This is a genomic window from Marinitoga arctica, from assembly GCF_054657315.1.
This window is the reverse complement of sequence record NZ_BAAHYY010000015.1, coordinates 1-49,045: the sequence shown is the minus strand read 5'-3', so window position 1 is coordinate 49,045 and position 49,045 is coordinate 1. Positions and strand designations below refer to the sequence as shown.

At 26.6% G+C, this 49,045-nt stretch carries 51 protein-coding genes and 1 tRNA gene; 32 read left to right on the top strand and 20 right to left on the bottom strand.

The window, feature by feature from the left end; translation table 11 throughout:
* A partial coding sequence (locus ACYQ44_RS05705; RefSeq protein WP_459995881.1) for an AAA family ATPase occupies positions 1–132 on the bottom strand: 132 nt, incomplete at its 3' end.
* Between the two features lie 58 nt (positions 133–190).
* Positions 191–1,318, bottom strand: a complete 1,128-nt coding sequence (locus ACYQ44_RS05700) for a phospholipase D-like domain-containing protein (RefSeq protein ID WP_459995873.1) — start codon at positions 1,316–1,318, stop codon at positions 191–193.
* Between the two features lie 120 nt (positions 1,319–1,438).
* On the opposite strand from ACYQ44_RS05700, the gene ACYQ44_RS05695 reads away from it, so the two are divergent.
* Both ACYQ44_RS05695 and ACYQ44_RS05690 read left to right on the top strand, forming a co-directional pair.
* The gene (locus ACYQ44_RS05695; RefSeq protein ID WP_459995872.1) at positions 1,439–2,686 is read left to right on the top strand and encodes a putative DNA modification/repair radical SAM protein; all 1,248 of its coding nucleotides are present in this window, start codon (positions 1,439–1,441) and stop codon (positions 2,684–2,686) included.
* Between the two features lies 1 nt (position 2,687).
* Positions 2,688–3,431: a TIGR03915 family putative DNA repair protein gene (locus ACYQ44_RS05690; RefSeq protein WP_459995871.1), complete on the top strand. Its 744-nt coding sequence runs from the start codon at positions 2,688–2,690 to the stop codon at positions 3,429–3,431.
* Here ACYQ44_RS05690 and ACYQ44_RS05685 read toward each other — a convergent pair.
* Complete coding sequence (locus tag ACYQ44_RS05685; RefSeq protein WP_459995870.1) at positions 3,418–4,575, bottom strand: hypothetical protein; 1,158 nt, start codon at positions 4,573–4,575, stop codon at positions 3,418–3,420. The two genes, ACYQ44_RS05690 and ACYQ44_RS05685, sit on opposite strands and share 14 nt — an antisense overlap.
* 63 nt (positions 4,576–4,638) lie before the next feature.
* Between ACYQ44_RS05685 and ACYQ44_RS05680 the strand changes: the two genes are divergently transcribed.
* Positions 4,639–4,998 carry a chorismate mutase gene (locus tag ACYQ44_RS05680; RefSeq protein WP_459995869.1) on the top strand — a complete coding sequence of 120 codons (360 nt, stop codon included), beginning with the start codon at positions 4,639–4,641 and terminating at the stop codon, positions 4,996–4,998.
* A 4-nt stretch (positions 4,999–5,002) separates the two neighbouring features.
* Here ACYQ44_RS05680 and ACYQ44_RS05675 read toward each other — a convergent pair whose 3' ends face one another.
* From ACYQ44_RS05675 to ACYQ44_RS05650, 6 genes are all read right to left on the bottom strand, one after another.
* Positions 5,003–5,986, bottom strand: a complete 984-nt coding sequence (locus ACYQ44_RS05675; RefSeq protein WP_459995867.1) for a LacI family DNA-binding transcriptional regulator — start codon at positions 5,984–5,986, stop codon at positions 5,003–5,005.
* A gap of 46 nt (positions 5,987–6,032) precedes the next feature.
* On the bottom strand, positions 6,033–6,881 hold the full coding sequence (locus ACYQ44_RS05670) for a D-ribose ABC transporter substrate-binding protein (RefSeq protein ID WP_459995879.1): 849 nt from the start codon (positions 6,879–6,881) through the stop codon (positions 6,033–6,035).
* Between the two features lie 35 nt (positions 6,882–6,916).
* Entirely contained in the window at positions 6,917–7,840 is a 924-nt protein-coding gene (locus tag ACYQ44_RS05665) for an ABC transporter permease (RefSeq protein ID WP_459995865.1), read from the bottom strand.
* The gene (locus ACYQ44_RS05660; protein ID WP_459995864.1) at positions 7,840–9,318 is read right to left on the bottom strand and encodes a sugar ABC transporter ATP-binding protein; all 1,479 of its coding nucleotides are present in this window, start codon (positions 9,316–9,318) and stop codon (positions 7,840–7,842) included. Before ACYQ44_RS05660 ends, ACYQ44_RS05665 begins: the two co-directional genes overlap by 1 nt.
* Positions 9,318–9,698, bottom strand: coding sequence for a D-ribose pyranase (rbsD, locus tag ACYQ44_RS05655; protein ID WP_459995861.1), 381 nt, complete (start codon positions 9,696–9,698; stop codon positions 9,318–9,320). The genes ACYQ44_RS05660 and rbsD overlap by 1 nt, the downstream gene beginning before the upstream one ends.
* Before the next feature lie 153 nt (positions 9,699–9,851).
* Positions 9,852–10,787, bottom strand: coding sequence for a PD-(D/E)XK nuclease family protein (locus ACYQ44_RS05650; protein ID WP_459995859.1), 936 nt, complete (start codon positions 10,785–10,787; stop codon positions 9,852–9,854).
* A gap of 140 nt (positions 10,788–10,927) precedes the next feature.
* Between ACYQ44_RS05650 and ACYQ44_RS05645 the strand changes: the two genes are divergently transcribed.
* The 10 genes from ACYQ44_RS05645 (at position 10,928) to ACYQ44_RS05600 (ending at position 19,767) form a co-directional block, all read left to right on the top strand.
* The gene (locus ACYQ44_RS05645) at positions 10,928–12,889 is read left to right on the top strand and encodes an IGHMBP2 family helicase (RefSeq protein ID WP_459995856.1); all 1,962 of its coding nucleotides are present in this window, start codon (positions 10,928–10,930) and stop codon (positions 12,887–12,889) included.
* Between the two features lie 90 nt (positions 12,890–12,979).
* Positions 12,980–13,336: a 6-carboxytetrahydropterin synthase QueD gene (queD, locus tag ACYQ44_RS05640; RefSeq protein ID WP_459995855.1), complete on the top strand. Its 357-nt coding sequence runs from the start codon at positions 12,980–12,982 to the stop codon at positions 13,334–13,336.
* Between the two features lies 1 nt (position 13,337).
* Positions 13,338–14,084, top strand: coding sequence for a GTP cyclohydrolase FolE2 (gene folE2, locus ACYQ44_RS05635; RefSeq protein ID WP_459995853.1), 747 nt, complete (start codon positions 13,338–13,340; stop codon positions 14,082–14,084).
* Positions 14,078–15,274: a dihydropteroate synthase gene (gene folP, locus ACYQ44_RS05630; RefSeq protein WP_459995852.1), complete on the top strand. Its 1,197-nt coding sequence runs from the start codon at positions 14,078–14,080 to the stop codon at positions 15,272–15,274. Before folE2 ends, folP begins: the two co-directional genes overlap by 7 nt.
* Positions 15,268–15,750, top strand: a complete 483-nt coding sequence (gene folK, locus ACYQ44_RS05625; RefSeq protein WP_459995878.1) for a 2-amino-4-hydroxy-6-hydroxymethyldihydropteridine diphosphokinase — start codon at positions 15,268–15,270, stop codon at positions 15,748–15,750. The genes folP and folK overlap by 7 nt, the downstream gene beginning before the upstream one ends.
* 98 nt (positions 15,751–15,848) lie before the next feature.
* The gene (locus tag ACYQ44_RS05620; RefSeq protein WP_459995850.1) at positions 15,849–16,736 is read left to right on the top strand and encodes a metal ABC transporter substrate-binding protein; all 888 of its coding nucleotides are present in this window, start codon (positions 15,849–15,851) and stop codon (positions 16,734–16,736) included.
* 4 nt (positions 16,737–16,740) lie between these two features.
* Complete coding sequence (locus tag ACYQ44_RS05615) at positions 16,741–17,124, top strand: Fur family transcriptional regulator (protein ID WP_459995849.1); 384 nt, start codon at positions 16,741–16,743, stop codon at positions 17,122–17,124.
* Positions 17,117–17,857 (top strand): metal ABC transporter ATP-binding protein, encoded by a 741-nt coding sequence (locus tag ACYQ44_RS05610; protein ID WP_459995848.1) that lies wholly within the window; start codon positions 17,117–17,119, stop codon positions 17,855–17,857. The genes ACYQ44_RS05615 and ACYQ44_RS05610 overlap by 8 nt, the downstream gene beginning before the upstream one ends.
* Complete coding sequence (locus ACYQ44_RS05605; RefSeq protein WP_459995847.1) at positions 17,850–18,668, top strand: metal ABC transporter permease; 819 nt, start codon at positions 17,850–17,852, stop codon at positions 18,666–18,668. The genes ACYQ44_RS05610 and ACYQ44_RS05605 overlap by 8 nt, the downstream gene beginning before the upstream one ends.
* 172 nt (positions 18,669–18,840) lie before the next feature.
* The gene (locus tag ACYQ44_RS05600; RefSeq protein WP_459995846.1) at positions 18,841–19,767 is read left to right on the top strand and encodes a magnesium transporter CorA family protein; all 927 of its coding nucleotides are present in this window, start codon (positions 18,841–18,843) and stop codon (positions 19,765–19,767) included.
* A 36-nt stretch (positions 19,768–19,803) separates the two neighbouring features.
* Here the strand turns inward: ACYQ44_RS05600 and ACYQ44_RS05595 are convergent, their stop codons facing one another.
* From ACYQ44_RS05595 to fabG, 8 genes are all read right to left on the bottom strand, one after another.
* Positions 19,804–20,394, bottom strand: a complete 591-nt coding sequence (locus tag ACYQ44_RS05595; protein WP_459995845.1) for a LysE family translocator — start codon at positions 20,392–20,394, stop codon at positions 19,804–19,806.
* 16 nt (positions 20,395–20,410) lie between these two features.
* Positions 20,411–21,949: a sensor domain-containing diguanylate cyclase gene (locus ACYQ44_RS05590; protein WP_459995844.1), complete on the bottom strand. Its 1,539-nt coding sequence runs from the start codon at positions 21,947–21,949 to the stop codon at positions 20,411–20,413.
* Between the two features lies 1 nt (position 21,950).
* Positions 21,951–22,892: a transglycosylase SLT domain-containing protein gene (locus ACYQ44_RS05585; RefSeq protein WP_459995843.1), complete on the bottom strand. Its 942-nt coding sequence runs from the start codon at positions 22,890–22,892 to the stop codon at positions 21,951–21,953.
* 320 nt (positions 22,893–23,212) lie between these two features.
* Positions 23,213–23,289 (bottom strand) — tRNA-Cys (locus tag ACYQ44_RS05580).
* Between the two features lie 68 nt (positions 23,290–23,357).
* Positions 23,358–23,804, bottom strand: a complete 447-nt coding sequence (gene fliJ, locus ACYQ44_RS05575; RefSeq protein WP_459995841.1) for a flagellar export protein FliJ — start codon at positions 23,802–23,804, stop codon at positions 23,358–23,360.
* A gap of 8 nt (positions 23,805–23,812) precedes the next feature.
* Positions 23,813–25,462 carry a sigma-54 interaction domain-containing protein gene (locus ACYQ44_RS05570; protein WP_459995839.1) on the bottom strand — a complete coding sequence of 550 codons (1,650 nt, stop codon included), beginning with the start codon at positions 25,460–25,462 and terminating at the stop codon, positions 23,813–23,815.
* On the bottom strand, positions 25,455–26,393 hold the full coding sequence (locus ACYQ44_RS05565) for a radical SAM protein (protein ID WP_459995838.1): 939 nt from the start codon (positions 26,391–26,393) through the stop codon (positions 25,455–25,457). Before ACYQ44_RS05565 ends, ACYQ44_RS05570 begins: the two co-directional genes overlap by 8 nt.
* Positions 26,393–27,142 (bottom strand): 3-oxoacyl-[acyl-carrier-protein] reductase, encoded by a 750-nt coding sequence (gene fabG / locus ACYQ44_RS05560; RefSeq protein WP_459995836.1) that lies wholly within the window; start codon positions 27,140–27,142, stop codon positions 26,393–26,395. The genes ACYQ44_RS05565 and fabG overlap by 1 nt, the downstream gene beginning before the upstream one ends.
* Positions 27,143–27,246: 104 nt before the next feature.
* Between fabG and ACYQ44_RS05555 the strand changes: the two genes are divergently transcribed.
* Genes ACYQ44_RS05555 through ACYQ44_RS05535 form a run of 5 tightly spaced genes read left to right on the top strand, consistent with a single transcriptional unit; the run spans position 27,247 to position 33,473 of the window.
* The gene (locus ACYQ44_RS05555) at positions 27,247–29,409 is read left to right on the top strand and encodes a RelA/SpoT family protein (RefSeq protein WP_459995835.1); all 2,163 of its coding nucleotides are present in this window, start codon (positions 27,247–27,249) and stop codon (positions 29,407–29,409) included.
* Between the two features lie 2 nt (positions 29,410–29,411).
* Positions 29,412–29,864 (top strand): D-aminoacyl-tRNA deacylase, encoded by a 453-nt coding sequence (dtd, locus tag ACYQ44_RS05550; protein ID WP_459995834.1) that lies wholly within the window; start codon positions 29,412–29,414, stop codon positions 29,862–29,864.
* Between the two features lie 18 nt (positions 29,865–29,882).
* Positions 29,883–30,080 (top strand): hypothetical protein, encoded by a 198-nt coding sequence (locus ACYQ44_RS05545; protein ID WP_459995833.1) that lies wholly within the window; start codon positions 29,883–29,885, stop codon positions 30,078–30,080.
* Between the two features lie 12 nt (positions 30,081–30,092).
* Complete coding sequence (gene polA, locus ACYQ44_RS05540; RefSeq protein ID WP_459995832.1) at positions 30,093–32,774, top strand: DNA polymerase I; 2,682 nt, start codon at positions 30,093–30,095, stop codon at positions 32,772–32,774.
* A 9-nt stretch (positions 32,775–32,783) separates the two neighbouring features.
* Entirely contained in the window at positions 32,784–33,473 is a 690-nt protein-coding gene (locus ACYQ44_RS05535) for a hypothetical protein (protein WP_459995830.1), read from the top strand.
* Between the two features lie 4 nt (positions 33,474–33,477).
* On the opposite strand, the gene rbsK is transcribed toward ACYQ44_RS05535, so the two are convergent.
* A complete protein-coding gene (gene rbsK, locus ACYQ44_RS05530) occupies positions 33,478–34,398 on the bottom strand; it encodes a ribokinase (protein ID WP_459995828.1) in 921 nt (306 codons plus the stop codon).
* Between the two features lie 239 nt (positions 34,399–34,637).
* Between rbsK and argF the strand changes: the two genes are divergently transcribed.
* From argF to ACYQ44_RS05490, 8 genes are all read left to right on the top strand, one after another.
* Entirely contained in the window at positions 34,638–35,618 is a 981-nt protein-coding gene (gene argF, locus ACYQ44_RS05525; protein WP_459995827.1) for an ornithine carbamoyltransferase, read from the top strand.
* A 21-nt stretch (positions 35,619–35,639) separates the two neighbouring features.
* Positions 35,640–36,581, top strand: coding sequence for a carbamate kinase (arcC, locus tag ACYQ44_RS05520; RefSeq protein WP_459995826.1), 942 nt, complete (start codon positions 35,640–35,642; stop codon positions 36,579–36,581).
* Between the two features lie 88 nt (positions 36,582–36,669).
* Positions 36,670–37,293: an HAD family hydrolase gene (locus ACYQ44_RS05515; RefSeq protein ID WP_459995825.1), complete on the top strand. Its 624-nt coding sequence runs from the start codon at positions 36,670–36,672 to the stop codon at positions 37,291–37,293.
* A 150-nt stretch (positions 37,294–37,443) separates the two neighbouring features.
* On the top strand, positions 37,444–37,803 hold the full coding sequence (locus ACYQ44_RS05510; RefSeq protein ID WP_459995824.1) for a carboxymuconolactone decarboxylase family protein: 360 nt from the start codon (positions 37,444–37,446) through the stop codon (positions 37,801–37,803).
* A gap of 10 nt (positions 37,804–37,813) precedes the next feature.
* Complete coding sequence (locus ACYQ44_RS05505; RefSeq protein WP_459995823.1) at positions 37,814–39,961, top strand: heavy metal translocating P-type ATPase; 2,148 nt, start codon at positions 37,814–37,816, stop codon at positions 39,959–39,961.
* 4 nt (positions 39,962–39,965) lie between these two features.
* Positions 39,966–40,172 carry a heavy-metal-associated domain-containing protein gene (locus tag ACYQ44_RS05500; protein WP_459995821.1) on the top strand — a complete coding sequence of 69 codons (207 nt, stop codon included), beginning with the start codon at positions 39,966–39,968 and terminating at the stop codon, positions 40,170–40,172.
* 88 nt (positions 40,173–40,260) lie between these two features.
* The gene (locus ACYQ44_RS05495) at positions 40,261–40,611 is read left to right on the top strand and encodes a response regulator (protein WP_459995820.1); all 351 of its coding nucleotides are present in this window, start codon (positions 40,261–40,263) and stop codon (positions 40,609–40,611) included.
* Between the two features lie 74 nt (positions 40,612–40,685).
* Entirely contained in the window at positions 40,686–41,621 is a 936-nt protein-coding gene (locus tag ACYQ44_RS05490) for an HD-GYP domain-containing protein (RefSeq protein ID WP_459995818.1), read from the top strand.
* Positions 41,622–41,640: 19 nt separating this feature from the next.
* Here the strand turns inward: ACYQ44_RS05490 and pyk are convergent, their stop codons facing one another.
* Both pyk and pfkA read right to left on the bottom strand, forming a co-directional pair.
* The gene (gene pyk, locus ACYQ44_RS05485) at positions 41,641–43,059 is read right to left on the bottom strand and encodes a pyruvate kinase (protein ID WP_459995816.1); all 1,419 of its coding nucleotides are present in this window, start codon (positions 43,057–43,059) and stop codon (positions 41,641–41,643) included.
* An 11-nt stretch (positions 43,060–43,070) separates the two neighbouring features.
* A complete protein-coding gene (gene pfkA / locus ACYQ44_RS05480) occupies positions 43,071–44,030 on the bottom strand; it encodes a 6-phosphofructokinase (protein WP_459995876.1) in 960 nt (319 codons plus the stop codon).
* Positions 44,031–44,197: 167 nt separating this feature from the next.
* On the opposite strand from pfkA, the gene ACYQ44_RS05475 reads away from it, so the two are divergent.
* The 6 genes from ACYQ44_RS05475 to ACYQ44_RS05450 form a co-directional block, all read left to right on the top strand.
* Complete coding sequence (locus tag ACYQ44_RS05475; protein ID WP_459995813.1) at positions 44,198–44,413, top strand: putative signal transducing protein; 216 nt, start codon at positions 44,198–44,200, stop codon at positions 44,411–44,413.
* Positions 44,413–45,519 (top strand): glycine cleavage system aminomethyltransferase GcvT, encoded by a 1,107-nt coding sequence (gcvT, locus tag ACYQ44_RS05470; protein ID WP_459995811.1) that lies wholly within the window; start codon positions 44,413–44,415, stop codon positions 45,517–45,519. Before ACYQ44_RS05475 ends, gcvT begins: the two co-directional genes overlap by 1 nt.
* A gap of 11 nt (positions 45,520–45,530) precedes the next feature.
* On the top strand, positions 45,531–45,896 hold the full coding sequence (gcvH, locus tag ACYQ44_RS05465) for a glycine cleavage system protein GcvH (protein WP_459995808.1): 366 nt from the start codon (positions 45,531–45,533) through the stop codon (positions 45,894–45,896).
* Between the two features lie 52 nt (positions 45,897–45,948).
* Positions 45,949–47,307 (top strand): aminomethyl-transferring glycine dehydrogenase subunit GcvPA, encoded by a 1,359-nt coding sequence (gene gcvPA, locus ACYQ44_RS05460; protein ID WP_459995805.1) that lies wholly within the window; start codon positions 45,949–45,951, stop codon positions 47,305–47,307.
* Complete coding sequence (gcvPB, locus tag ACYQ44_RS05455; RefSeq protein WP_459995803.1) at positions 47,291–48,718, top strand: aminomethyl-transferring glycine dehydrogenase subunit GcvPB; 1,428 nt, start codon at positions 47,291–47,293, stop codon at positions 48,716–48,718. The genes gcvPA and gcvPB overlap by 17 nt, the downstream gene beginning before the upstream one ends.
* A 195-nt stretch (positions 48,719–48,913) precedes the next feature.
* The coding region (locus ACYQ44_RS05450; protein ID WP_459995875.1) for an AAA family ATPase at positions 48,914–49,045 on the top strand (132 nt) is incomplete at its 3' end.

The window sequence follows — 49,045 nt, the reverse complement described above, 5'->3', positions numbered from 1 at the left end:
TCTCGGACGGGAGAGAAAGTAAAATTTACCACTGTTTATTAATTCATAGATGTATTTTGTTTTATCTACATATATATAATCTTCTGTTATTATTTCTTTATAATCTTGTACTCCTATTGGTAGTTTTTTCATCAAGTCACCTCCGAGCTTCTCTTTTGTTTTAATTATATCATACAAAAATGATATAATTTTATTTTGTATATTTATTCCACAAACGTTTAAATTCTCTCTCATATTCTTTTGATATATATTCACTATGTATCACTAAGGAATTTTCGTCATTATTATATTGAGCAGAATTTGTAAAATTAAAAGAACCAGTAATTGTAATATTTTCATCTATAATCATCACTTTATGATGAAATGTTCTATCATTTTTGTCTAAAATAACATTAACTCCATTTTGTTTCAAATAGTTTATTTGTGCCCAACTATAATTAGATTGATATTCTTCTGCGATAATCTTTACATCAACTCCTCTATTTTTAGCATTTATTAATGATTCTGCTATTTCTTTTTTGCTAAATGTAAAAATCATTACATGTATAGATTTTTTAGCATTATTTATTAATTCTATAATTCTATTTGTTAAATCATCTTCTGGTGTAAAATATGGTTCAATTAAACCACTATCGAATTCTACCTTTTTATATTTCTTATTATCTAATGATTTTTTTCCAAAATATCCTTGATACATTTCTTGAAATTCATCCATATAATCCTGAGCTAATTCATTAGAAAAAATAACTATTGAATTATTAGAATTATATTTAAATCCATTATTGGTAAAATTTGTACTTCCTGTTATTACACAATACCCATCTATAATTAAGAATTTATCATGCATTAATTTATAATTTTTATCATGCTTTGTTTCTATTCCTGCCTTGCCTAAACCACTTATATATGAATTTAAATTATCTAATTCATATATTATTTTTATATCTATTCCTCTTTTCTTTAGTTCTTTTAATTCCTGTATAAAAGGATAATAATTAATATCATATATTGCTGCCCACACGAATTTCTTAGCACCATCAAGCAAAGATTTTATGTATTGCCAGTTTTTTTCTTCATTATTTCCTTCATCAAAAAATAAAATTGTTGAATCATCAGTAACATGATGTATTTTTAAATTCAACTCTGTTGCTTCTTTTAAATCTTCAAGATGATAATCTGCTCTCCAGAAATATTTTTCGTCATCAAAATATACTCCTGGTAAATCTAATTTTTTATCAGATATAATCCATTCTCCTTCAGATATAGCAAAATATGATAATGCTAAAAATAAAAATACCACTGTAAATAGTTTCTTCATAACTATACCTCCCCTATATATTCATACATAAATTTCACATCATATAGTTGACTTTTATACATTTATGTTATATAATTTTTATACCTACAATATAACACAGCTATGAAAAAAGGTGATATTATGAATATAAAAGAAAAATTAAAAATTTTATCAGGAGCTGCAAAATATGATGTTTCATGTTCTTCAAGCGGCAGTAAAAGAAATAATTCAAAAAACGGGTTAGGAAATGCCACCTCTAGTGGAATTTGCCATAGTTGGACAAGCAACGGTAGATGTATTTCCCTTTTAAAGATTTTGTTCTCAAATGCCTGTATTTATGATTGTGCATACTGCATAAACAGAGCAAGTAATAATATTAAAAGAGCTACTTTTACTGTTGAAGAAATTGTTAATATAACTATTAATTTTTATAAAAGAAATTATATTGAGGGATTGTTTTTAAGTTCTGCTATTATAAAAAATCCAGATTATACTATGGAACAAATGTTAAAAGTGGTTAAAAAACTCCGCATTGAAGAAAAATTTAATGGATATATACACTTAAAAGTGATTCCTGGTGCTGATTTAAAATTAATAAAAGAAGCAGGTTTTTATGCTGATAGATTAAGTGTAAACATAGAGTTACCAAGTGAAAAAAGCCTTAAATTATTAGCTCCTCAAAAAAACAAAGAAAATATAATTAAGCCTATGAATTTTCTTGGACAAAATACTTTAGAAAATATTGAAGAGAGAAAAAAATATAAAAAAGCTCCTTTATTTGTACCTGCTGGTCATAGTACACAATTAATCGTTGGTGCCACTCCAGAAAGTGATCTTCAAATTTTGAAACTTACTGAAAATATGTACAAAAAATTTAATATGAAAAGAGTATATTATTCAGCATTTATAAAAGTTAATGAGGATAAAAGACTTCCAAATGTAAAACCACCATTAAAAAGGGAAAATAGATTATACCAAGCTGATTGGCTTATAAGATTTTATAAATTTTCTGCTAATGAAATCTTAAATGAGAATCACCCATTTTTGGATGAAGATTTAGACCCAAAAACTTCATGGGCTTTAAGAAATTTCCATTATTTCCCTGTGGAAATAAACAAAGCCTCCTATGAAACTTTACTTAGAGTACCTGGAATAGGAGTAAAATCCGCTTTAACTATTTTAAAAGCTAGAAAATACGCCCCAATAACTTTTAATGAATTAAAAAAAATAGGTGTTGTCTTAAAAAGAGCTAAATATTTTATAACCTGTAATGGAAAATATTATTCAAATTTATTTTTAACCCCAGAATCAATAAAAGAGGAATTAATAAGAAACAAAGATAATCAAATTCCTCTATTTCCTTTAACAGCTATTGAGAAGGTGGTATAAAATGAAAATCATTACATACGATAATACTTTCCAGGGATTGCTAACAATTATCTATAATACATATAATGAGCAAAAAATACCTGATCTTATTTTTAGGAAAAACAATCCCAGTGTTTTTAATATATTTGATAATATAAAAACTGATTATAAAAAAGCTGCTGTGGTTAGTGAATTTATAATTAAAAAATTTGATAAAACTGTTTTTAAAAACATTTATCTTGCATATTTATCTGAAATAGATAATATTGAGGTTGATATCATAAGATATTTTAATCTATCATTAAAATTAAAAACAAATGCAGAATTACATATTGAAAAAAATTATATTATTAGATTTAAAAATGCTATATCTAAAGTTATGAATGAAAAACATAAGTTTCTAGGATTATTAAGATTTAGGAAATTAGAAAATGACGTATTATATGCTCCTTTTGAACCTGATCATAATATAATAACATTACTTTCAAAACATTTTATTAACCGTTTTCCTAACGAAAAATGGATTATTCATGATATTAAACGAAATCTTGTTCTTTCATACAATAAAAAAATAGAATTAGCAAAAATAAATGAATTTAAAAGAAATTTTTATTTGAAAGAAGAAAATTTATCTTATGATGAAATCTATTTTCAAAATCTATGGAAAACATATTTTAATAACGCAACTATCTCTGAAAGAAAAAATTTAAAACTTCAAAAGCAATATATGCCTTCACGATATTGGAAATATCTTATAGAGATTTAATTAAATCAATATATTCTTTTTGTTTCTTTTTATATTCTTCAAATCTATTTTTCTTAGAATATTTATCAAAATATTCAAAAATTTCTTTTTCTAATTTGTTCACATTATTAGATATTCTACTTAATTCTCTCAAAATTTCTTTAATTTTAAATTTAAAGTCATTATATCCAATCATTTCATATAAATATAGTGAGTAATTTTTCAAATCTTCAAATGTAAATTTATTTTGTCCTTTTATCATTAACCATTCTAATATAAACCTTTTTAAATTTTTTTCTATATAAAATATAAAATCTTCACTTGGAGTATATGGAGGTTCATGTATTATAGTTAGATCTTTTTCAGGTGTATAATATGTTTTAAATATTTTATTGTTTGGTTTTATTAGGGCATATTCATTTCCATTTTCATATATTAATCTTGATGCTAATAATAATGCAAAATCTTCACCACGCGGAATATCTAGTGGATAATAAATATTTTCAGCAAATTTTTTTCTAATAATCATATTCCCGCCAAATCCAAAAATACATTCTTTTAATTCATTAGTCTGAGATAATCTGACTATATCATTATCCATAGATTTAGATTTTTTCCATGATTTGAGTTTATCTTCATCTAAAATTCTAATTGTACCATTTTTTTCATAAGGTGCTGTAATAAGATATTTATCAGGATTGTTTTTTAAAATTTCTTTGGCTTTTAATATATAATTTCCTCTTAATAATTCATCGTCATCAATTTGAATAATAATATCTTCGTTATTTATAATAGAAAATAAAAATCCCTGATTTCTAATTTCTGAATATCCTTTTGTTGAAAAAAATGATGAGTTATATTTTTTTCTATATTTTTGAATATCAGAATTTGTATAAATATAATATTTAAATTTAGAATTTTTTAATATTTTTTCTATTTTGGATTTTATTTCATCATCTCTGGAAGTATCTTCATGAGCAGCTATTGAAAATATATATATACTTAATTCATCTTCAGAATTAAGTATTAAATTGTTTATACTTTTTATTGTTTTATACAGGGTATTTTCTTTTTCAAATTTTTCCAATACTGTTGGATGATCAAAGTAATCAATAACTTTTTCATTTATCCTTATATAAGTATTAATAACTATAGCAAATTTCATAATATTTCTCCTTTATGATATAATTTTATGGAATGATTATTTATTTTAATTACGAGGTGTAATATGATAGGTATTAGAGGAGCAACTTCAATAGAAAAAAATGAAAAAAAACATATTATAAACCGCTCTATTGAATTATACAATAAAATTATTGAAAATAATAATATCAAAAATATAATTGCAATATTATGTTCTGTTACTCCTGATATTACAGCATATAATCCTATTACAGCGATAAGGGAAGAATTTAATTTATCAAAAATTCCTTTAATGACATTCCAAGAAGCTATGTTTGAAGGCTCTAAAGAAGGAATAATAAGGATTTTAATATTATGCGAAAGTAATACACAAAATTTTATATTTTTGCATCGTGCAAAAGATTTACGCAAAGATTTATTAGAATATGATTCTAATATTTATTAAGTTATTATTTTGTTGAATTTCTAATTATTAATTGAGGTTTTAATATAATTCCTTTAATTTGTTTTTGTTTACCCTCTATTATTTTTAACATTAATTCTGCTGCTTTATACCCCATTTCATAAATAGGTTGTCTTACTGTGGTTAAAGAAGGTTTATAATGCTTACTAAAAAGAATATCATCAAATCCTGTTACACTAACATCTTCTGGTATTTTTACTCCTTTTTCTTGAAGAGAATCAATTATGCCATAAGCTATTAAGTCATTCCCTCCTATAATAACATCTGGGAGTTCTTTTATTTCTTTCCCAAATTTATAACCCGCTTCATAAGAAAATCTAGTATATATATGATAATAATCTTTTATATTTTTTTCTTTCATAAATTTTATATATGTTTCATACCTTATTTTAGCACTAAATGTATTTTCATCTCCGTTTACAAAATAAAAACTTTTATTTCCTCTATCGTATAAATATTCTAATAACTTGTAAATTCCTATTTGATTATCACATATAACATAAGATGCATTAATGCCTTCTAAAATACGATCTAGAAATACTATTTTTACTCCTTTTTCTATTAATTTCTCTAATGTAGGATTATACAATCCTGTTCCTGTAAAAATAATACCATCAATATGTTTAGAAATAAATGTATTTATAATCTTCGTTTCCATTTCTAAATCTTGATCTGAATTACTTAATAATAATGTATATCCTTCTTTTTTTAAATAATCTTCAACACCTTTCACAATATTTGGGAAAAAAGGATTAGTAATATCAGGAATCACAAATCCAATTGTTTTTGTTTTACCTTTTCTAAGACTCTGAGCAATAGTGCTCGGTTTATAATTTAATTTCTTTATGGCTTTTTCAACCTTTATTCTCAATTCGTCTTTAACATATGCACTATTATTAATAACCCTTGATACAGTCGATATAGAAACTCCTGCTTCTTTAGCCACATCTTTAATACTTATTCTTCTCATAATATTTCTCCTCTCAATAAAAATGGGGGATTACCCCCATTATTTATTATTTTACCACAAGTTTTAAATTTACAGGAATATAAATGGTATGTGTTTCTAAGTATTCTACTGCCTTTTTAACTGCTAATTGTCCCATTAAAGCAGGTTGTTGTGCAACTGTTGCAGCCATTTCACCTTTTTTCACTGCATTTACTGCATCAGGAATTGCATCAAATCCAACAACTACTATTTTTCCTAATTTACCTTCAGATTTAATTGCCTCTATTGCACCTAAAGCCATTTCATCATTTTGTGCAAATACTGCATCAATATCAGGATATGCTTGTAAAAGATTTTCCATAACTGATAAACCCTCTGCTCTATTAAAGTTAGCTGTTTGCTTTGCTATTAATTTTAAACCGGGATAATTTTTTAATTCAGTTTCAAAACCTTTACCTCTATCCCTTGCAGCAGATGTTCCTGGTATTCCAACTAACTCTACTACATTTCCCTTTCCATTTAAAAGATCTGCTATATATTTTGCTGCCATTGCTCCACCAGCTACATTATCTGATGCAATGTGTAAAATAACTTTACCGCCATTTGCAGCTCTATCTACTGTAATAACAGGTATTCCTGCGTCATTTGCTTCTTCAACTGCTGTAACTATAGCATCGCTATCAGTTGGGTTAACGATAATTAGATCTACTTTTTGTTGTATTAAATCTTCAATATCGTTTAATTGCTTATAAGGCTTGTCTTGTGCATCTACTACAACAATGTCAGCACCTTGATTAACAGCTTCCTGTAATGCACCGTTTCTTAATTCAACAAAAAACGGGTTGTTTAAAGTTGAAAGAGATAATCCAATCTTAATACTAAATGCCGATAATGATAAAACCATAATAAATACCATAAACAATGCTACTCTTTTCATAAATACACCCCCTATTAGTCTTCCCTCTCCAGCAATACTGCTATAAGGATAACTGCACCTTTAACAGCTTGCTGATAAAAGGGAGATACGTTTAATAAATTTAAACCATTATTAATAATTCCCATTATTAATGCTCCAAAAATTGTACCTACAACACTTCCTTTACCTCCAGCCAAACTAGCACCACCTAAAACAACTGCAGCTATTGCATCTAATTCATATCCGCTACCAAAAGTCGGTTGCGCACTATTAAGTCTTGCAGTTAATAGCATTGCACTTACCGCAGATAATACACCACTTATTATATATATTATTATTTTATATTTTATTACTTTCACTCCACTTAATTTAGCTGCCGTTTCATTTCCACCAATTGCATAAGTATATAATCCTAATTTAGTATTTTTTGAAATAAACCATATTAAAATAAATATACTCAACATTATTATTATTGGATAGGGTAATCCAAATAAATTTCCTCTTCCAATAATTCTAAAACTTGACGGAAGCCCTGTAATTGGCATTCCTTGAGTATAAACTAAAGTTAGACTTCTTCCAATTGCCATTGTTGCTAGTGTAACAATAAATGGTTGAATCCTTCCTTTTGCTATTATAAAGCCATTAACAAATCCCATTAATGCACCAATAACCAATGCAACTATTATTCCTAAAAAAACAGATCCCGTTTTTAAAACAGATGCCATTATAACAGCAGATAATGCAAATATTGACCCAACTGATAAATCAATACCGCCAGAAATAATTACCATTGTCATACCAAATGCCATTATAGCTTGTATTGAAACTTGCCTAAAAACATTTATAATATTTGATATAGTAAGAAATCTATCACTTAAAATTGCAAAAAGAATCGAGATTCCTATAAAACCGACAATAGCTGGATATTCTTTCATTTTTTTTATTAGTTCTTTACTCATTAAATATCAACTCCTGTAGCTAGTTTTAAGATGTTTTCTTGAGTTATTTCTTCATCTTCTAATATTCCCATACTCTTTCCTCTATGCATAACCAAAACTCTATCACACAAACTTACAATTTCTGGTAATTCAGAAGATATAAATACTATACCGTTCCCTTCATTAGCTAATTCATTTATAATGTTATAAACTTCTACTTTTGCTCCAACATCTATTCCCCTTGTTGGTTCAGCTAAAAAAACTATTTTAGGACTTCTCTTTAAAACCTTTGATATAACAACTTTTTGTTGATTACCTCCAGAAAGATTTTGTGTTTTTTGATTAATTGATGTCGCTTTTATTGAATATTTTTCTATTTCTTCTTTAGCTATTTTCTTTGCTTTAGACCAAAATAAAACTCCTGATTTTTCAACTAAATTTGTATTTTGAATAATAATATTCTTCATAATATCTAATTCCAATATTAAACCCATACTTTTTCTATCTTCTGGAACCAAAGCTATTCCATAATTTAATGCTTCTTCAGGACTTTTGATTTTTTTTATCTCCTCATCATTTATGACCATTTTATCCCATTTGGCTGGCATATAGCCATAAATCCCTAAAGGTATTTCTGATTTCCCAGAACCAACTAAACCAGCTATTCCAAATATTTCTCCTTTTTTTACATCAAATGATACATTTTCCACCATTTTTTCTATTCTTAAATTTTTTATAGAAAATACTATTTCACCCTGAGGCGAGTTGTATTTTGGAAACATATCATCAATTTTTCTTCCCACCATCATGTTAATTAATATTTCCTGATCAAATTCATTTACATTTCCACTTCCAATATATTTTCCATCCCTTAAAACTGTAACCTTATCTGCTGTATCAAAAACTTCTTCTAATCTATGTGATATAAAAATTATCCCTATTCCTTGTTTTTTTAACTCTTTAACTATTTTGAATAGTTTTTTTGTTTCATGTTCTGTTATTGATGCTGTTGGTTCATCCATAATAATTATTTTTGATTTTAATGATAATGCTTTTGAAATTGCAACTAATTGTTTTTCAGAAGTGTTTAAATCTTTTACTATAGCATCTGCTTTAATATTAAAATTATTTTTTGATAATATTTTTTGAGCTTCTTTTATCATCTGTTTTTTGTTAATAAAAGTTTTTTTTATATTTCCTATATATATATTTTCAGCTACCGTTAAGTCTTCAAATAAATTTAACTCCTGATGTATTGTCGCTATTCCATTATTTATAGCATCAAACGGATTGGAAAAAAATACTGGTTTCCCATTATAATACATTTTCCCTTTATCCGCTTTATGAACCCCTCCTATTATCTTAATCAAAGTGCTTTTTCCTGCTCCGTTTTCTCCTAATAAAGCATGAACTTCCCCACTATTAAGCTCGAAATTTACATTATCTAATGCTAATACTCCTGGAAATTTTTTTGTCACTTTTTCTAATTTTAATAACATTAAAATATCACTCCTGAAACAAAAATAGCATTATAATATGGTTTTATTTCTCCGGTTCTTATTATTGCCTTGCTTTCTTTAGAAAGTTTTTTTAAATCTTCATGAGAAACAAACTCTACATTTTCACATATTTTTTTAATAGAATTGATAAAATCTTCACTTGATTCTTCTGCTATTATTATTTTTTCTATATGTAATTCTTTTAACACTGCTTTTGATACATCAAAAAATGTCGGGTTATTTTTATCTACTACTAAATCTATTCTTTTAGTATTTTCAGGAATAGGAAATCCCATATCAACAATGGTAAGTTTGTCCATATGCCCCATAGAAGCAACTACACTAGAAATTTCAGAATTAAAAATCCCTGTTTTTTTCATTATTTCATCCTCCCTAGAAAACGTTTTCGAAAACGTTTTCTGAAATAAGAATAACACATTTAGATTTTTATACAAAATTTATTTATACTAATTTAAACTTAATTATACACATTTATAAATAAATATTAGTTAATTTCTTTTAATTTTAAAATATTATACACTTAATATAAAACTTTCATTATATGCTGGGCAAATTTCCTTAAAATTACACCATTTACAATTATATTTAGATGGTCTAGCAGGAAATTTTTCCTCCTCTTTTGGAATATTTTTATCTTTATCTTTTAAATAAAATTCCATTATTTCTATCCGTTCTTTTATATAATCTTCTATTTCAAGTAATTCGTCTTTAGAATATTTTCTTTCTTCAAAATTTCCCTCATATAAATATTCATTTATTAAATAAACTTTATTCAAATTTATATTATAATTCTTATATGCATATAATGCATATAATTTTAATTGCATTTCATCATCAACTGATCTTTTTCCAGTTTTCCAGTCAACAATAAATATATCTCCATTCTTTTCATACATAAAATCCAATATTGAATAAATTTTATAATTGTTAATAAAGAAAGATGTGAAATTATTTTCCCTATCTATTTCTAATACTTTTATGCCATTTTGTATATCTTTTAATGTTCTGGAAGCATAATAATTTTGAATCAGTATCTTTGCTTTTTCTTTTATGCTTCTTCCAAAATTCCCTTCAAATAAATTTCTATTTTTATAATATACTGAATACAACATTACGTAATTTTTTGGATTTTGTTCCCATTCATTTCTTAATTTATATGAAGATTCTACTGCTTTATTAAGTTCTTTTCCAACATACTCAAGAGCAGTTTTTATATCTCCAGATTTTAATGCAGTAATATTATTAGCAATATAACTATGTATTAAAGAACCTAAATATTGTTCTACTGTTGTTAATTTTGTTAATCTATATGCTTTTCGCTTACGCTCTGAAGCGTCATAGTTCCAACCACCCCACATTAAAAATTTTGAATAATAATAAGCTCTAGGACATTTAGTTAATAATTTATCTTTTGAAAAAGACCATGATTTTTCAGGATATTGATCCATTTTCTCACCTCATAATCATTATACAAGATTTTAATAATAATTCAAATATATATAGTATAATTAAGTAATAAATATTACTTATTCTCTTTATAGGCATCAGTAAAAATGTAGTGAAATCTTAAATAATGTAAGGTGATATTATGGAATTTTTTGAGAAATTATACGAAGCAATTGAGTTAGAAAAAGAAGCAGAAATCAAATCAATGATAAATGAAATTAAACAATATGGAAAAGATAGAGAAAAAATAGGAAGAGCTATAAACAACTTAAATGGAAAGTATATAGGTAGAGAAATAGGTGGTTTACATCTAATTAAATTTGGAAAAAAGGAAAATATTAAAACAGATATTAATGTTGGTGATGTTGTTTTAGTAAGTAAAGGTAATCCACTAAAAAGTGATTTATTAGGTTCTGTAATTGAGGTTGGAAATAAATATATTATTATTTCTTTTTCTAATAAACCTCCTATTTGGGTACAAAAATCAAAAAATATAAGAATTGATTTATATTTAAATGAAGTTACATTTAAACGTATGCAGGATGCGATTTTAAAATTACATTATGCAGAAGGAAAATTGAGTATTTTAAAATCTATTATTTTGGGAAATAAAAAACCAAAAATACCTAAAAAAGTTAATTTAAATTTTTTTGATAAAAATCTTAATCTATCACAAAAAGATGCTGTTGAAAAAGCTATAGGAAGCGAAGATGTATTTTTAATTCATGGCCCTCCTGGCACTGGAAAAACAAGAACTTTAACTGAAATTATTGTTCAAGAAGCTCATATTGGAAGAAAAATATTGGCTACAGCTGATTCAAATATTGCAGCTGATAATTTGCTTATTAATCTTTTAAAATATGAAAACATCAAAGTATGTAGATTGGGACATCCATCAAGAATAGATCAAGATATAATTCATCATTCATTATATTATATCGTTGAAAAACATCCTAGTTATTATAAAATTGATGAAATGAGAGATAAGGCTTTAAAGATTTCAGAAGAACGTGATAAATATATAAAACCAACTCCACAATTTAGAAGAGGTTTAACAGATGAACAAATAGAAAAATATGCATTAAAAGAGCGGGGCACCAGGGGAATTTTTCCTAAAAATATGCAATCTATGTATAATTGGATTAAACTTAACAAGGAAGTTCAAACTTTATTTGACAAAGCTAAAGAAATGGAAGATGAATTAATTTTAAAGATATTAAAAGAGTGTGATGTTGTTGTTAGCACAAACTCTTCATCAGGAATTGATGAACTAGAAAAAATAAGATTTGATACTGTAGTTATAGATGAAGGTTCTCAAGCTACTGAACCCTCATGTTATATACCTATAGTTCATGGCGAAAAGTTAATTATGGGCGGGGATCATAAACAATTACCACCTACAATATTAAATCCTAAAGCTGAAAAAATTTTATCTAAAACTTTGTTTGAAAAATTGATTAATAAATATCCAGAAAATTCATCAATATTAACTGTTCAATATAGAATGAATGATAAAATAATGCAGTTTTCAAATAAAAAGTTCTATAGGGGACTTTTAAAAAGTGATAAAAGCGTTAAAAATAAAACTTTAAAAATTAATTTGGAAAACATATTTTATCCATATAATGAAATATTAAATGAAATCCCAATCGTATTTGTTGATACCTCTTTAATTCCAGAAAGATTTGAAATAATAAAAAAAGGGTCTTCATCAAAATATAATCCTTTAGAAGCCAATATAATAATTAAAATATCAGAAATTTTATCTGAACAAAATATTGATCACGGAATTATTTCTCCATATAAAGATCAAGTGAGCTTTTTAAAAGAAAAAATCGATGGCATCATTAATACTGTTGATGGTTTTCAAGGAAAGGAAAAAGAGGTTATAATTTTTTCTTTAACTAGAAGTAATGATGAAGGTACAATAGGTTTTTTAACAGATGAAAGAAGATTAAATGTTGCTATAACAAGAGCTAAAAGTAAATTAATTATTATTGGAGATATTTCAACTATTTCAAAATATCCATTATTTAAAGAATTTATAAACTATATTAAAGATAATGGTAAAATCATTTCTATAAGCAAAGAATTAATCGGATAAAAAAAGTTTTAATTTCCGAAATATTATTGAAAAAGTTGTTTTGTGACTATGTGATATAATAAATTTGAAATCATAAGAAAGAGGTGCTTTATGTTTGTTAAAAGAATTTTCAACTTTGCTGCTGCTCATAACCTTATTAAATATCACGGAAAATGTGAAGCTTTACATGGGCACAATTATAGATTAGAAATTACAGTAGAAGGAACTCCTGATGAAGAAGGAATGGTAATAGATTTCTTAGAATTAAAAAATATTGTTAAAGAAGAAGTTTTAAATATTTTAGATCATTCATATCTTAATAATATTATTGAACAACCTACTGCAGAAAATATTTCCATGTGGATATGGAATAAGTTAGAAGAAAAATTAGAAAGGGGAAATTGCAAATTATATGAAGTAGCGTTATATGAAACAGAAAATAATGTAGTTTACTATAGGGGTGAATAAATTGAAAGATGTTCAATCAGAATTAGATAATAGAGGTATATATATTCATGGTGTGGGGATTTCTGACTTAGAATATCCAATTATTTTTGATAATAATCATACTATAGGTAATTTTACAATGTTAGTTGATTTAGATGAAAATGTTAGAGGAACTCATATGAGCAGATTTGTTGAAATATTAAATAAATACCATAATAATCTTTCTGAAAAAAAATTATTAGAAATGAGTAAAGACTTAAAAAAATCTTTAGATGCAAAAAAAACTTATATAAAGGTTTCTTTTCCTTTTTTTTCATTGAGAAAAGCTCCTATAACTAAATTAGAAAGTTATACTAAATGTGATATTACATATGAAGTGATAGACGATGAAATAAGATTATATATTGCTATTCCAATTATAACACTTTGCCCATGTTCTAAAGCTATTTCTAATTATGGTGCTCATAATCAAAGAGCTTTAGTGGAGATTGGTCTTAAATTAACAAATGATGTTAAAATAAAAGAAATAGCAAAATATGTTGAAAAATCTTCCAGTGGAATGGTGTTTTCGTTATTAAAAAGAGAAGATGAAAAATATGTTACTGAGCATATGTATGATAATCCCCATTTTGTTGAAGATGTTGTTAGAGATTTAAGTTTATTTTTAGAAAAAGATGAAAGAATAGACGGATATAAGGTAAAAGTTGTTAGTTATGAAAGTATTCATAATCATAACGCTTTTTCAGAAAGAGTGGGAAAAGCATGGTAAGACTAAGAATGCTTCAAGATATTGATTTAGAAAATGAAATAAATGTTGATCCTGCAAGTATTCCTATTTTTAATTCTAAAATGGAACATTATAATATTTTAATTGAGAATATTGATGTTACTAGTGCAAATATCATTAAACAGGAAATGTTATCTCGCGGTGGAGATGTTGCTATTCATAAATACGCTATTAATCATAAAATAGATAAAACAAATTTATTATTAATTGGAACTAAAAAACAATATGATTTATTGATAAAAAAATTAATGAGTATGAATTATTGGGATATACCAAAGGTTAGAAATTACCTTGAAGAATTATTCAAAAATATTAAAAAAAGAAATTGGGAATATAATATTAACGGAAATAGAAAAATTATTTTAGGAGAAAATTCAAAAATAATGGGAATTTTAAATGTTACTCCAGACTCTTTTCATGCCCCAAGTAGAATAAAAAATGTTGAACAAGCTATTGAAAATGCAAAAAAAATGATTGAAGAAGGCGCTGAAATTCTTGATATTGGAGCCGAATCAACAAGACCAGGATCTGAAAGTGTTGAATTAAAAGAAGAAATCGAGAGAATTGTTCCTGTTATAAAAGCTTTGCGAAAAGAATTTCCTAATGTGGTTTTAAGTGTAGACACATATAAATCCGAAGTAGCAAAGAAGGCTATTGAAAATGGTGTTGACATTATAAATGACATTTCTGGAATGCGTTTTGATAAAAATATGGTTCATGTTGTTGCGGAATCAAAATTACCTGTTGTTATTATGCATATAAAAGGAACTCCAAAAGATATGCAAAAGAATCCTTATTATGAAAATTGTATAAGTGAATTATTAGAATATTTCATAGAAAGAATAGAATTTGCAAATAAACATAATATTAATCAAATAATAATTGATCCAGGATTTGGTTTTGGAAAAAGGGTTCAAGATAATTTGAATATTAGTTATAACCTTGAAGAATTTAGAGTTTTAGGTTATCCCATTTTAATGGGACACTCAAGAAAAAGCACTATTGGTAATGTTTTGAATTTACCCGATACAAAAGATAGATTAGAAGGAACACTAGCTTTAACTTCTTATTATGCATTAAATAATGTTGAAATTATAAGGGTTCACGATGTAAAAGAAAATTATAGAACAGTAAAAATGATTGAAGCGTTAAGGGGGTATAAAAAATATTAAGTGCTATTGCATTAGGATCTAATGTTGGAGATAGATTAAAAAATATTAAAAAAGCTATTGAATTATTATCCGAACATGTTGAAATAATTAAAATTTCTAATATATATGAAACAGAACCTTGGGGATATACAGAACAAGAAAATTTTTTAAACGCCTGTATTTTAATTAATACAAAATTATCACCAAAAAAGCTTTTAGAAACATGTAAAAAAATTGAACAATTATTAAAAAGAAAACATAGATTTAAATGGGGCCCTAGGGAAATTGATCTTGATATATTATATTATGAAGATATTATTTTAGAAGAAGAAAATCTAATTATACCTCATAAATATATATTTGAAAGAGATTTTGTCATTGTACCTCTTAATGATGTTTCACCTAATTGGACACATCCTATAATAAAAAAAACTGTTTATGAAAAATTTAAAGAGATTGATAAAAGTAAAATACATATTTATGAAGAGGAGCTTTAAAGCTCCTTTATTATTTTATTTACTCACAATTAATAAAATAATGCTATAATTGCAAATGATTTGCAATTGCAAATGATTTTTATATGGAGGTGGTTATTATGAAAAAAAACCAGTTGAAAAGTTTTTCCCTACTTTTATTTTTAATTATTGGTATTGTTGGGTATTCTATAAACATTTCTGTTTCTATTTATCCTTATTATCTAATTTTAAAAGATATTGTCGATACAAATGATAATATAAATATTATAGTACCGCCAGGAAAAAGCCCACATACATACTCTGTTTCTTCTAAAGATGTTATAAATATTTATAAAAGCGATTTAATTATATTTAATGGGTTAAATTCAGAAATTTTTATTAGTAAAATTATCCCTAATTTAAAAAAGAAAAATATACCTTTTCTTTATATTTCTGATTTTATCCCAAAAGAAGAATTGATTTCTAAATCACACGATTTACATGATTCACATGATGACGAAAGTAGTTATTACAATCCACATATATGGTTAAATCCTTATTTCACTTTTAATTATATAATTCCAGGTATAGTTAACAAGTTAATAGAGATAAATCCTAAAAAAGAAGGTGTTTATAAAACAAATGCTGAAATTTTAATAGAAAAACTTAAACTTTTAGATGCTTATTTGCTGTTAAAGTCACGTGAAATTAATGGAAGTATAATTACATTTCATAATTCATTTCCATATTTTGCAAAAAGATACAATATAAAAATAGCAGGAGTAATTGAAAGCTCCCCTGGAGTAGAGCCTTCTATATCAGAGATGAAAAGATTAACTGATTTAGCTAAAAAAAATAATGTAAAAGCATTATTTTCTGAGCCTCAATTAAATGGAAAAATAGCAGAAAAGTTATCTAAAACTCTAAAAATAAAATTAGGAGAAATTGATCCTTTAAGCACTACTTATAAATCTATAGATGAATTCTATCTGATAAACTTTCTTAATATTTTAAATGCTATAAGGTGATATTATGAAACTAACAAAGCCTAGACGTGATATTTTAAATATTTATGAAAAAATAGACTACCCTTTAAATGCAGAAGAAATTTATAATCTTTTAAATAAAGAATATGATCTATCAACAATTTATAGAAATTTAAACTTATTTGAAAAAGAAAATATTTTACAATCCATAATTTTTTCCAATAAAATAACTTATTATTATAAGCCAAAAGGACATACCCATTTTATATATTGTATAAAATGCAAAAAATTTGAACGTTTAAATATATGCTTTGAAAAACAATTTAAAGATTATATTGAAAAGAATATACAATTTCAAATTACAGATCATATTTTATATTTTGAAGGCATTTGTAAAGAATGCCAAAAAGAAGGTGAAAAAAATGCGTGAAAATTTAATTTCTGTAAAAAACTTAAACTACGTTGTAGAAAACAATGAAATTTTAAAATTTATTAATTTTGATATCTATAAAAATGATTTTGTTGGCATAATTGGACCTAATGGAGCTGGAAAATCTACTTTAATAAAAATTTTAATTGGTGAAATAGAAAATTATACAGGTGAAATAAAAATCAATGGTAAAATTGGCTATGTTCCACAAAAAGATGAATTTGATAGAAGCTTCCCGATCAGGGCTTATGAAGTTGTATTAATGGGTGTTTACAATGAAGTAGGTCTTTTTAGAAGATATAAACATGAGCACTATGAAAAAGTTAAAAAAATTATGAAAAGTCTTGATATTGAACATTTATACGATAGAAATGTTGGGAAATTATCAGGAGGTGAATATCAACGATTAAGTCTTGCAAGGGCCTTAATCAGCAATCCAGATATTTTAATATTAGATGAGCCAGAAGCTGGTGTAGACAGTAAAGCACAAACAAAAATCTATTCTATTTTAGAAGAACTCAATAAAAATGGAATGACTATAATTTTAGTAAGCCATGATATATCTATGGTAGTAAAAAAGGCTAATACTATTATGTGTTTAAACAAAACCCTTCATTGTCATAAAAGTGCTATTGATATGACATCAAAAGATTTAAAGAAAATTTATTCAGAAGATTTGGAATTGCTTTTGCATATCAACGAACCTCTGAAAGTGGTGAGTAGAAATGATTGAATTATTTTCTTATGATTTTATGATATATGCTATTTTAGCCGCAGTTTTATCAAGCTTTAGTGCATCTATATTATCAAATTATATTGTATTAAAGAAAATGGAATTCATCGGTGAAGGAGCTGCTCATACTGCTTTTGGTGGAATTGCATTAGCTATTTTGTTTGATTTTAATGTTGATTTAATAAGTATAATTACTGCTATTTTGTTTGGAACAACTATATATTTTATTAGTAAAAAAGAAAAAGTTAATGAAAATAGCGTTATAGGTATGTTATTATCTTTTTCTATGGCATTAGGCGTAATTTTTTTATATTTAAAACCTGGTTATACTCCAGAAATAACGAGTTATTTATTTGGTGATATTTTAATGGTTAATAGTGAAGATGTAAAAATACTTTTTATTATTTCTTTAATAATTTTATCTTTTGTTATTATTTTTAATAAAGAATTAAAATATTACGCGTTTAATTCAAGAATGGCAAAAAATTTTGGAGTACCTATAAACTTAATCAATTTTATTTTTCTAATAATTGTTTCTATTGTTGTCGTAACTTCTGTAAAAATCATAGGCATTATATTAGTCACTTCCTTGCTAATTACTCCTGGTGTAATAGCAAAATTATTCGCAAAATCTTTAAATCAAATGATTTTTATTTCTAGCATTATAGGTATTTTTTCAGGTTTTACTGGTATAGTAATTGCTTATTTTATTGATATACCACCAGGACCTTCTATTGTGGTTACCTTATTCTCTTTGTTTTTAATATTTTATTTAATTAACTATTTGAAAAATAAAAACTTTTCTAAATAAAAACTTTATTAATAAATGAAGATGGATTTGTTATAATAGCAAAAAGTCTTTAATAATATGATATAATTACAATATACTTCATTTTAAAGAGAGGTGAATTTTATGGATTATTTTAGTTGTAGTGAAGATCCATTGTCTAGACCGCCATAACAAATAAAAAGGAGGAGATAAAATGGTAAAATTCTATAATAGAATAGAACACAAGTTAGTGGAGACAAAAGGCTTTTCCCAAGATGCATTAATAAAAGTTGTCAACCCATCTCAAGATGAAATACATATGTTATCAAGTTTATTAAACTTTGATCCTGATTTCATCACAGATTCTTTAGATGAGGATGAAAGAGCTCGTATCGAGGTTGATGAGGATACTATTTTATTAATTTTAAAAGTACCCATGAGAAATGAAGAAAATGAAAAAATACCTTATAAAACTGTATCATTAGGTATTATAATTGGAAAAAATTTCGTTTTACTTTCAATGAAACAGGAGATTGATTTTATAGAAAAAATGATTGAAGCAAGTTTATTAAACCCTCATAAAAAAAGCAAAATGATTTTTCAGATATTCTTCAAAAATGCAAAATTGTTCTTAGATTATTTAAAAGAAATAAATAAAACAATAGATTTAGTTGAAGAAGAATTACATAAATCAATGAAAAATTATGAGCTTGAAACTTTAATGTATCTTGAGAAAAGTTTAGTGTACTTCACAACTTCTTTAAGGTCAAATGAAATTATGATGGAAAAACTTTTAAAAGGCAAAATATTGGAATTGTATGAAGATGATGAGGAATTATTAGAAGATACATTAATAGAAAATAGACAAGCTATAGAAGTAACAAATATATATAGCAATATTTTGTCTGGAATGATGGATGCATATGCTTCAGTTATATCGAATAATCTAAATATTGTTATGAAAATCTTGACAGTTGTTACAATTTTGCTTCAGGTACCAACTATCTTAACAAGTTTTTATGGTATGAATGTAAAGCTGCCTTTTCAAGAAAATCCATTAGTATATATAAATATTATTATTTCATCTATAATTGTTATGTTTATGACATTTTTATGGTTTAAAGGGAAAAAATGGCTATAAGTATATAAAAAGAAACTTCCGTTGAGAAGTTTCTTTTTATATTATACCCGATATCGAAAGAGCACTATAAACTAATAAACCAGCCATAACTCTATTAAATATCTTTTCGTATTTTGCAAATATCGTATTTAAAACACTGCCCATTATAGCCCATGTTGATGTTGCAAAAAAGGCTACTAATCCTAAAGATATTGAAATTAATACATACGAATACCAAGAATTAAAATTAGGAACAATAAAATTAGATGATACTGTAATGCTAAATAATATTGCTTTAGGATTAATATATTGCATTAAAATCCCCTGTTTAAATGTTGCTATTTTATAGACTCTTTCTTTTGAATTATCGTGAGAATTACTTTTCAATATTATATAAGCTAAATATAGCATATATAAGGCTCCTATAATACCCATTACTATTTTTATCTTAGGCATAACTTCATATAACCAATAGTTAAAATATATGCTAATAAAAACTAATAGTGAAAAACCTGTTGTAACCCCTAAACAAAAAAATACCGTTTTCTTATATCCAACTTTATTAGCATTGATCATTGATAAAATATTATTTGGTCCCGGTGTCCATGAAGCTATAAAAACAAAAGAAAGAAATGCAATCCAATTCATTTTTATCACCACAATTTTAATTCTCAGTTATATATATTTTATTCCTTCCTGATCTTTTAACTTTATATAAATTATCATCTGCAATTTTTATGAATTTAATATAATCAGTATTTTCTGGAATGCTACTTATAGCTCCTATACTAATAGTAAATTTTATTTTTTTATTTTCATAAATAAATTCTCTATTCTCTACATCATTTTTTAATGTTTCTAATAATTCTTTAAATTTTTGATTGTCTTTTGAAATATAATAAATAGCAAACTCTTCTCCACCATATCTGTATATTTTATCTGTAGATCTATGAAAATAAGTCTTAAATATTTTACTTAACTCTTTCAAACAATAATCACCTGCAAGATGTCCATATTTATCATTTATATTTTTAAAATGATCTATATCTATAATAGCAAAATTAATATATAATTTTTCTCTATATGCAAATTTAAAATCTTCTATAAATCGTTCATTAAAATATCTTCTATTATATAATTTTGTTAAATCATCTTTTATTGATGTTTCTTTTAATTTTTCATTTAATCTTTTAAGCATTTTATTTTGTTCATTTATTCTTTTGGTTCTTTCTTCTACCATTTCTTCCATATTATTTATATACATATTTAGTTCATTAATCATTTCATTAAATTTCAAAGAAAGCCTTTTCAATTCTTCTTCATATGAGTCATCTATCTCTATTTTATTGTATTTCCCTGGTTTAGAATTCTCTATAATCTTCGTAATCTTATTAATAGAATTTACCATATAAGAAGACAAATATTTAGAAATTACCCATGAAACTACAACTGCTATTCCAACCGTTCCAATAAAAACAAGTATTGCTCTACGAATACTTTGAAAAAGATCATCATATGTTTCTAACAATTGAATTTCAATATCTCGAAAAATAACTTTATTATTTGTTAAAAACATTTTTTTTAAATGTGCTTGATCAATTTTCTGAATAATCCCCTCTTTATTAATCAAAATCAAGCCATCGTTTGATTTTATTAACAAAAAATATGAAGACCCCAAATTTAAACTTTGTTTATACTCTTCAAATATTCTACTTATATTAACTAAAAAAATTAAATATCTATTCTTTTTAGAATTTATTCTTTTATTGAATATAATATAAAAATCATTATCAAAAATCTGTGAATCCATACCTTCTTTTATTTGAAAAGTATATTCTTCTCCAATACTTAATAATTTATTATTTTCATCAATAATATAAATTCCATCTATATAATTATTTTTATCTAATATATTAACAAATTCTTTTTTTAACGCTTCCATAGAGAAATTAGAAATAAGTGAATTTTTATCAAAAATAAATATTACATCATTAGTTGAAGAAATTTCTTCTATTAAATTTTCTACTTTTGTTATCGTATTGTTTAACTTATTCTCAAAATTTTTATTAAGCAATAACAATCTATCAGATTCACATTTAATAATCTGAATTACTCTAAAATAAAATGAAATCCCGATAACTATTAAGATTATAAAAACTATGGTAATTAACATATATTTAAACATTTTTTGTTCTAGTTTCATATTATTTACCTTTCCTCAAAAATTTAATATATTCTTTATAATCTATATCAATATACTTTTTAATCATATGATTATACTTCTCCGTTGTTTTAAATTCTAGGATAAATTTTTCTAGAGAATCATTTAATTGAGGTGTTTCATAGGAGGTACAAAAAGCAAGATAACCTATTTTTTCTGAAATCACAAAAAGTGGTTTTAAATATTCTTTAAAAACATAAGTTTTTAATAATTTTGCAAAAAATGAAAATGAATCTAAGGTACTAACATCAGCTTTATCCAATATTACTTGATAAAAAAAGAAATTGCTTATATATTTTTCTCCAATGGGCAACAACAAAATATCAACCTCATCATTTTTTGGTTTATTATATTTTCCAAGAAATTTTATTTTATTGTTGTCTATTGTAATTTTATTAATAACATATTTTATATTTCTTTTGTTCAGTTCTTCAATTAATGTTTGATAAAAATGAAAAGATTCTCCAGTAATTACTCTTTTACCCTTTAAATCATAAAAATCATTAACTATCAAATCTTTTTTCCCATATAATATTTCTGCATTTTCTACAAAAGGAATCATATTTACAATTTTTTCTCTTTCAGCGGTAACAGTTATTATATCAGCGACAATATCTACTTTACTATATATATCTGGTGTTTCTTGAACATCTTTTCCTAATATAATTTCCCCATCTTTCGTCCAGTAATCTATAAATCTTGGTACTTCTACCACTTTTAAATCAACCTTCAAATAGTCAGCATATGTTTTTGCTAATTCATAACAAAATCCTATTCTTTCTGGATCTTCAGATTGGTAAATTATATCTGAAGGTACATTTCTTATACCTATAATTAAATATCCAGAAGATAAAATTTCGTTTAAATCTCTTCCATATAAAATAGATAATGAAAATAATATAATAATTATATAAATTTTTTTCATAAAACCACCTCCAAAAAAAGTGAATCAATTTAAATGCCAAAATATATCTTTAACTTTGCATTTTTATTAACAAAATATAAAAATGTCTTTTAAATTATATCATAAAAATATTAAAAATGTTTTTATGATATACTCATATAAGTATAATAGAAGTCATTTTTTATATTTTTATATATTATTTTTAAAACATAAAATTTTACTCTCACTTGATTATTCATATTTTCAAGTGTTTTTGAAAATTTATTCTTTTTAAATTATATTATAATATATAATAAAAAAACCTCCCAATTAACGGGAGGTTTTACATAATTTTTTTAAAATGGAGGCAACGGTGGGATTTGAACCCACGAATAGCGATTTTGCAGACCGCCGCCTTAGACCCCTTGGCTACGTTGCCTTGACCGTGATTATTATACCATATAATATATTAAGGTATATAGAAGAAAATATAAATTTTGTTTGAAATTATTCTTTTTTTCTAAAGAACATCTGAATACCAATTTCATCTAAATCTCTATTTTCTTTTCTTTGATATTCTAATTTATATTCTTCATATTTTCTTTCTTTTAATTTATCTAAAATAATCCTCTCTTTTCTTGCTTCTAAATACATTTGCCTCTTTTCTTCTTCTTCTGCAACTTTTTTTCTATATATTTCTCCCAATTTTATTTTTTCCTTTTCTAATGCTTCAAGATAAGATCTCCATTGTTGAATTTCCTGTATTGTAATTAAATTATTAGAAATTTGATATATGAATTTTTCATTTTCTTCTTTTATTTTATTGTTTATATCAATTAACTCCTTTTCTGCTTTTATTCTTTCAGCAGTTGCTTCTAAAAATATTCTTTTTGCATCTTCTTCCAAATGCTCTTTTAAATTTCTCAATCTTTCAAGAGAAAAATGAAATCTCATTTAATCACCTATTTTAATCCTAATTTTTCTAACTTATAATATAAATTCCTGACTGTAAGTCCTAATTTTTTTGCAGCAGCTGTTTTATTACCCTGACAATTTTTTAATGTTTCAATTATTATATACTTTTCATATTCATCAAGTAATTCTTTAAGAGTTCCATTTAATTCTGGATTATCTACATTTATAGTTTTTAATTCAGGTAAATGCATTGAAGTAATTATGGTATCAGAATGTGACATATTCATTAATGCTCTGTCCAAAACATTTTCTAATTCTCTGATATTCCCGGGCCATTCGTAATTTTCAAGTATTTTTATAGCATCTTCCGATATGTCATATATTACTTTTTCATGTTTTTGGTTTAATATATGTAATACTTGTTTTGCCATTTTTGGTATATCTTCTTTTCTATCTCTTAATGCTGGAACTTCTATTGTAACTACTGATATTTTATAAAATAATTTTCTTGAAAATTTACCTATAGACATTAATTCTTTAAGATTTTCTGGTGTAGCAAATATTATTCGAGAATTTAAAGCAATCTTTCTATTTTGGTATATAACTTCATTTTCATTTAATAATTCCAACATTAAATTTTGAACTTCTGGACTCATTAAATGTGTGTTATCTATAAAAAGAGTTCCACTATCAGATTTTTCTATTAAATTGTTTTCCCCAAAAAATATTTCAATTTGTTTTTCCTCATTTTGAAGTAATAAATTTGTTGATATAAATGGATTCTCTCTTCTACTACTATAATTATGTATTGCCTGTGCTAAAATTTCTTTTCCTACCCCAGGTTCTCCATATAGCAATACATTAACATTCGTGTTTGCTGCTTTTTTTGCCTGAAATACAACATTTTTCATTATATCAGACTCAGACACAATATCTTCAAATGTGTATTTTGCCTCATCTTTTTTCAATAATCTTTTTGTTGCTTCTAATTCTCTTATTAATCTTTCAATTTCAGATATATCATGAATAACTCCAACACTACCTTTAAATTCCCCTTTTACAAAAATAGGATTTACATTTATTAACACTTCTTTTTTATTAGTAGATAATTTTGTTTTTACATTTAATATTGGCTTTTTTTCACGGGCACATCTTATATGCATACTTTCATGACCTTCTGCTATATCATATGTTGCTAATTTTCCTATTACCTCTTTAGGAGAAAGACCAGTTACTTTTGTATAAGCTTTATTTACCATAACTATTCGGCCTTCTTCATCAGCAACAGATATTGCATCATATGTCGAATCAATAATAGCCCTTAAAAGAGAGTCTAGTTCTCTTAAATTAGTAACTTCTTCTGCTAATTTTTGGATACTAGTTACATCTCTAAAAATAGCTGCAGCTCCAATTATTTCATCATTTTCATCTTTTATTGGAAATCTTGAAGTAACTATTATTTTTTTACCAAGATTTTGTATTCTGTCTAATTCAGGTATTCCTGTTTTTAAAACTATATGTAATCTTGTATCAGGAATAGTTTCAGTTACTTTATTATATAAAAACTTTTCTTTAGGTAAATTGAGTATCTTTGAAGCAGAATTATTTAAAAATATTATTTCTTCCTCTGAATTAATTAAAATAACTGCTTCCTGAATATCATCTAAAATTCTCATAATCATTTTTTCATTAGTCATATAAATCACCCTCTATCAATTTATGTTCTTGTATCCAACCGTTTAAATCTAATTCTATCATAATATCAACAACTTTATCGTATTCACTCTTTTTCAAAAGTCTATTTATTTCTGGATATTCTTTTGCTTTATATACCGGTACATATTGGTCCATGAGACTAATGAGTATATTTTTATCTAATTTTGAAATATATTTTAAAGCATTTTTTGCTTCGTCAATATTGTTTGGTAATACTAAAATCCTTATTATTAGCCCTTTTTTCATTACATCTTTTTCAAAAATATATTCTCCGCCTAATTGATTATACATTTCTCTAATAGCCTTATCTGCAAAATCCCAATAATCAGGTGTTTTAGAATATCTTCTAGCAGCATATTCTGAAGTATATCTTATATCCGCTAAATATATATCAACTATTCCATCTAATAATCTTAATGTATTTATATTCTCATAAGAAGATGTATTCCATACTATTGGTATTTTAAGACCATTTTCAATACCTAATATCAAAGCATCAAAAATAAATGGCAAATATGGCGTTGCTGTTACTAAATCAATATTTTGAGCCTTTTTCTCATTTTGTAACCATAAAAATTTATCTGCTAATTCTACACTTGAAAATTCTTTTCCAAATCCTTTTTGAGAAAAGTTAAAATTTTGACAATAAACACATTTCATAACACAATTACTAAAAAACACACCTCCAGCACCTGTATCTCCAACCAACGGTGGTTCTTCACCTTTATACAAAACAAATTCTGAAATTCTTATTTTATCTCCAACTTTACATACTCCCAACTTTTCATATCTATTTATTTTACAATTTTTAGGACACATATCACATGATTTTAATTTTTTATATAATAAATCTCTTCTTCTATGCAATTCACCTGTTTCGTATAATTTTATATATCCTGGAACATAACCCATTACAATGAAAGCCCTCCATCTATTCTTATAACTTGACCTGTAATATATGATGAATCATCAGAAGCAAGAAATAACACTGCTTTTGCAACTTCTTTTGGTGATCCTAAACGTTTTAACAATATTCTCTGCAATGCTGCTTTTTTAAAGTCCTCATTAAGATCTTTGGTCATATCTGTTTCTATAAAACCTGGGGCAACGGCGTTTACTCTAATTTGTTCACCTTTCATTGTCAATTCTTTAGCCCAAGTTTTTGTCATTCCTATAACACCAGCTTTACTTGCAGAATAATTTGTTTGACCTATATTTCCATCTATTCCTACAACACTTGAAATGTTAATTATTGAACCTTCTTTTTGTTTCCTCATTATTTTAGCTACAGCTTTTGTAACTAAAAATACACCTTTTAAATTAACATTTATAACAAAATCAAAATCTTCTTCCTTCATTAATAATAACAACATATCTTTAGTAACACCAGCATTATTAACAAGAACATCAATTCTTTTATATTCTTTATATATATCTTTAACTACATTATTTACTTCTTCACTATTAGATACATCTACCCTATATCCTTTAAATACTCCTTTATTTAAAGAATTTAATTCATTCTCAACATTTTTCAATGCTTCTATATTTCTTGCAAAACCCAATACAGTAGCTCCTTCTTCAACAAATTTTTTACTAATTTCTTTTCCTATTCCTCTATTTGCACCTGTTACTATACAAATTTTATCCTTTAATTTCATATTATTCCCTCCATTTATTATATGTATTTATAAAAATATTATATCATAAATTTTTTATTAGATTTACCTTTTATGATATAATTAAAATGAAAGGAAGTGACTCAATGCAAAGAGAATTTGATTATTATTTAAAAAATATAGAAGAACTTCTTGAAAGAAAACTAATAGATTCTGAAATAAATTTATTAAGAAAAGCATATTTTTTAGCCAAAGAAGCTCATGATGGACAAATGAGAGCTTCAGGAGAACCTTTTTTTGAACACCCAAAAGCTGTTTCAAAAATTTTGGCCGAATTAAAAATGGATATCGAAAGTATTGTTTCTGCATTATTACACGATGTTGTTGAAGATTGTGATGTTCCTATAGAAAAAATCACAAAAGAATTTGGACCTGAAATATCAAGAATTGTTGATGGAGTTACTAAAATCAGTAATTTAAAATTAAATGAAAAACTAAATAAAGTTGATATGAAATCTTTAGAAAAAATAGAAACTATTCGTAAAATGTTGCTTGCAATGTCTAATGATATAAGAGTTATTATTGTAAAACTATCTGACAGACTGCATAATATGAGAACTTTGCAATATGTTCCTCATAAAAAACAAATCATAAAATCACAAGAAACACTTAAAATCTATGCTCCAATTGCCCATAGGTTAGGCATTCACAAGATAAAGGCAGAATTGGAAGATCTTTCATTTAAATATTTATACCCTGAAGCATATGAAGATTTAAAAAGAAAATTAGAAGAAAAAGTAAAAAATGTACAAGATAAAATGGAAGAATATAAACAAATAATTTCAGAACAATTAGTAAAACACAATATAAAAGCTACTTTACAAGGAAGGACAAAACATTTATATAGCATTTGGGAAAAAATGTTAAGAAAAAATAAAAGCTTTTATGAAATATATGATGTTATTGCGCTAAGAATCATAACAGAATCTCCAACTGCTTGTTACGCAGCCTTGGGAGTTGTTCATTCAGTATGGCGACCTGTACCGGGAAGAATAAAAGACTATATAGCTGTTCCGAAATCAAATGGCTATAGATCTATACATACAACAGTTATTACAAACAAAGGAGAAACATTGGAAATACAAATTAGAGATTGGGAAATGCATGAAGAAAGCGAATACGGTTTAGCTGCTCACTGGGCATATAAAGAAGGAGTAGATTCAAAAAAACTATATTTTGTAAAAAGATTAATGGATTTACATAAAGAAATTGCTCAATCTGCATTTAATCTAAATGAAATTGAAGAAGAATTAAAAGCACATGAAGTCTTTGTTTTTACTCCTAAAGGAGAGATTATACATTTGCCTTATGGAGCTACACCAATTGATTTTGCATATGCTATTCATACAAATGTAGGTAATCATTTTGCCGGAGCAAAAGTTAATGGAAAAATTGTTCCTATAAGTTATGAATTAAATAATGGTGATATTGTTGAAATAATTGTTAACAGAAATACAGAAGGGCCGAGTATAGACTGGCTAAAATATGCAAAATCTTCAAGAACAAAACATAAAATAAAGAGATATTATAGACTTAAAAATGAAAAAAATCTTGAAGAAAAAGGACGAGAGAAAATTAGAGAAATCGCTAAAGAATTAAACATGTCCATTGATAATTTAATTCATGAAATAAAAGATAATCAAACCTTTTGCGAAAGAAACAAAATTAAAAATGAAGAAGAATTATATATTAGGCTTGGATTTGGTGATGTTAACCCAAAAGAAATATATAAATTATTTGAATCTAAAGAAATTTTTAAAGAAAATAAAGAAAAAGAAGAGATTTATGAATCTCAAAAAATACAATATAAAAGGAAAGGTATTGGAATAATTGTTGATGGCCAAGAAGGTATTGATGTATATTTTGCAAAATGTTGCAATCCTGTTTTAGGTGATGATATTATAGGAATTGTTAGTAGAAAAGGAATTGGCGTTCATAGAAAAAATTGCCTAAATATAAAAGAGGTCCCTATATCCAGAATAGTTAAAGTTACCTGGATAACAAATGATACTGAAAATTCAAAATTCGTTACACACTTACTTATAGAAATGGAGAAAAAATCTATTCTTGATGATATTAGAAGGGTAATAAAAATGGAAAAAGCAAATATAGAAATGTATGAAACATCAAGAAAAATAGATAAAATAGATTTAAAAATGCGTTTAGCTGTTAGAGATGTTCAGCATTTAATGAGAGTTTTAACTGCAATAAAAAACCTAAAAGGAATTTATAGTGTAAGGAGGAGTTAAGTTTGAGAGCAGTTGTCCAAAGAGTATTAGAAGCACATGTTGATGTAGAAGAAAAAACTGTAGGTAAAATAGATAAAGGAATTTTGGTATTAATTGGAGTAGGTCAAAATGATACCGAAAAAGATATTGAATGGTTGGCAGATAAGATAATGAATTTAAGAATTTTCGAAGATGAAAATAATAAAATGAATTTATCTTTATTAGACATTAAAGGTGAAATATTAATTGTTTCTCAATTTACATTATATGGTGATTGTAGAAAAGGAAGAAGACCATCTTATTCAAATGCAGCTAAACCTGAAAAAGGAAATGAATATTATGAAAAATTTGTCAATTATGTAAAGAGTAAATATGATATAAAAGTTGAAACAGGAGTATTTCAAGCAGATATGAAAGTACATCTAATCAATGATGGTCCGGTTACCTTATTATTGGATTCGGAAAAATTATTTTAATTTTTTGGAGGTGTTTATATGAAAGAAGTAGAAGTAACTGTATTTGTTTACTCAGAACATCCTTTTGATGCTCATATTAGTGCAGATGGAGCAAAATATGGAATCACTCCACAAAACATACATAAATTTTATAGGGGAGAAGAAAAACCAGCAAAAGGTGTAGTTATCAAGTTCAAATTACCAGATGGCACAAAAAAATACATAAGGGCTGAATAGAGGGAAGAAATAATGAGAAATTTATATTTAATAGATGGTAGTGGTATAGCTTATCGAGCTTTTTTTGCACTTGATCAAGAACTTAAAACATCTACTGGCATTCCAACAAATGCCATCTATGGTGTTACTAAAATGATACTAAAGATACTAGATAAATATATTTTAAAAGATGAAGATGCTATTATTTTTGTAATGGACAGAAAAACTGTTACCTATAGACACAAGTTACTTGAAAGCTACAAAGCTAATAGACCAGAAACTCCTAAAATATTTAAAGACCAAATACCTTATATATTAGAAATAATTAACGCTTTAGGAATCAAAACAATCGCTGAAGAAGGCTATGAAGCAGATGATGTAATAGCAACTTTAGCATTAAAAGGGCAAAAAGAATTTGAGGAGATATTTATTTTCTCTTCAGATAAAGATTTAATGCAACTTGTTAATGAGAAAATAAAAATGTTAAGAATAGGAAGAGGCATTACTGATATTAGAGAATATGATGTTAAAAAAGTTTATGAAAAATACGGGTTTGGACCTGAAAAGATACAAGATTTCCTCGCATTAACAGGTGATGCTGTAGATAATATTCCAGGTGTTAAAGGAATTGGAGAAAAAACTGCAACTAAGCTGATAAAAGAATTTGGTTCTTTAGAAGAAATATATAAAAATGTTAGAAATACTACTAAATCTATTCAGAAAAAATTAATTGATGGAAAAGAAATGGCTTTTTTAAGTAAAAAACTAGTTCAACTTGTTACTGACATACCACTGGATATTAATTGGGAAGATTATATTTATAGAGGATTTAATAAAAACCTAGAAGTATTACTTAATGAGTTTGAATTTAAATCTATAATAAGGGAATTGGGTTTTAAAGAACAAAAAAAAGTTGTTAAAGTCAATAACTTACCAGAAATAGATGATTTATCATCAAAAGGCGATTATGAACTTTTGGAAATAGATGATTTAGAAAACTTTTTCCAAAGTTTAAAAGAACAAGATATTATTTCTTTTGATTTGGAAACCACTTCTATAGATCCATTTAAAGCCGAAATTTTGGGCGTTGCTATATCTTATAAACCAAAAAATGGATATTATATTGATCTATCTAAAATATCGCATGAAACAAAAATTAAAGTATTAAAAGATTTATGGGAAATACTAAAAGATAAAAATTTAGTAGGTCAAAATTTAAAATATGATCTTTCTGTAATGAAAGTAAACGGTTTTGATTTAAAAACTCCTTATTTTGATACAATGATTGCAGCATATCTTATTTCACCTGATTCAAGACGGTTTAACATGGATGATCTTGCAAAAAAATATTTGAATTATGAAACTATAAAATATACTGATGTTGTAAATGAAACATTATTTGCCAATACTTTAAAAGATATAGATTCAAAAAAAGTAGCTGAATATTCAGGAGAAGATGCAGACATTACTTTAAGATTGTTTTATGTTTTACGACCAAAAATATATGAATTTGAATTAGAAAAGATACTATTTGAAATTGAAAATCCTTTAATTCCAGTATTAACTAAAATGGAATTAAATGGAGTTTACTTTGACATTCCTTATTTAAAAGAATTAGAAAAAGAATATACACAAATCACTAAAAATATTTTAGAAGAAATTAAAAATATTGCAGGATATGAAATAAATCCTAATTCCCCTAAACAGATTAGAGAATTATTATTTGAAAGACTAGGTTTATCCCCTAAGAAAAAAACAAAAGGGGGTCAATTTTCTACAAACGCTCAAGTACTTGAAGAAATGAAAAACGATCATCCTATTATTCAAAAAATTCTAAATTACAGAAAATATCAAAAATTATTGTCAACATATATTCAATCAATTCCAAAACTAGTTAATAAAAAGACAAATCGTGTTCATACCTCATTTAACCAAACCGGCGCTGCAACTGGAAGATTAAGTAGTAGTGATCCTAATCTCCAAAATTTACCTATTAGAGAGGTTGAAGGCGAAAAAATTCGTAGAGCTGTTAAAGCAGAAAAAGACAATTATGTTCTTTTAAGCGCAGACTATTCTCAAATTGAGTTAAGAGTATTAGCACATATGAGCAAAGATCCTGTTTTAATTGAATCATTTAGAAATGATTTTGATATTCATACTATTACAGCTGCAAAACTATTTGATGTAAAAGAAAAAGATGTTGATAATCATATGAGACAAATCGGAAAAATGATTAATTTTTCTATTATTTATGGTGTTTCTTCATATGGATTATCTGAAAGAACAGGTATTTCTATTGAAGATGCTGGTATATTTATAAAAAAGTATTTTGAATTATATAAAAATGTGGAGAAATATCAAAAACAAATATTGTCTGATTTAGCAAAAAATGGTTATGTTGAAACATTATTTGGCAGGAAAAGGTTTTTAAACAACCTAAGATTAAATAAAAACGATTTAAAACGTATGGCTATAAATACACCTATTCAAGGTACAGCTTCTGATATTATGAAAATATCCATGATAAAATTAGATAATGCATTACCAGAATATGCAAAAATGATACTTCAGGTACATGATGAAATAGTAATAGAATTGCCCAAAAATAAAGTAAATGAAATTTCAAAAATTGTAAAAGAAACTATGGAAAATGCCGTTGCCCTAGATGTTCCACTTAAAGTTGATATAAGTGTAGGTGAAAGGTGGACAAAGTGAGGCGATAAAATGAAAAAGTTGTTTTTATTATTCGTAATGCTATATATTAGCATAATTTCTTTAAGTTATACAAATATTAATTTTAGTTTTATTTTCACGTTTGGAAGTACAAATACAACATATAGCCAAATTGTACGATTAAAATATATTAATGATTCATCAATAGCTACAGTAACGTTTTATTTAAAGAAATATCCAGAAAAAATAAAAATAAATAATGAAGAATATGATGTTTACTCACAAAAACAAAAATTTATTATTCCCGCAGGAAAGATGTTAGTAAAATATAACAATAAAGAGTTTGAATTTTTATTAGAAAACGAAGAATTAGATATTGGTTTATCTCAACAAGTTGTTCCTAAAGTTAAAATTATTTCTTATACAAAAGTTATATCTCCTAATGACGACTGGTATAATGATAATCTTAAAATCATTTTATACTCAAATACATATGGTTATATCAAATTGTTCAACGAAGAAAAAAGAATTTATCCAGGGAAGAATATATTATACTTTCCTATAAATTTAGAAGATGATAGCTATATTACAAGTATAATTGTTTATAATGAAAAAGGAGAGTTTAAAAAAGATATAAAATTTAAGGTTGACAGGACTAAGAAAACTGCAACTAAATATATACTTTTATCAATTTTAGGATTATTCATAACTCTAATAGGGTACTCAGTATTAAATCAATAGGGCCTTAGGCCCTATTTTTGATTAAAAAGTCTTCTACTTCTTGCCGAGTAGGAATAGAAGATTGTGCTCCTTTTCTTGTTACAGAAATTCCTGCTGCAGCTGATGCAAATTGTATAGCTTCTTTTATATTTTTATTCTCTTCTAAAGCAACAGCTAAAGCCCCATTAAACACATCACCCGCTGCAGTTGTATCCACAACATTATCTATTTTAAACACAGGTATTTTTAATATTAAATTTCTATTATACAAAATTATATCTTTTTCCCCTTGTTTTAATAATATATTTTTTACACCTAAATTAAAAAATTTTCTTAAAATTTCTTTCAAATTTTTTTCAGGATTCAAATTAAAAAATTTTTTTGATAAATATTTAAATTCTTCTTCGTTAGGTGTAAAATAATCCACATATTTAAATATTTCCATTTCAATGTTTTGAGCTGGTGCCGGATCAAATATAATGATCTTCTTTTTAGAATAAAGTGTTTTGGCTATATGTAAAGATGTTTCAAATGGGATTTCATTCTGCAATAAAAATATTTTATATTCACTCAAAACATCTAGCTTTCTTTTTATAATATCTGATGTAATAAAACCATTTGCACCTTCAAATAAAATGATTCTATTTTCCCCATTTTTTGTAACTTCAATATAAGCCCTTCCAGTAGGTAAATCTGTGTATATATATCCTCTAATATTTAATTTATCAAAATTATTAGCTAATATTTTACCAAAGTCATCATTACCAAGAGCTGTAAAAAAATAAACATTATCCTTTGAAAGTTTAGCTGCTGTAACTGCTTGATTTGCACCTTTCCCGCCTGGAAAATATTCTATAGAGATAGCTTTTTGAGTTTCTCCAGGATTGGTAAATTTCTCCACAGTCAATACTATATCCATATTTGAACTACCTATGACACCTATCATTTTTCCCCCTCCAATCATCTTATTAACGATACACAAATAAAACATATTTATTATATTATTATATCATACTTAATGCTTATTGCGCATACTCAATTATACTTACGCATATTCATAATAAAAAGGAATAATTATGAAATTTTCTTCATACTTGTCTTTTTTTCCTATTTTTTTGATTTTGATAAATCAAAAACAAGTTGTATAATTAGACACGAATATTCAAAATAAAGGGAGGAGAAATTATGCCTATTAATTTAAAAGGAAGAAGTTTATTATCATTAAAAGATTATACTCCAGAAGAAATAAAATATTTATTAGATTTAGCTTTTGATTTAAAATCTAAAAAAAGAGCAGGTATTAGAACAGAAACATTAAAAGGAAAAAATATTGTTTTAATTTTTGATAAAACTTCAACAAGAACTAGAACAGCTTTCGAAGTTGCTGCATTAGATGAAGGAGCACATGTCACTTTTCTAACTAATAGTCAAATGGGGAAAAAAGAATCTATTGAAGATACAGCAAAAGTTCTAGGAAGAATGTATGATGGAATTGAATATAGAGGATTCAAACAAAAAGTTGTTGAAGATTTAGCAAAATATTCTGGTGTCCCTGTATGGAATGGATTAACAGATGAAGCTCATCCTACTCAAGGTTTAGCTGATGTTATGACAATGATGGAATTTATTCATAAGCCTTTGAATCAAATGAAAGTTGTATTTATTGGAGATACTAGAAATAACGTTGCAAATACTTTAATGAGAATTTCCGCAAAATTAGGTATGCATTATGTTGCAGTTGGACCAGAATCATTAAAACCTTCTGATGAAATGATGAACGAAGCTTTAGAAACTGCTAAAGAAACTGGCGCAATAATTGAATATACCCCAGATTTAGATGGAGTTAAAAATGCGGATGTTATATATACTGATGTATGGGTTTCAATGGGTGAAGAAGATAAAATGCCTGAAAGAGTTGAATTGTTAACTCCTTACAGGGTAGATATGGACTTAATTAAAAGAACAGAAAATCCTAATGTTATTTTCTTGCATTGTCTTCCTTCATTCCATGATTTTGAAACAGTTGTTGCTAAAGAAGCTAAAGAAAGAGGTTTAGATATTAGAGAAGTAACTGATGAAGTATTTAGAAGCAGGCATTCAAAAGTATTTGATCAAGCAGAAAACAGAATGCATACAATAAAAGCTATTATGATAGCTACATTATAAAATATGTCAGGGGGGAAAAGTATGAAAAAGTTAGCAGTTGTTGCTATAGGTGGGAACGCAATGAACAGACCTGGTGAAAAACCTACAGCTGAAAATATGTTCAAAAACATTAGAGTAACAGCCTCATATCTTGCTGATATGATAGAGATGGATTATGATATTATAATTACACATGGTAATGGACCTCAAGTTGGAAATTTATTATTGCAACAAGATATTGCCAAAGACACAATACCTCCATTTCCAATGGATGTTCTAGGTGCAATGACACAAGGATATTTAGGTTATATGATTGTTCAAGAGTTAAAAAATATTTTAAATGAAAGAAATATAAAAAAAGATATTGCTACAGTAGTAACACAAATAGTTGTAGACAAAAATGATCCAGGATTTAAAAACCCAACAAAACCTGTAGGACCTTTTTATAGTGAAGAAGAAGCTAAAAAAATGATGGAAGAAAAAGGTTGGATTTTCAAAGAAGATGCTGGTAGAGGTTGGAGAAGAGTTGTTCCTTCACCAATCCCGTTAGACGCAATTGAAAAAAATACAATTAAAGATTTAGTTGAAAATGATGTTATAGTTGTAGCTGGTGGCGGTGGCGGAATACCAGTTATAATTAATGAAAATGGTGAAATAAAAGGCGTTGAAGCTGTTATTGATAAAGATAGAGCTTCTGCGCTTCTAGCAAAAGAATTAAATGCTGATGAATTTATTATTTTGACAGCTGTAGAAAAAGTTTATCTTAACTTTAACAAACCAAACCAAAAAGCTTTAGATACAATTACAATAGAAGAAGCTGAAAAATATATTGAAGAAGGCCACTTTGCAAAAGGCAGTATGTTACCTAAAATAGAAGCCTGCATATCTTTCGTAAAAAATTCTGGAAAACCAGCATTAATTACTGATATGGAAAAATTAAAAGAAGCTTTAGAAGGAAAAACTGGTACAAAAATTATTTCATAACATTAATAGAAAAAACTAACCATTGTCTGGATTGTGAATCTCTCCCTCTCCCCACAATCCAGACCTTTTTTATTAAAGGAGGAAAAATATGTATATATTTTTAGACTATGATGGAACATTAATCAAAACATCTGAAGAGATTTTTCAAAAATATTATTTTAAAAGTTTTTTAGATTATACAAATATAGATGATGTTAATGTAATTAATCATATTTTAGAAGCTACAAAAAATCTTATTAAGAAAAATGATAAAGATTTAAATAACTTAGAATTTTTTCTTAAAGAAATGGAAAAAATAACAGGTAAAAACAAAGATTATTGGTATAACATTTTTTGGGATTATTATATGAATTATTTCCAAAATTTAAAAAAAATCATCGAACCTAACATTAAATTGATAAACAAAATAAAAAATACAAATCATAAATTGATATTCGCATCAAATCCTGTATTTCCAGAAATTGCTGTTCATCATAGAATAAATTTTATCAATATGCTTCCTGAAAATTTCTACTATATTTCTTATATGGAAAATTCTCATTTCTGTAAACCCAATCCAAACTATTTTATAGAGATTTTGGATAAATTGAATATTGGTTTTGAAGAATGTGTAATGATAGGAGATTCTGAATTTGATAAAGCTTCCCTTAAAGCAGGAATAAACTTTATTCATATATCCGAGGAAGATAAATGGGAAAAGCTTTTTATGTAGAATTAAACTAAAAAATTAAAAATCATATGGGATTCCTCAAAGGATCCCATATTTTTTATACTGATAAAATTTATCTTATTTAAAATTTAATATTTTCGAAACATTATAAAGATATAATTTAATATAAGAACCCACCAGAGGAGGGGTAGTATGGATTTAAAAAAATGGAGAAAAAAAACAGCAAAAACGTCTGGAGCTTTAGTAAGAATGAGACAACAAAGTTATTCTGATGGCTCGTTACTTGGGAAACACAAACTTTTAATGGCTTTGGCCATATCTGCTATTATAAAATGTGAACCTTGTGTAAAAGGCTATGTTAAATTAGCTTATGAAAATGGTGTAACAGAGGAAGAATTACTCGAAACACTTGATGTTATAATGACGATGGGCGGATGCCCTGGGGAAGAATGGTCTATGATTGCATATGATTATTGGGAAAAATTAAAAAATGATATTATACCTAATATTGAAATGAAATTAAAAAATAGTGAAGAAGGATGTTGTGATTAGAGGTGATAAAATGAGTGGGAAAATAGAAAAAAAGGTTAATTTTAGAGTTGTTGGCATGACATGTGCAACGTGTGCGAAAACTGTAGAAAGGGCTTTGAAAAAAGTTGATGGCATAAAATTCTCAGCTGTTAATTTAGCTACAGAAACTGCCTTTGTAGTAGCCGAAGATGACATATCATTTGAAAAATTAAAAGAAGCTGTTCAAAAAGTTGGATATGATATTTCTACAGATATGAGTCAAGATTTAGAGAAAAAGAGATACCAAGAAGCAAAGAAAAATTTAATTTTATCTTTGCTTGTTACTATTCCAATTTCTATTATGATGCTAATTCATATGATTTGGAAAGAAATACCTGGATTTTCTGTTATAGAAGTTATTGCCGGAGGATACGTAATATTCTATACAGGTAGAAAAACAATAAAAGGTGCCTGGATTGCATTAAGTCATTTTCATACAAACATGGATACATTAATTCTTTTCGGATCGGTAGCCTCTTGGATAACAGCATTACTTAATTCATTCGGCTTCCCAATTGCATCATTTGGAACAATTGGTGCAATGATAATGGCTTTACACATTACAGGAAGATTTATTGAATCTCATTTAAGAGATAAAGCAGCAAAAGAGATAAAATCATTAATGAATGTACAAGCAAAAGAAGCCAGAGTTTTAGTAGAGGATGAAGAATTACTTATGCCAATAGATGCAGTTAAAGAGGGATTTATTGTTTTAGTTAAACCAGGAGAAAGAATTCCAGTTGATGGAATTATAATTGAAGGAAAAACATCAATTGATGAATCAATGATCACAGGAGAATCCTTGCCTGTTGAAAAGAATGAAGAAAATGAAGTAATAGGAGGTTCATTAAACCTTACAGGAGTAATAAAAGTTAAAGTGACAAAAGTTGGAGAAAATACTTTTTTATCTCAAATGATAAAACTTATTCAAGAAGCTCAAGGAGCTAAAGTCCCTATTCAAGCTCTAGCAGATAGAATAACACTATGGTTCGTACCTACAGTAATGCTTTTGGCTTTGATTAGTGGTTTGTTTTGGTATTTTAATTTTGAAAATATGTATAATTTTCTAGAAGGTGCTAGAAATATATTTCCATGGATATTAAACACAAATGAACCTTTATCATTTGGTGTATTTGTTTTTGTTGCAACTATAGTTATAGCCTGTCCTTGTGCTTTAGGGCTTGCAACTCCTATGGCATTAGTCGCTGGAACAGGAGAAGCTGCTAAAAGGGGGTTAATTATAAGAAATGCTGAAGCTATCCAAACATCTAAAGATGTAAAAGTTGTAATTATGGATAAAACAGGAACAATAACAGAAGGAAAACCACAAGTTGTAGAATATACTATTCCTGAAGAAAAAATAAAAATTATTGCTTCTATTGAGAATATGTCTAATCATCCATTAGCCAAAGCAATTTCTGAGTTATCTAGAGAAAAAATAAAAATAGAAAACATTGAAGAAATAAGTGGAAAAGGGATGAAGGCTTCATATAATAATAATGAATATTTTATTGGAAAACCTAAAAATAAATATGATAAATTATATGAAAAAGGAAATACTGTCGTTGAAGTTTATGAAAATGATAATTTTCTAGGATACATTGCTATAGCAGATAGAATAAGAGAAGATTCTAAAAAAGCTATAGAAGAATTTAAAAAAATAGGAATTATACCTGTTATGGCTACAGGAGATAATGAAAAAACTGCTAAAGCAGTTGCAAAAGAAGTGGGAATTGAAGAAGTTTTAGCAGGTATAAAACCAGAAGATAAATTAAATATTGTTCGAAATTATCAAGCAAAAGGATACAAAACTCTTATGGTAGGAGATGGCATGAATGATGCTGCTGCTTTAAAAGGTGCTGACATCGGAGTTGCTATAGGTAGCGGAACAGACTTAGCAATAGATAATGCTGATGTAATAATAGTTAAAGGTGGAGTTTCAAAAATTGTTGATACTGTAGAAATATCAAGAAAGACTTTTTCTATAATAAAATCTAATTTATTCTGGGCATTCTTTTATAATGTTATTGCAATACCTGCAGCAATGTCTGGTTTATTACATCCAGCTATTGCAGAAGCAGCTATGGCATTTAGCTCTATAACTGTAGTATTAAATTCTTTAAGAATTAAAAGGAGGTAATTATATGGATATGAAGTTATTCGTTCCAGATATGGGATGTCAACATTGCGTTATGAAAATAACAAATGCATTAAATGAAATAGGTGTTAAAGATTTTGAAGTAAAGCTTGATGAAAAAAAGGTATATTTAAATTCGCCTAGCTGTGATATTGAGGTTATTTTAAGAAAGTTAGAAGAGATAGAATATCCTGCAGAAATAGTAATGGATTAGCCCCTGCTTTAGCAGGGGTTTTAATTTTGCAAAATTTTAAAAATGTAGTATAATTAATTTGAATTAATATATTTTATTAGGTGATAACATGAAAAAATGGAAAGTTTTATTGACAGATGATGATAAAATAGTACATTTATATTTTGAAAAGGTCGTAACCAATTTAAAATTTAAAAATGATGAAATCATATTATATCACGCATTTTCTTTTTCTGATGCAATAGACATACTCTCAAAAGAAAAAGATATTGCTATATTAATAACTGATTTAGTAATGGAAGATGAAAATACAGGATTGAAACTTATAAATTATGTAAGAAATGTGTTAAAAAATAGAAATATAAGAATAGCCCTAGAAACGGCTCGACCAGAAAAAGCAAATGAAGAAATGGTGGTCTATGAATATGATGTTAATGCCTATATTGAAAAAAAGATCTGAATGATGTTAAGATTAAAACAGTTATTTTAACTTTACTAAGATCATATAAAGACATTATTTTATTAGAAAATGGTGTGAAAGGATTAGAGAAAATAATTATAGAATCTCCCACTGTTTATTTTAATGAAGATATATACACTTTTTTTGAAGAATGGATTAAAAAAACAAAAATGTTTATTTTTTCTTATATGATAACCCAAAAATTTAAAATATATATTTTATATAATAAAAATGAATTTGGAGAAAAGATTGATTTAATTAAAAATAATGATAATATAATAAAAATGAATTTTACACACAATAATATTGATGGTATATTTATGATTGAATTTGGTGAAAAAATAGATTCAATTGAGAGAGGTATTATATTAACATACGTAAAGAGTTTATTTCTTAGTTTTGAAGCTATAAAATTTTCTACTGAAATTAACAAAACATCTAAAAGTATAATATATACATTGTCAGAAATAATAGAAAAACGATCACATGAAACTGGAAAACATGTAAAAAATGTTGCAGAATTTTCATATATTTTAGGTAAGGGATATGGTTTTGACGATAAAAAATTAGAAAATTTAAAATTATCAGCTCCTTTACATGATATAGGAAAAATAGGTATTTCTGATGATATTTTAAAAAAACCAGGTAAATTAACTGAAGAAGAATTTGAAATTATGAAAGAACATACAATAATAGGTTATAAAATTTTACGTGATTCGAATTGGGATATATTTAAAATAGCAGCTAATATTTCTCTTCAACATCATGAAAATTGGGATGGAAGCGGTTATCCTTATGGATTAAAAGGAGATAGTATTTTGTTAGAAGCACGAATTGTAGCTCTAACTGATGTTTTTGATGCCTTAACCCAGGATAGAATTTATAGTAAAGCATGGGATTTGAATGATGCAATTAAGTATATAAATGATCTTAAAGGAATAAAATTTGATCCGGATTTAGTTGAAATATTTAATAATAATATTGATGAAATTTATAAATTAAAAAAATAAACTGTGCATGTCGCACAGTTTATTTTATTTCTGCTATATGAAGGAAGTTTGTTTTACTTGAAAAACCATATGGAATTCCTGCTGTGAAAATAATTTTTTCACCAGGTTTAACTAATTCCTCATTCTTTAATGTTTGTTTTACTATATATAACATAGTGTCAGTACTTACAAATTCATTAACTATAATAGGTTTTACTCCCCATACAAGTGCCAATCTATTATAGGTTTTTTCTGAATGAGTTACAGCTATAATATTTACATTTTCTCTATATCTTGAAACTGCTCTAGCAGTAAATCCTTTATCTGTAACAGCAACAATTGTTTTTATTCCACTTGAAATAGCTATTTCATTCGCTGCTTTTGAAATTGCATTTGTAGTTGAATCTTCTTCATCAAAATCATAAAATAAAGCACCATAATGGTTTATATAAGGTTCTGTTTCTTTTGCCACTCTATCCATAACTCTTACAGCTTCTAATGGATATTTACCTATCGATGTTTCTCCAGATAACATAATTGCATCAGTTCCATCTAGAATAGCATTTGCTATATCTGTAGTTTCAGCCCTTGTTGGAACAGGGTTTTCTATCATTGTTTCAAGCATTTGTGTTGCTGTAATTACAGGTTTTGATTTTTTATTTGCTATACTAATAATTCGTTTTTGTAATACTGGTATTTTTTCTGCTTCAACCTCTACTCCTAAATCACCTCTTGCAACCATTACCGCATCAGATAATTCAATGATTTTTTCTAAATCATTATCAATAGCTTGTTTTGTTTCTATTTTACTAATGATTTGGGCATCTTTAGCATTTAAAGAATTTAATATTTCTCTCATTTCAATTACATCTTCTGGTTTTCTAACGAATGATAATGCAAAATAATCTACATCATTTTCAATACCAAATTTAATATAATCTTTATCTTTATTTGTTAATGCAGGTATTTTTATATCTGCGCCTGGAGCATTTATTCCTCTTCTGTGTGTGATAGTAGCAGTATTTTTCACTTTTGTTTTTATATTAATTCCATCAGTATCAACAACCTCTAACTTTAATTTACCATCATTCACTAAAATTAAATCACCTGGTTTTACATCTTTAGGTAATCCTTTATAATTAATAGAAACCTTTGTTTCATCTCCAATAACATCTTCTGAAGTAAGTACAAATTCTTGTCCTTCTTGTAAAGTTATTTCGTCTTTATTAAAATTTCCCGTTCTTATTTTTGGACCGGCTAGATCCAATAATATAGCTACTGGTTTGTCAAATTCTTTTCTAACTTTTTTTATTGTCTCTATTCTTTTCTTATGAACATCCGGACTTTCGTGTGATGTATTTAATCTTAAAACATCTGCACCTGCTTTTATTAATTCTCTTACCATTTCTTCTGATTCTGTAGCTGGTCCTATAGTTGCAACAATTCTTGTCTTTCTCATGCTATCACTCCTTATGATAATGTATCTACTAATTCAATTAATTTAGGATCCACTACTTTCTTTTCATTTAACACTTTATCTAATGAAACAGTAACAGTTTGTCCTTTTTCTAAAGCGACCATAGTTCCAAATTTACCTTCTAACAGAAAATTAACAGCTGAATATCCCATCCTAGAAGCTAATATTCTATCAAATGCTGTAGGAGAACCTCCTCTTTGAATATGTCCTAAAATTGTTATTCTTGTTTCATATCCTATTTTATTTTCAAAATGTCTTGCTACAGAATAAGCACTTGCTGCACCTTCAGCTACAACAACAATACAATTTATTTTTCCTCTTTTTCTTTCTTGCCATATTTTGTCGGTTAATTCATCATAATTTACAGGAACCTCTGGAATAATAACAGCTTCAGCACCAACCGATAATCCAGACATTAAAGCTATATATCCAGAACCTCTTCCCATAACTTCTACTATAAATGCCCTTTCATGAGAAGATGCGGTATCTTTTAATTTTTGCATAGCATCTACTGCTGTATTCAAACAAGTATCTACACCTATAGCCATATCTGTATCTGGAATATCATTATCAATAGAAGCAGGTATACCGATTACAGGCACCTCATGTTCTTCAAACAATAATTTAGCTCCTGTTAAGCTACCTTCTCCACCTATTACCACTAATCCATCAATTCCTAAATCTTTTAAATTTTTTGCAGCTTCAGCCCTAATTTCTGGGTTTTTAAACTCTGGAACTCTTGCTGTTCTTAAAATAGTTCCGCCTTTTTCCATTATTCCACCAACAGAAGAATAAGTTAATTCTACATAATCTTTATCTAAAATCCCAGCATATCCTTTATAAAATCCTATTACATCTATGCCTTTTGAAGCAGCGGTTCTTGTAACAGCTCTAACAGCCGCATTCATTCCTGGCGCATCTCCACCACTGGTAATAATTCCAATTTTTTTAATTTTTGACATTTTTCTCTCCCTCCTTATGTTATAAAACGTGAAAATCTATGAATATATGAAATTTTTTTCATTTATTACCGTTTATTGTTATTATACCATGTTTTTTATAAAATTTCTTTTCTTTATAAAAACAAATTTTAGATGTATAATACAAATGAGGTGATATTATGTGGAAAGAATTGAAAACATATATAAATGATTTTGAAGCACAGATGATCAAACAATTATTAGAATCAGAAGGAATTAAAACATTTATAAAATCTCCAAAAGAAATTGGGGTTGGTAGAGAGTTTTTTGGTAATGGAACAATAATGAATATCTATGTTGATGAAGAAGATTATAATAAAGCTAAAGAAATTTTAGAAAACAAGGAGGCAGATTGATGGAAAATTTAAAAAAAACTCCACTTTATGAAGAACATGTAAGATTAGGCGCAAAAATGGTACCTTTTGGTGGATGGGAAATGCCTGTATGGTATTCTTCTTTAAAGGATGAGCATCATAGTGTAAGAAATAATGTAGGTATATTTGATGTGTCTCATATGGGTGAAATAGATATCAAAGGTAAAGAGGCCGTTAAATTTGTAAATTATATAATTACAAATAATGTAGAAAAAATAAAACCTGGTGAAATTGTATATTCCCCTATGTTAAATAAAAATGGTGGAATTATAGATGATTTATTAGCTTATAAATATTCAGATACACATATCTTGTTAGTTGTAAATGCTTCAAATATTGAAAAGGATTATAGTTGGATAAAAAAACAATCAGAAAATTTTGATGTGGATGTAATTAATATTTCCGATAAAACTACACAAATAGCTATTCAAGGACCAAGATCTGAAGAAATGTTACAAGAAATTTCAGGGGTTGATTTAACAAAAATATCATATTATAATTTTACAGAAGGTAGAATTAACGGCATTCAATGCTTAGTATCAAGAACAGGTTATACTGGAGAAGATGGATTTGAAATATATTTCGATAAAGAAGCTGCTGTACCTATGTGGAGAAAATTAATTGAATTATTACCTAAATATGGCGGAAAACCAGCAGGACTAGGAGCAAGAGACACATTGAGGTTAGAAGCTACATATTTATTATATGGAAATGATATGACTGATGACATAACACCATTTGAAGCTGGACTAAAATGGGCAGTTGATATGGATAAAGAATTTATAGGAAAAGAAGAATTATTAAAAGAAAAAGAGACTGGAATAAGAAGAAGATTAAAAGGTATCGAAATGTTAGAAAAAGGCATTCCAAGACATGGTTATAAAGTATTTGTCGGTGATGAAGAAATAGGATTTATAACAAGTGGTACAGTTTCTCCCACTTTAGATAAACCTGTTGCTTTAGCAATGCTAAATAAACCTTATTATAAAAAAGATACTGAAATTGAAGTTGAAATTAGAGGAAAAAGAATAAAAGCTAAAGTAATAAAAACACCATTTTATAGAGGTAGTGTAAAAACTAGAAAATAACTTAGGAGGGTATGAGAATGAAAAAGTTTACTAAATCACATGAATGGGTAGAAGTAGAAGGAAATACAGCTACAATAGGTATAACATCACATGCTGCTGAAGAATTAGGCGATGTTACATTCGTTGAATTACCGGAAATAGGTAAAGAAGTAAAAAAAGGCGAAGTGCTTTGTGCTGTAGAATCAGTAAAGTCTGCTAGTGATGTTTACTCTCCAATTTCAGGAAAAGTTATTGAAGTAAATGAAGAATTGGATGCATCACCTGAAATCATTAATGATGATGCAGAAGGAAAAGGTTGGATTGTTAAATTAGAAATATCCGATGAAAACGAATTAAATGATCTATTATCAGAAGAAGAATACAAAAACTCATTATAATCATAGGCCCGGATTTCCGGGTCTTTGAAATTTTAAGAGTGAGGTGAATTAGGTGAAAAGATTTCCATATATTCCACACACAGAAGAAGATATTAAAGAAATGATGACTGTAATAGGAATTAATGATATAAAAGAATTATATAAAGATGTACCTAAATTATTTGAAGGTGAGTTAAATATACCAAAATCAAAATCTGAAATAGAAGTAAAAAAAGAATTATTAGAATTATCTGAAAGAAATGTGAATTTAGAAAATTATGCTATGTTTAGGGGTGCTGGTATATATAAACATTACGTTCCATCAGCAGTATATCAATTAGCAACAAAGAGAAACTTTTTAACAGCATATACTCCATACCAAGCTGAGGTTTCTCAAGGCACATTACAAGCATTATATGAATTTCAAACAGCTATATGCGAATTAACCGGAATGGAAGTTGCAAACTCTTCTATGTATGACGGCGGAACTGCTGTTGCTGAAGCTATTTTAATGGCAGCAAGGGTAAATAAAAAACATAAATCATTGGTAGCAAAATCTTTACACCCTGAATACATAGAAGTATCAAAAACATATACAGAATCTCAAGATATAGAAATTGAATTAATAAATTTTGATGAAAAATCAGGAAGAATAGATTTGGAAGATTTAAAAACAAAATTAGATGAAAATACAAGTTCTGTTGTAATATCTTATCCTAACTTTTTTGGTGTAGTTGAGAATATAAAACAAATAAAAGAAGTTTTGCCTGAAAAGGTGTTATTGATAGTAAATTCATATCCAATATCTTTAGGTTTATTAGAAGCTCCAGGTAATTTAGGTGCAGATATTGTTGTTGGAGAAGGGCAGTCACTTGGAAATTACATGTCTTTTGGAGGACCAACTTTTGGATTTTTTGCGTCAAAACAAAAATATATTAGACAAATGCCAGGAAGAATAATTGGTGAAACTGTTGACGAAGAAGGCAAAAGAGGTTTTGTAATGGTTTTACAAACTAGAGAACAGCATATTAGAAGAGCAAGAGCTACTTCTAATATTTGTTCCAACCATGCATTAATGGCTGTTGTTGCTTCTGTATATTTAAGCATTATTGGAAGAGAAGGACTTAAAGAAATTGCATATCAAAGTTACCAAAAAGCACATTATTTAGCTAAAAAATTAATTGAATCAGAAAAATTTGAACCTGTTTTTGAAGGTGAATTTTTCAATGAATTTGTAATTAAACCTAAATTTGATTTGGATGAATTTAATAAAAAATTAATAGAAGAAAAATATATTGGCCCTTTAAATTTAGGAAGATTTTTTGAAAATATGAAAAATCATGCTTTATTCTGTGCAACTGAATTAAATACAAAAGAAGAAATTGATTATTTAATTTCTAAGGTAGGTGAAGTAGATGAAATTAATCTTTGAAAAAGATAAATACGGAAGAACAGCATTTTCTCTACCGAAATTAGATGTTCCTGAATCAGAAATTGAATTAGAAGAAGAATTATTAAGAAAAGAAGATCCTGGATTACCCCAAGTACATGAATTAGAAATTGTTAGACATTATAACGAATTAGAAAGAAAAAATCATTCTGTAGATAGTGGATTTTATCCACTAGGATCATGTACAATGAAATATAATCCAATGTTAAATGAAGAAATGGCAAATTTATTTAATAACATACACCCTTATCTCGAAGAAGATCAAGTGCAAGGTGCTTTAGAGTTGATGTATAATCTACAAAATTATTTAGGTGAAATTACAGGGATGGATGCAGTTACTTTACAACCAGCTGCTGGAGCACATGGCGAATTAACAGGTATGCTTATTGTAAAAAAATATATAGAAGATAATGGCTATACTAACAAGACAAAAGTTATATTACCTGATTCAGCACATGGAACAAATCCTGCTTCTGCCAAAATGGCAGGTTTTGATGTTATTGAAGTAAAATCTGGAAGTGATGGAAGAGTAGATTTAGAAGAATATAAAAAAGCAATGGATGATAGTGTAGCAGCAATTATGCTTACTAATCCAAATACTTTAGGTTTATTTGAAAAAGATATATTGGAAATTGCTAAAATTGCTCATGAACATAATGCATTGTTATATTATGATGGTGCAAATTTAAATGCTATAATGGGTAAAGTTAGACCTGGAGATATGGGTTTTGATATAGTTCATATTAATTTACATAAAACATTTTCAACGCCACATGGAATGGGAGGTCCTGGAAGCGGTCCTGTTGGTGTAAAAGGAAAATTAAAAAACTATTTGCCAAAACCAATAGTTGATATTAATGAGGATGGAAAATACTTCTTTGATTATGATATTCCAAAAAGTTGTGGAAGATTAAGAACATTTTATGGTAATTTTGCAGTGTTGGTTAGAGCATATACATATATTTTAATGATGGGAAAAGAAGGATTAAAATTTGCAAGTGAAATGGCTGTTTTAAATGCAAATTATTTAAGAAAAAGATTAGAAAAAGAATTTAAAATAGCATTTGATGATGTTTGTAAACATGAGTTTGTTATTGATGGTTCATTCTTAAAAGAATATGGAGTAAAAACATTAGATTTTGCAAAAAGATTATTGGACTATAGTATTCATCCACCAACAATTTATTTCCCTTTAATAGTACATGAAGCGATGATGATAGAACCTACTGAAACTGAATCAAAAGAAGAGTTAGATCATTTTGTTGAAGTTATGTATAAAATATTAGAAGAAGCAAAGACAGATCCTGAAATATTAAAAGGAGCCCCACGTAATACCCCTGTTCGAAGATTAAATGAAACAGTAGCTAATAAACAATTGAAATTGAGAGGATAAGTATAGAAATGTAATAATAAAAAAACGCCATTCCAGTTAGGAATGACGTTTTTTTATTACCCATGTATTTTTAACTTAAGATTTGTTTCTAATCAATAGTATTATACATAAATTTTTTATTAAATTATGCTATAATAAAGAAGAAAGCATAAGCATAATTTGAATAAATGTTTATAGTAATTTGGAGGTGACCTGATGAAAAAATTACCAATAGGAGTACAGGATTATAAAAAAATAATAACAGGTGATTATATATATGTAGATAAAACTAAATATATTTATGATTTAGTATCATCAGGAGTTCCAATATTTCTATCAAGACCAAGG

Coding starts and splice junctions, on each gene's coding strand:
- argF (WP_459995827.1), top strand. CDS start 34,638: ATGCCTATTAATTTAAAAGGAAGAAGTTTATTATCATTAAAAGATTAT.
- ACYQ44_RS05510 (WP_459995824.1), top strand. CDS start 37,444: ATGGATTTAAAAAAATGGAGAAAAAAAACAGCAAAAACGTCTGGAGCT.
- ACYQ44_RS05515 (WP_459995825.1), top strand. CDS start 36,670: ATGTATATATTTTTAGACTATGATGGAACATTAATCAAAACATCTGAA.
- ACYQ44_RS05605 (WP_459995847.1), top strand. CDS start 17,850: ATGATTGAATTATTTTCTTATGATTTTATGATATATGCTATTTTAGCC.
- ACYQ44_RS05535 (WP_459995830.1), top strand. CDS start 32,784: ATGAAAAAGTTGTTTTTATTATTCGTAATGCTATATATTAGCATAATT.
- ACYQ44_RS05595 (WP_459995845.1), bottom strand. CDS start 20,394: ATGAATTGGATTGCATTTCTTTCTTTTGTTTTTATAGCTTCATGGACA.
- arcC (WP_459995826.1), top strand. CDS start 35,640: ATGAAAAAGTTAGCAGTTGTTGCTATAGGTGGGAACGCAATGAACAGA.
- ACYQ44_RS05585 (WP_459995843.1), bottom strand. CDS start 22,892: ATGAAAAAAATTTATATAATTATTATATTATTTTCATTATCTATTTTA.
- ACYQ44_RS05495 (WP_459995820.1), top strand. CDS start 40,261: ATGAAAAAATGGAAAGTTTTATTGACAGATGATGATAAAATAGTACAT.
- ACYQ44_RS05555 (WP_459995835.1), top strand. CDS start 27,247: ATGCAAAGAGAATTTGATTATTATTTAAAAAATATAGAAGAACTTCTT.
- ACYQ44_RS05565 (WP_459995838.1), bottom strand. CDS start 26,393: ATGGGTTATGTTCCAGGATATATAAAATTATACGAAACAGGTGAATTG.
- ACYQ44_RS05650 (WP_459995859.1), bottom strand. CDS start 10,787: ATGGATCAATATCCTGAAAAATCATGGTCTTTTTCAAAAGATAAATTA.
- ACYQ44_RS05505 (WP_459995823.1), top strand. CDS start 37,814: ATGAGTGGGAAAATAGAAAAAAAGGTTAATTTTAGAGTTGTTGGCATG.
- rbsK (WP_459995828.1), bottom strand. CDS start 34,398: ATGATAGGTGTCATAGGTAGTTCAAATATGGATATAGTATTGACTGTG.
- ACYQ44_RS05690 (WP_459995871.1), top strand. CDS start 2,688: ATGAAAATCATTACATACGATAATACTTTCCAGGGATTGCTAACAATT.
- ACYQ44_RS05570 (WP_459995839.1), bottom strand. CDS start 25,462: ATGACTAATGAAAAAATGATTATGAGAATTTTAGATGATATTCAGGAA.
- ACYQ44_RS05645 (WP_459995856.1), top strand. CDS start 10,928: ATGGAATTTTTTGAGAAATTATACGAAGCAATTGAGTTAGAAAAAGAA.
- ACYQ44_RS05545 (WP_459995833.1), top strand. CDS start 29,883: ATGAAAGAAGTAGAAGTAACTGTATTTGTTTACTCAGAACATCCTTTT.
- ACYQ44_RS05700 (WP_459995873.1), bottom strand. CDS start 1,318: ATGAAGAAACTATTTACAGTGGTATTTTTATTTTTAGCATTATCATAT.
- folP (WP_459995852.1), top strand. CDS start 14,078: ATGGTAAGACTAAGAATGCTTCAAGATATTGATTTAGAAAATGAAATA.
- ACYQ44_RS05685 (WP_459995870.1), bottom strand. CDS start 4,575: ATGAAATTTGCTATAGTTATTAATACTTATATAAGGATAAATGAAAAA.
- ACYQ44_RS05660 (WP_459995864.1), bottom strand. CDS start 9,318: ATGTTATTAAAATTAGAAAAAGTGACAAAAAAATTTCCAGGAGTATTA.
- ACYQ44_RS05615 (WP_459995849.1), top strand. CDS start 16,741: ATGAAACTAACAAAGCCTAGACGTGATATTTTAAATATTTATGAAAAA.
- fliJ (WP_459995841.1), bottom strand. CDS start 23,804: ATGAGATTTCATTTTTCTCTTGAAAGATTGAGAAATTTAAAAGAGCAT.
- ACYQ44_RS05680 (WP_459995869.1), top strand. CDS start 4,639: ATGATAGGTATTAGAGGAGCAACTTCAATAGAAAAAAATGAAAAAAAA.
- fabG (WP_459995836.1), bottom strand. CDS start 27,142: ATGAAATTAAAGGATAAAATTTGTATAGTAACAGGTGCAAATAGAGGA.
- queD (WP_459995855.1), top strand. CDS start 12,980: ATGTTTGTTAAAAGAATTTTCAACTTTGCTGCTGCTCATAACCTTATT.
- ACYQ44_RS05665 (WP_459995865.1), bottom strand. CDS start 7,840: ATGAGTAAAGAACTAATAAAAAAAATGAAAGAATATCCAGCTATTGTC.
- ACYQ44_RS05500 (WP_459995821.1), top strand. CDS start 39,966: ATGGATATGAAGTTATTCGTTCCAGATATGGGATGTCAACATTGCGTT.
- ACYQ44_RS05695 (WP_459995872.1), top strand. CDS start 1,439: ATGAATATAAAAGAAAAATTAAAAATTTTATCAGGAGCTGCAAAATAT.
- rbsD (WP_459995861.1), bottom strand. CDS start 9,698: ATGAAAAAAACAGGGATTTTTAATTCTGAAATTTCTAGTGTAGTTGCT.
- ACYQ44_RS05670 (WP_459995879.1), bottom strand. CDS start 6,881: ATGGTATTTATTATGGTTTTATCATTATCGGCATTTAGTATTAAGATT.
- polA (WP_459995832.1), top strand. CDS start 30,093: ATGAGAAATTTATATTTAATAGATGGTAGTGGTATAGCTTATCGAGCT.
- ACYQ44_RS05620 (WP_459995850.1), top strand. CDS start 15,849: ATGAAAAAAAACCAGTTGAAAAGTTTTTCCCTACTTTTATTTTTAATT.
- ACYQ44_RS05590 (WP_459995844.1), bottom strand. CDS start 21,949: ATGAAACTAGAACAAAAAATGTTTAAATATATGTTAATTACCATAGTT.
- gcvH (WP_459995808.1), top strand. CDS start 45,531: ATGAGAATGAAAAAGTTTACTAAATCACATGAATGGGTAGAAGTAGAA.
- ACYQ44_RS05675 (WP_459995867.1), bottom strand. CDS start 5,986: ATGAGAAGAATAAGTATTAAAGATGTGGCTAAAGAAGCAGGAGTTTCT.
- ACYQ44_RS05600 (WP_459995846.1), top strand. CDS start 18,841: ATGGTAAAATTCTATAATAGAATAGAACACAAGTTAGTGGAGACAAAA.
- gcvT (WP_459995811.1), top strand. CDS start 44,413: ATGGAAAATTTAAAAAAAACTCCACTTTATGAAGAACATGTAAGATTA.
- pyk (WP_459995816.1), bottom strand. CDS start 43,059: ATGAGAAAGACAAGAATTGTTGCAACTATAGGACCAGCTACAGAATCA.
- gcvPB (WP_459995803.1), top strand. CDS start 47,291: ATGAAATTAATCTTTGAAAAAGATAAATACGGAAGAACAGCATTTTCT.
- ACYQ44_RS05475 (WP_459995813.1), top strand. CDS start 44,198: ATGTGGAAAGAATTGAAAACATATATAAATGATTTTGAAGCACAGATG.
- ACYQ44_RS05610 (WP_459995848.1), top strand. CDS start 17,117: ATGCGTGAAAATTTAATTTCTGTAAAAAACTTAAACTACGTTGTAGAA.